Genomic DNA, 57,438 nt, shown 5'->3' with positions numbered 1-57,438 from the left:
GCGACGATATAGGCGCCGCCCCCGGTAGGATAGGCAAAAATGGTTTGCCGGTAGGACAAGATGAGAATAAGCAGCAAACCGAGTACGCCCAGTGAAATGGGAACCGAATACCAGAGTGCCGTAAAACCTGCGGCCATCAGGACGATGAGGATTTGCTCGGTCCCGTATGCGACGGAAGACAGCGCATCGGAAGACAGGACGGCAAGCGCCTTGAGCTTGTTAAGTTTCTCTCCTTCGATTTCCGCGCTTTTCATAGGGCGTCCGATTAGCAATCTTTTAAATTTGCCGACCATGGCGATACTTCCTCTCCATTTTCTTCTGCCCTGAACGCCTTTGCTTCACTGCGTATGTCCCGCTTTTAAGGTTATTATTTTATTTTTAACGCCGGGATATCCAATTAAAAACAAAAAAATTCGGGACCAAAAAACCGCGGGAACATGAGATTCCCGCGGCATCGGGTACGCAGCTTATGAAGCGGTTGAGCAAAATTAAGTATAGCCACCCCAAAGCGGCGACGGCGGAAGAAATAGGCGTGAAATCGCGCAAATCGGAACGTTTTACCTCGAAAAAAAAGCTTTTCTACAAGCAATCCCGTCTTCGGCTCATTATCTGATCGATTTACGTGTTTTTTGGCGGGATGCCGGATCAGCCCTTTAAAACATGATCCAGTTGATGCTTCAATCTCTCCGACAGCCCCGGCCTTAAGGCCAGGAAAGTGGCATCGTCGGTTAGATGGACACTGACAAGCCCTGCCATTCGAAGGGTCATGAGATGGTGATGAACGTTGCCTTTTGCCCCGCCGATCTCTTTCGAGATGTCTGTGAACGATCTTCTTTGAACGGATAAAAGCTTCAGAATCTCCAGCCTTTTCTCGTCGGATAGAGCTTTGGCGGCAGCGGAAACAGTAAAGATATCGGGTTTCTCTATATCATGCGGGTACAAAATATTGATTTTGTCTTTGAAGACGGCAAACGTATGCAGAGGCCGGAAATGATACGCCGGGATCAAGTGAACTTTCCGGATCGCGGTCAGTTCGATCCGCATTCCGGTCACGAAAGCATCCACGATATCCTCCGCCTTCTTGCCTGTGCGCACCGCCTCTTCTACCTCCCGGGCTCCTTCTCTTAGAGCATCCATGCCCGTCCACCGGTCCATATACTTCTCCTGCCAGACCGAGAGCAGCTCCGTGAACAAATCTCTTTGCTCTCCCAAATGGAGCCAGACGGGGTTCTTTCCGTCCGCCATATAGGAAGCGAGCCGCTCGTACAGCTCACCCGCCGAAAGCGTGCTTATCCATTCCAGGAAAATCTCCATAGAAGTTGCGTCCGGGCACTGATCGACCAGCACCGAGAGCAGATCGACGAACGTAAGATCGTCCAGCGCGTCCAGCTTATCTAGATAAGCAGGCTCCATAATATCCCGAATCTGCTGGTGCCAGGAAGGTCCGACGTACAAATATTTGATGTTCTGTCTTCGTTTATATAAAAGGAAACTGAGCAGACATTCGTGAACCGGTGAGAACGCGGTTTCGATCTCGTAGGTCATTTTCACTTCAAACCCCTCTCGCAAACTTCGATACGATAAGATTACCACATCCGGCAGACTTATCCCAACGGTTTCGGATTTCAACATTTTAAATTATGTTCTAATTTTACAGACTTATAATTTAGTTCTTGTTTCATTGAACTATATGTGCTATTTTATAACCATCACTCACCCTGGAAAAAAGAGGAGCCCGAATTATGCAAACGGATACTCTGCTCGGCCTGTTCAAAAACCGCAATTATGCCTACCTTTTCGGTGCGCAGCTTCTGTCGCAAATCGGCTCGGTTACCGGGCTGACGGCATTCGCTTTTTACATGCTGGATAAATTCAGCACGCAGCCGGCCTACGCGACCCTGACGGAAATGATGTACTCCCTCCCCACCCTGTTTCTCTTCTTCTTGACCGGCGTTGCGGCGGACCGTTTCGACCGGCAAAAAATCGCGGTAAGCTGCGATGCCGTCAATGCCGGGCTGAGCCTGCTGCTGTTAGGCGCTATAGCATGGGGGTGGATGCCTCTCGTTTTCGCCGTTCTGTTCATCCGAAGCGCCGTCAGCAAAATGTTTCATCCGGCGAATGCGGCCTTGGTGCGGGGCGTCCTTGATCCGGCGCAAATGCCTGCGGCAATGGGGATGAATCAGATGCTGATGAGCGCCTTCGTTCTGCTTGGCACCAGCCTGGGGGCGGTGAGCTACTGGTACTCCGGAATCCTCGGATCGGTTGCGATCGACATGGTCAGCTTTGTGATTTCCGCCCTGCTTATCATGCGCTGCAATATTCCTCAGGAAGTGCGTCAGCCTAACGGGCCCGCGTCCTGGCGGACGCTGAAACTCAAACAAGTGGGTCAAGACTTCGCCGGCGGTCTCCATTACGTCCGGCGTCACTCCATCGTGCTTTCGCTTCTTGCCGGCATCCTTATTCTCGGACTGGCTAACGGAGGCGGCAGCGTCATGTACCTGTTCAGCCTCAAGTACAAGCTGGCCCCGGATACTTACGAATCACTGCAGATCGGGATGACTGCCGTGCTCGGTGCCGGGATGCTGATCGGCAGTATCGTTTCCGTCCGGCTGGCCAAAAAAATCCCGCTGTACGGCATGATCATCGCCAGCTTCTTCCTGAGCGCCGTTACCCATCTCCTGCAGGCGCTGGCCGCGGATACAGTGACGTTCATGGCGCTGTATCTGCTGTACGCTTTGTCTATCCCGCTGTGCAACGTCGCGTTCTTCGGCTGGCTTGCCCAGGTGACCGAAGCCCGTATGATGGGCCGGGTTCAAGCGCTTATTCAGCCGATTATGATGCTGACATTCACAGCTATGCAGGCATGGATCGCCTACGCCTTTCCGGCGCACATGTCCGTCGAATCCATTTTCTATGTCGTGGGAGCGGCCGAATTGGCTCTAGGCTTGTATTACCTGCTCGTTCTTCCCCCTCTGGCGAGGAAAAGAGCGGAGCAAACGGCGAAGGAAGCCGCCTGAACGACCAAAAAGACAGGAGCTTATTCGCTCCTGTCTTTTCCGATTGGACCGTTATCCGATCCGAATTACGTTCGTGCCGCTTCTTATGAACTTATCCGCATTTCGATTCCGAGCGCCTCCACACTGTCGATCCAGTCCCGCGGACACCCCGAATCCGTAATCACCATCGAAACTTCCTCCAGCTTGGACACACGGGCAAAGGTCGTCACGCCGAATTTGGTGTGGTCCGCCACGAGAATGGACTCCTCCGCCCGCTGCATAATTTTCCGAGACAGAACGGCTTCGTCCAGATGATAATCGGTAATGCCGTCGACCAGCGATATCCCTCCGACCGAGATAAAAGCTTTGTTCACCTTAAACTGATCGAGCAGCCGATCCGTCAAAGCGCCGGTTGCGGCCTGATAATGCCGATTGATTTCGCCTCCGGCAAAAATGATTTTGCCCGCAAACGTATCCATCGCAGCGGCTAATATCGGCACGGAATGCGTGATCAACGTCACGTCGGGACGGTTCTGGAGATGACGCAAAATTTCGATCGTCGTCGTCCCGTTATCCAGAATGACAGTCTCTCCTTCGCCGATCAGCGAAGCCGCCAGTTTGCCGATGGAAACTTTCTCCCGCTGCATCATCTGTGCGCGCTTAAGAAACGGCGGCTCAACCCGGTCGGACCTCACTTTAACGGCACCGCCGTAAACTTTGCGCAGCTTGCCTTCTTTCTCCAGACGATCCAAATCCCTGCGGACCGTTTCCGTCGAGACGTTAAATTCGGCGGAAAGCAGGTGAACCTGTACTTTTCCTTCCATGTCCAACTGCTTTAAGATCGTGTTCCTTCTGTCTTCATAAGTCAAGGACATAAGCGGCCTCCAGCAACAACTATTTCCATTTCACATGTTGAATGATGTTGTTTTTCTACAGTGTAAAAGCTGGTCTCTCTTCTGTCAACCTTCCGTATCGCATCGGATTTACAAGTGATTATTCATGTTTTCGGCACATTCGACCGGAAGAACCCAAGCTGTTGTCTCGTTTGTTTTTCACATTGACACCTCGGTGATAGAAGCATACAATTACATTCAAAACCACATAAAACATCGCAATAACACATTTTACAACAACGTCGCCCGGCAACAAAGAATGCCCAACCAAATTCGCCGGGCGGATGACAGCTACGGAGATGATTCCATGATCCTTCTTGCCTTTTTACTCGTCGTACTTTCGGGCCTCACTCATTCAATCTGGAGCCTGTTTGCCAAAAGCAGCCGCAACAAGAGCGTTTTTTTGTGGTGCATCGCCATGATCGCCGCCGTTTCCCTTTTTCCCCCGTTCATCCAGGAAATAGGTTCCGCATCGCTTGGTAGCGGGGCCTGGCTTCTGCTTCTGTCCTCTGCCGGGCTCCAGGCTGTCTACGGACTCCTGCTATCCCGTACATATCAGATGGGAGATTTGTCCCAAGTATATCCGATCATGAGGGGCACCAACACCCTGCTCATTCCGGCATTCGGCGTCGCTTTTCTCGGCGAAACTCTGTCCGTTCCCGGCTGGATCGGACTTCTCTGCATGATTATCGGCTTCGTTATGCTCAGCGGTCTGCTGACGCGCAAATCCGCCGGACACGGAGAAGGATTCTCGCCGGCTCCCGTGCTGATGGCCTTGGGTGTCGGCTTATGTACGACTTCCTACGTACTTGTAGATAAAATCAACTTACAGCACGTTTCCGCCCTTACCCTGCTCGAGGTAACCAATATCGGCTTCGCCGCCGGATTAACTCCCGCGGTCCTGTCGTCCCGGCAGCTCTCTTCCGAATGGAAGCTCAACGGGAAGCGGATTGTGCTCGGCGCCGTCTTAAATACAGGCTCCTACCTGCTGTTTTTGCTCGCGCTCGCCTATGCGCCGGTCGCACATGTGTCGCCCGTCCGCGAAATCGGAACCGTATTCGCCACCCTGCTCGGTATTTTCGTCCTGAAGGAAAAACAGGGCACGCTGCGGATCCTAAGCTCCCTGGTGATAACCGCCGGGATCATGCTGATCGGATTTTTCGGCTGAACAGAACCGGAGTCTGCTGACGCATCGGCGGCTGTTTGCCCGCCTCCGTAAGTGAACGGCATACCCGTTCCCGAAAACTCATGCACGGCTTGTGAGAAGCCAACTTGGATGAATTCAAGGCACTTAGCCCATAAAAAAAGCCCGGAGACCCGGTTCCGGAAGGAACCTTGTCTCCAAGCTCGGCTGCATGCGCCGCTTTTTTTGCGTTTACTTCATGATCCAGTTCGTTGCTTTCTTAACCGCCGCATCCGCATCTTTCAAATCCGTTTCTCCCGTGTTAAGAAGCGAACTCCACTGTTTCACCCGGTTTTTGCCGTTGGGAGGCTGGTTGTATTCGTTCGTGTCCACTACCAGCGTACGTTTGGCATAGAAGTTCGTCATAAATGTTTTCTCGTTCGTGCTGCTGCCGGATTTGGCCAGAATGCCCGCCAGACTTCCCGAGTCTCCCTCGGCCCCTTGATTCAAAGCCGTATCCACAAAAGATCCGATCGTCAGAGCCGAATTAAATCCGCGCTTGCGCGCCTGTTCGACGCTGTATTTGATATACACGTTATAGAACGTGTGCCACATGGCTTCCCTCCAGGCCGGATCGTCCTCCAGACCTTTGATTTTGCCGCAGAAAACCTTCTCGCTGTCGGTAATTTTCAGGATCGATCCTTTCATGGAGCCGTGAGCTCCGATCCGGGCAAGGCCGCCTTCCACGGATGGGTTTGAAGCTCCTTTTACGGCATCATATTCCTTGAACAGCGCCGGTCCGTCCGGACCCGTATCGTTGGGACCCCCTGTCGTCGCCCCGAAAATACCGATCGTATAACCGCGGTCATCGTCAATGTCTTCGCAGTACCCGTAGTATTCGGTCCATTTCAGCGAGTCTTGTTCGGCTTTGTTCACCAGTTTCATAATGTTGTCCCACTGCTCCCCGTCCAGACCGGTCTTCGATTTTAAAAATTGAAGGGTGGACGGAGAAAAGTTCGAGTCGTGGGAGTTCGCCGGCGCTGCGTATGCTTCTCCTTGTGCCGGATTCGAGTCCGCAAGAGCGTTCCCGGGCAACAAGACGGACGTGAGCAGAAGTGTGCCCGCCAAACCGACACTTAAAGCAGCATTCATACATGATTTCACCCGTTTACGTACGGATACCGATCGTTTCGTTTGCAAGTTAATTCCTCCTTGGAATCCTAATAAGTTAAAGCGCTTTAACTTTTAAAAAAGGAAGGCCTCCTTACTCTGAACCTATTCGGCCGTCCGGCGCCCTATTCCTCTTTTTCCTGTTTGAAGAATTTGTAAATTATTACTTTTCCGCTTAATCATGAGCAGCCCAGCCCGCGCAAAAAGCTCCCGCCGGTTTCCCGGACGAGAGCCCTTTATAAAACGCGCCGCTTCCGGCAGTCAGCCACAGCTTAAGCGGCATTGCAAGAAATTCGCCGTCCCTAAAAGGGCGCAGCTGCGCCAGTGACGCTCTTACCGCTTCGTTATCATCCTTAGCAGACGATCCACCGGGGGAACCCGGTAATCATCGTTCCCGTCGGCCGTCACCACCATAAGTCCCGACAATACGGAAACGTAAGACGCAATCATTTCCTCCGTATCGCCGGCATCCAGCTCCCCCCGTTCCTGCCCTTCCCGGAACAGCGGCAGCAGCTGCTCCACGTACGAATCCAAGGAGTAATCCCGCATGAGCTGATTTACCTTATCCGGTACTCCCTCCGAAGTCCGAGCCTGATGAATGAGCAGATAATAAGGCGCGCCGCTCTTATCCAGCATCTCTTCGGATAATCTCCTGATTTTATCAAGCGGCGTACCCGGAAGCAGGTAAACTTCCTTCATGGCTTCTTGCGAAGCTTCCATTGCGCCTTGGACAAGCGTAGTAAACAACTCTTCTTTCGAAGTAAAGTAATGGTAGAGCAGACCGTGACTGATTCCGGCCTCCGCGGCGATCATGCTCATTTTCGTGCCGATGATTCCCCTTCTCGCAAAAACGCGAAGCGCGGCCCCCATAATTTGTATTCTGCGTTCATCCCGTATCTGATTTAACTGCTGATCGTTTAATGGTGCCACTGTAATCCTCCACTTCACGTGCTGATGCCCAAATTATATCATCCTTTCAGACCGTTTCGTAAGCCGTTTCGGAAAACGCCGGGATGATCTCTTCCAGTACGGCGGCCAGGGAACCGGAGCCCTCCGGAAGAAGCTCGTCAAGCAGCCTTCTGCCTTCCTCGGAGGAAGACAGCACCTCCCGCACCATGTCCGGATGGAACAGATGACCCGGCGGCAGGGCAAGCGTATTGACGGCCCAGTACAGCCCGAAAAATTTCATATTCTTTTCCCCGGTCGCGTATTTCAGCACCAGATTCATGTATCTCCGCCCGAACTCGATTCCTTTCAGGGGCGCGGCGCCCGAATACGTCACGCCTTCCCAGCGCAGGTCGGCCGCGCAGTTTAACCACCAGGCCGGCTCAATCACATCCTGAAGACGGCGCAGCACGTTGCGTTCGAAGGCGGGAGAAGGCGCCGGCGCCAGACTCTGCTTCCGCAGGCAGGCTTCAAGGGTCTCCGCTTCGATGGCCGCCACCGTCATCCCCTGCCCGAAAATCGGATCGTAAATGCAGTAGGCGTCGCCGAGAACAAGCAGCCCCGCGGGCCAGTCCGTCATCTGCTCGAAATGCCGGCGGTACAGCTGCGGCACGCGGAATCCTCTCGGAGACGCGGCCGGTTCCAGCTCTCCGAGAATTTCCGCGATGTCCGAGTCGGGGAGATTCTCGGCCGCCTTTTCGTATTCGTCTTCTTTCGTTGGCGGGTATTGTCCTCCCGGGCGGTACAGCAGCATTTCCGCCACGTTATTTTCGATGAAGGACAACACACCCGTAAACGATCCTTTAGCCGGCTGCCCGGCAATATTAATCACATCCCACTCCTTGACCAGATGTTCCTTAGCGGCCGGCACCCGGTACCTGCGGGTACTGTAACCGAGCTCTACGTTCAAATAATCGGAGGCGGGCACTTCCAGCCCCATAACTTCCAGCCACTTAGTCAGCTTGGACAGCCGTCCGCCCGTATCGACAACGAGATCCGCCTGACAGGGCTTCTCCTCTCCGCCGCTGCTCCTTCCCCGTATAACCGCGCCCGTCACTTTCTTCCAGTCCGGGGTGCTCATAAGCTGAACCGCCTCATGGCCTGGCAGAAAAGACACCTGCGGGATACGTTTCACCCGCTCGCGGATCACCCACTCCAGGAGAGCTCTGCTGAACTTGAGGTCATTGCGCTGGTAAGGGCCGCTGATCGTTCCGTACTCGTTCGTGTTCGTCACGGTTTTGTTCAGTGAAGACAGCGCGCCCAGTTGAAGCAGATCCTCCTCGTAGCCGGGGAAAAAACGCTCGACAATCGTCTTCCCGCGCGGCGTAAAACGATGAGGATGGTAGCCTTGCGGCGTCCCGGAACGGTCGGCGGGTTCCCCGGGAAATTCGTCTTTGTCGATCACAAGCACCTCATCATAAAAATCCGCGAGCACTCTTGCGGTTAACAGTCCCCCTATGCTCCCGCCGATTACAAGCGCTTTTCTTTTCTCGCGATTCCCGGTCTCATACGTGTTCATCATTTTCGCTCCTTTATTTTGATTGATTAGTTCAGTCAATTTCTCTGCAAAAAAAAAATCAAATCGTGCACACTGCTATAATTTATGATTGACTAATTCAGTCAATATCAGGATAAGCAAGTTTTTTCCATTTGTCAATAGGCTTTCGCAGCAGGCCGGAACGTGAAATAAAAAAGCTCCCGCCCTCTTGGAGGACGGGAACGAAAGCAGATATTCAGCGCACGGGCAGCCTATTTTCGTACAGGCTGAATCCGTCCGACTCGCCGATATACGTGTAGCCGCACGTTTTGTAAAAGGCGTTTAAGGTCTCGTTGCTGCCGATACAGTCCAGACGAATCCGGTCTTTGCCCGGAAACGACATTTCCTGCCGGATCCAGTCCATCACCGTTTTGCCGAGACTTCTGCCCGCTTGCCCGCGGTTAACGGTCAGCCGGTGAAGATAAATTGCCGTGCCGGACTCCCCGGGGTCCAGCCGCCATAATTTGCGGTCCCAGTCTTCCGCTTCCTGCTGGAGAATCGCGCACGCCAGAAGGGTGCCTTCCGCTGCTTTGAACACAACTACCTCTTGGCGTTCCAGGGCCCCCGCCATATCGTGATCGTCACTGCCCGACAGCAGTCCCGACCACTGGGTCGATCCTTTGCTCCGCAGCCATTTCGCGGTCTCCACCATCAGCCGCTCAATTTCCGGATATTCTTCCGCTCCGGCTATACTCGCTTTGATTTCAGGACTTACCTGATCGTTTAGGAGAATCATATTCGGCATAGGGCACCTCTATTTCAGCTTGTATAATTGCCGTCTCGTCCGGCTACGTGATTGTACCATAACCGGCGGCGGCATTTCTAACAGCCGGTGGCGGTAAGGACGGGATTAGAGGAACGGGCTGCCTAAGCGTGAACCTTTAAGGGGTCCGGCCGGGCGGAGCGGAAGCAGCTTGGCGGAAAGCGCCCGGGCGGGGCCGGGTCCACACAGCCAGGACAAACACGGCTGTCAGCAGCGCACAGACGGCATAAGGCGCCGATGTGTGCAGGGAGTAGAGCAGCGTTCCCGTCAACGGTCCCGCAAACGAGCCGACGCCTTGCACCGCCGCCGTGAAAGAAGCGACGGACGGCTGCTCCTCCTCTGTGACCGCGAGCGATGCCGCCGTAATGTAACCGGGAAGCGTAAACCCGATGCCGATGCCGAACAGGAGGAAAACAAGCAGGTACATCGCGGGCCAGAGCAGAAACAGCAGAAAGGCTGCGCACAGGGACGACAGGCCGATCTTGAGGAGCCTGCCCGTCGGCCATTTCAGATAGCGGCCGATCAGCAGCTGGATGGCGACAACGAGCACCCCGGCCGACGAAAGTCCGAGGCCGATGTACCGCGCGGCGGCCTCGGAAGTGACGGACAAGCGGTCCTGGATGAAAATGCCGCAGGTCACCTGAAGAATAATCATGACGATGGACAAGGTCAGCCCGATTGCCAGGTACAGCGAAATTCTCGGGTCGGCGGCGGACAGCTTGCCGGCGCGGGTACTTGCAACCGCCGGCCGGCCGCCGGGAATCATCAGCCAGAATGCGGCCGCCGTCAGTGTCAGCAGCACGGCGGAAGCGTACATCGGCGCCGTGAGACCGACAGGCGTCAGCAGGGCGCCGAGCGCGGGTCCGAGGACGAAGCCGAGCCCGTTCGCCCCTCCGAACAGCGCCATTCCGGAAGCGCGGTTTTCCGCCGTCGTCCACTCCATGAGATAGCTCTGCGCCATAGCGGGAATCGCTCCGAAGAAGAAACCTCCGGCCGCGCGCAGGAACAGCAGTTGAATGTAGAGCCGGGCGGGGTCAGGTTCCCCGCTGCGGGCGAGGTCGGATAGGACGGCAAACGCCGCCAGGGTCACAATATAACCGAGCAGGGCCGTAATCATCACCAGCTTCCGGCCCGTTCGCGCCCATTTTGCCCATAAGAAGGTCCCCGTGATCCAGAACAAGCCCGTTACCGATACCAGACTGCCGGTCTGGATTTCACTCAGTCCCATACTTCTGGCCAACAGCCCGAGGATCGGATTAAACGTCGCGATTGAAGTCATAGCGGCCAGCACGGTCAAAAAAATAAGCAGAAACCGTTTTTTCATAGACTTTGTCTCCTTTCCCGGTCGAACGATATTCGTACGTTTTTTATTATCGTTCAAGTCCGGAAAAGCCCGCTACCTGCCGGCGAAGCAATTCTGCCTGTTGAAGGAGCGGCGCGACAAAAAAATCTCCTTTGCCGCAGGGGCAAGGAGATCGTTACGGGCACTTTTAGCCTCACAAACGGACTCGTTCATGATTGGCTTGTTTAAGATATTGCCCCGGATTCAAACCGAACTGTTTCCGGAACGCGGCCGTGAAATTGCTCATGTTCGCATAACCGAGCTGAACGGCCGCTTCGCTCACATTCATTCCCCGGTCCATATATTCGGCCGCTCTCTTCATCCGCTCTCTGCGTACCAGTTCATAAACGGTCGTGCCGAACAACGAGCGAAAGCCTTTTTTTAACTTGTGTTCATTGACTCCGCACAGCTGTGCCAGCTCCGGGATAGACGGCGGACTATCCAGCCGGTCCAGCACGTGCCTTCTCGCCTCCGCCAGGCGGTTCCGGTCGTCCGGTGTCAGGCTGATCCCCGCAGCTTCCTTAACGCCGTCTTCCGGCTGACTGATCAGCGCGATCAGCTCCATCGCTTTACTTTCCGCGTACCATCTGCGCATGCTCCCCAGACGTCCGGACTGTAAAAGATCCCGGACCCCCTGCCGGATAAGCGGGGTATCCGTAAACCTTCCGATCCTGCCCCGGCTGCGCGAGAGCAGATGACGGATCTGCTCCGTCTCTTCGGGCCCTCTCGCACAGCGGAGCAGCAGCTCGGGATGCAGCCGGATTTCCAGCGTCCGGTTGCGGACGCCGCCTTTTTTCTCCATGTACACGTTCATATTCTCCATAAAAAAGACATTGCCGCTGAGACTGCCGGTTTGCAGCTCGTTTCCTTCCCAGGCGCAGTAAATGTCCCCTTCCAGACAATAGTTCAGCTCGAACAGGCTGTAAGACCCGTGAACCTGCACTTTAAGATCACGGATTAATTCGAAATCCGAAATGACAATTTCCATACCCGTTCTAATGGGAATCCGGGTCAGAGTCCCCTCTCCCAGTCTCGGAGAAAGCAGAAGCGTTCGCTCCCCGCCGCTGCCGGAAATTTGCCCCTCCATATGCTCGGAAAAACGGTCGAAATAATCATGCATCCTATCGATTTGTATGGCCGACGACATAAGCGCTTCCCCCTTTCGATCTTATAATTGAGAATCATTATCAATAAACTTTTGTGTTCATTGTAGGAAATTTCCGCTTCTTTTGCAACCCCGCAGCCCAACGGCTTCCGCCATATAGGGCAATCCCGTGGCGATTTTACATAACTAACGGACAAACGGTGCCGCATATGTATAGGCTTGATAAACTTGGCGAGATACTTCCTCGCCTGAACGAAGGAGCGGATGTCATGAGCAAGCCGGTAAAAGAAGAGCTTCAAATCCCCCAGCCCATCCGGGCCGACGGCGCGGGAGCCACCGACCCCGGTCCGCGCGATATTTTGCGCGATCTGGAAAATCCGAACATGCTAGTCCCCCCCGCTACCGATGCGGGTCTGATCCCGAACATGAAATTCTCGTTCTCGGATACTCACATGCAGCTGAACCACGGCGGCTGGTCCCGTGAAGTTACGGTCCGCGAGCTTCCCGTCGCCAAGACGCTTGCAGGCGTCGATATGCGTCTGACCCCCGGCGGCGTGCGCGAGCTGCACTGGCACCAGCAGGCCGAGTGGGCGTACATGCTGACGGGAAAAGCGAGAATTACGGCGGTGGACGAGAAAGGCCGCAATTTCATCGACGATGTGGGCGAAGGCGACCTGTGGTATTTCCCGCCGGGCATTCCCCATTCCATCCAGGGGCTGGAGGAAGGGTGCGAATTTCTGCTCGTCTTCGACGACGGGAGCTTTTCCGATCTCAACACCTTTTCCATCTCGGACTGGTTCGCCCACACGCCCCCGGACGTTCTCGCGGCTAATTTCGGGGTGGACGAGAGCGCTTTCGAGAACATACCGTCCGGGCAGGTATATATTTTCCAGGACAAAGTTCCCGGCTCTATTGCCTCCCAGGAAATCGAGTCCCCCTACGGCGCAATTCCCCGGAGCTTCAAGCACAGGCTTCTTGCGCAAACGCCGACCGTCATGCCCGGGGGCAGCGTGCGGGTCGTGGATTCCTCCAACTTCCCCGTCTCCGTAACAGTTGCCGCCGCCCTGGTCGAACTGAAGCCCGGCGCCATGCGCGAGCTGCACTGGCACCCCAACCAGGACGAATGGCAGTACTACCTGTCCGGCCAGGCGCGGATGACCGTCTTCGGCGGGAACGGCTCCGCCCGCACTTTCGACTACCGGGCGGGCGATGTCGGCTACGTCCCGTTCGCCTACGGCCACTATATCCAGAACACGGGCGAAGAGACCGTCTGGTTTCTGGAAATGTTCAAAAGCGACCGGTTCGCGGACGTCTCGCTTAACCAATGGATGGCGCTGACTCCGCGAGACCTGGTCCGCGATAACCTGCACGCGGGACCGGAACTGCTCGACTCGCTGCGCAAACAGAAGCGGCCCGTTGTCTGATCGTGATTCCGGCCGAACGGTTCGATTCAATTAATGTCATTAATTATTTTAATTAATGATGTTAATCATCCATCGTCCCTTCCTGCAATTCGCGCAAAAAAAAGCCGCTGGAGCTTCAGCGGCTTTCCCGTTTAGAACACGGATTATCCGTCGATCCGGGCGGAAGCAGCTTCACTCAAGGCGGGCATTCTTCCTTCCTCATGGGTAGCGGGAACGACCGGAAGCCGGATCGTAAAACGGGTTCCCTCGTTCCGGCGGCTTCGGATCTCGACGGTACCGTGATGTTCCTCCAAGATCCATTTCGCGATCGACAACCCAAGTCCGGTCCCCTCCGTTTCGCCTCTTGAAGGATCGGCCCGGTAAAACCGGTCGAAGATATGCGGAATATCCGCTTCGTCCATGCCGATTCCGGTGTCCTCGATAATAAGCTCCGCATTTTCTCCCGCCGCCCTTGCGAAGAACCTCACACAGCCGTTTTCGGTATACTTGAAGGCATTTTCCACGAAAATAAACAAAAGCTGCTGCAGGTAATCCCTGTCGCCCACAATCTGCAAAGATTCCAGACCCTCCAGTGGACCGGCTTGAAACTCGGCGGATTTCGCAAGCACCTGGGATTTGCGGATGACATCTTGGACGACGGAGCTTATGTTCAGTCTGTCTTTTCTCAGATGAAGCCCCGAATCGGCACGCGCCAAAGTCAGCAGATTATGCACCAGCCTCCCCATCCGGCCTGCCTCGTCGGCAATATCGTGAATGGCTTCGATAGACAGTTCCAATTGCTCCTTGTCTATCCTCCGCTCCGGAGCCTGCCGGAACGACAGCCAAGCCTTTTGTAAAAATTCCGCATTCCCGCTTATCGTCGTCAAAGGCGTTCTTAATTCGTGGGAGGCGTCTGCCACAAACCTCCGCTGGGTCATGTAGGACTTGTCCAGTTCCCCGTACATGTGCTGGATGCGTTCCAGCATGCCGTTGATGGTCGTCCCCAGCAGGCTGACTTCGTCTCCCGTCGGTTTAACGGCGATCCGGTTCCCCAGATCGTCGCTTTTCTGAATTTGGCGGGTCGCCTCAATCAAGGCGTATACGGGCTTCAGCGCCCGCTTGGAGGAGAGCCAGCCCATGAACGAGGCCGTGCAGACGATCACCAGAGAGAGCAGAATCAGCACAAGCCGGAGTATGGACAGAAATTTATCGATCAAGCCGATATTATAGGCGGATTGCAGTACGCCTACGAGCTTCCCGTTCAGCAGCAGCGGCTGATTGTAGATGAGAAACGGCGATTGCTGGACCTCTTCGGTAATGTAGTAACCCTCCGTTTTTTTACCGGCGGCATCTTTGGAGAACGGCAGTTCCACCTGGCCCAAATTCCGCGTCCTCGCCTTATCGCCGTTGATCAAATTGACGAGCTGCAGGTACATGCCCGACTGGACGGTATCGACATGGTCGAGCTGAATGTCCAGATCAGAGCCCAGGGGGTCAACCTTTAGCTTATAGGTAACACTCTCCTGCAGCACATCCGTCTGCTCTCTGAGCGAATCCTTAAGGTCATTAATAAAATAAATCTGCAGAAAGCTGTACAGGACAATGCCGAACAGCAGCAGTGTGGCGGAAAGAATACCCGAATATAACAAAGTAAGCCGCATGCGTATAGACATAGCTTCCTCCAGGGTTTTTCCTTGATTATCTTCTTCGAATCTTAAAAGCAACTTAATAGAACCTAAAAATTGCTCCCGGGGAGCCGAAACAGCAAAAAAGCCGTCCAAAGGACGGCTTTTAGGAACTGCACAGCGTCCGGCTCCCGGTGCATAAGCCGTGCGGCTTAGCATCGGGGCGGCACTGATCCGCTCGGGTTTTTGAGCAAAATTCATGCTTAGAAATCAAAGTTGTCCGGGTCCGGACCGACTCTTTTATTTTCGTTCAAGGCGCTGATCCGGCTCAACTCATCCGGCGTCAGCTCGAAATCGAACACGCTTGCGTTTTCGATAATGCGGTGCTCTTTCGTCGATTTCGGGATTGTCACCACGCCGTTTTGCAGATCCCATCTCAGAATAACCTGCGCGACGGATTTGCCGTGACGGCCCGCAATGGTCTTCAGAACCTCGTTATCCAGCAGCTCTCCCTGCATAAGCGGAGACCATGCTTCAAACTGGATTCCCTGTTCGCGGCAGTAAGCCCGCAGCTCTTCCTGGGTCAAGCACGGATGAAATTCGACCTGGTCGACCATCGGCTTGATCTTCGCCTCCTGCAGAAGGTCCTGCAAATGATGGACATGGAAGTTGCTGACTCCGATAGACCGGGCTTTGCCCGACTCGTAAATGGCTTCAAGAGCGCGCCACGTGTCTTTGTATTTCCCTTGGACCGGCCAGTGGATCAGGTACAAATCGAGATAGTCCAGGCCGAGCTTCCGCAGACTGACTTCAAACGCCTGGAGAGCAGACTCGTAACCCTGATCCGCATTCCAGACTTTCGAAGTGACGAAAAGCTCTTCCCGGGAAAGGCCCGTTTCGGCCAGACCTTCCCTGATGCCTTGGCCGACCCCTTCTTCGTTGCCGTATACGGCGGCCGTATCGATACTCCGGTACCCGTTTTTAATAGCCGTTTTAACCGCTTCTACCAATTCGGGGCCTTCCTCTACTTTAAAAACGCCGAGACCGAGCCAGGGCATTTTAACTCCGTTGTGAAGAGTGGTTGTATCTTGCAGATGTTTAGTCATTCTCGGATGACCTCCTGTTGTGTAGGCTTAAAATGTAGCATGTCCTATTATGCGCCCTGCTTACTCTTTCGTGAAGTAAGCACTTTAAAGTTCGATAGGTGCTTTTGCGCGCCTTAGGCACTCGGAAGTACCCTGGTCCTGGCCTGCAGTCATCTCTTCCTGCCAGCTTTCCGGCACAAAAAAGACAGGAGCCTCCTTTACCCAAAGGAAACTCCTGTCATTGCCTGTCGTTTGGCCGGAGAACGGCCGCTTACGGATTCTGCTTCACCAATACGAAGCTCTCCCACTTGCTGGCCGTGGCGCGGTTCGCGATCAGCGGGCTCGCGCCTTCGTTGTCGGCGCACACATATTGGTTGTTCGCCAGCGCTTTTAACGTCTGCTTGCCGTCCGCCGTCTTACCGAGCTCGAAAGTCTCCCAGGTGCCGATCGTTTCCCGGTTCGCAATGAGCGGGCTTCCTCCCGCATTGTCGGCGGAAACGTACCGGTTGTTGATAAGCGCTCTCAGGGCGGCCTTACCGCCGCCGAGGTCGACCAGCTCGAACTTCTCCCAGCCGCTGACGGTCTGGGAACGGGCGATCAGCGGGCTGGCGCCTGCATGTTCGGCGGTCACGTATTTTCCGTTCGCTTCCGATTTCAGGGCGACGACGTTATAGCCTCCCGCGCGCTGCCATACACGGACATAGTCGATGTAATATTTTTGCGGGAAGACTGTCGTGCCGTCGGGGTAACCCGGCCAGTTGCCTCCCACAGCGAGGTTCAACAGGAAGAAAAATTCCTTGTCGAACACCCAGGCATTCGTGCCTGCGTCCGCCAGCGTTCTCGTGTGAAACAGCTTGCCGTCCACGAACCACTTGAACACGCCCGGCTCCCACTCCAAAGCGAACGTGTGGTAGTCATTGCTCAAATTCTGCGGATGCAGGTACGAACCGGAGAGGCCGCAGCAGCCGGAATAGCCCGGTCCGTGCAGAGTTCCGTACGCGCGGTTCGGTTCCAGAGCGCCGACATACTCCATAATGTCGATCTCGCCGCTGGCGGGCCAGCCTACAGTGCCGATGTCTTTGCCGAGCATCCAGAAAGCGGGCCAGATTCCTTTCCCGTAAGGCAGCTTGGCGCGCATTTCAACCCGCCCGTATTTGAGGTTGAATTTATTTTGCGTCGTGAGGCGTGCGGACGTGTAACCCGAGCCGTTATAGTTTTCTTTTAAAGCCTGAATGACCAGATTTCCGTTTTCCTGATAAGCGTTGGACGTGCGGCTGGTATAGTGTTGCAGCTCGTTATTTCCCCAGCCGCCGGCTCCGGTTTCCAGATTCCATTTCGAAGAATCCGGTCCCGACCCGTTCGGGCCGTTGAATTCATCGTTCCAGACCGGCACCCAATCGCTGGCTGAAGAAGCTCCGGCGGTCCGGCCGAGCACAAAGGACGAGAAGAGACTGAGAAGCAGAAATACGGACAAGAGCAAGGAAAGCCGCTTGCGGTTCATCATCCATGATCCCCCTTTTCCTAATTGCAATCCCGTGTTCATCATACCGCCTTCCCGCCCTTTAAAACAGGTTCCGGATTACAGGTTTATTCTCCATATTTCGGTTTTCGAACCATAGGATCCGCTGATCAGGCGGAATGATCTTTTTCAAAACGGGACGACCCGGCACCGGTTCGGGCAGGCGCCCAGTTTACGAGGAAGATACCGGCCAGAATCAGCAGACCTCCTCCGTACACATAAGAGCGGACGGTCTCGCCCAGCAGCAGCCAGCCAGAAAGCACACCGAAGAACGGGGCCAGAAAAAGAAACGCGCTCGTCTTTCCGGGATCTCCCCTGCTCAGCAGATAATACCAGGCCGCAAACTGGACAATGGAGCCAAGTACCGCGAGATACAGAATGATCCATAGCGAATCCGCATTCAGCACATAAACCGGTTTTTCCACTAACAGGCCGAGTACAAGCAGCGCCAGTCCGCCCGCCAGCATTTGAAAAGCGGTCATGACCCAAATATCGAAAGAAGCGCTCCAGCGTTTGACGAGCAGCGTTGCGGCCGCCCAGAATACGGCGGAGCCCAGCCCGAACAGGGTTCCTGTTTTAAAATCCAGCTGGAACCCGAGCGTCACGGCGACTCCCAGAAATCCGACCCCTACGCCGGCCCACTGGGACCACCGGTACTTCATCCCGAGAAAAAGAGTGCCCAGGAGCACGACCAGCAGCGGATTCACAAAGGTTAGCAGCGACGACTCTCCGGCGGAAATGGTCCTCAGGCTCAGAAAAATGCACGCCATCACTCCCGTTGTTTGAAAAAGGCCGATCAAGGCGATTCGTCCCCACCCGGCGGCCGTCTGCGGCATTCGCCTTCTCGTGCCCAAGACCCACAGGGCCATCAGGGCCCCGGCCAGCGTAAAACGGACCCCCACAAGCAGCAGCGGCGAAACGTAAGCGAGTGCCATTTTGCCGACCGCAAACGAAGACCCCATAAGCAGCGTGGCTGTAACGACAAGACTGCCGAATTTTATCGGGTTCATCCTGTTTTCCCCTCCCCCATTCATTCATTGAGAAGATCTTAGCACAGATACGGTTAGATGGGGACCGAAGAATGGATGTGAAGGATGAATGCGATTATCCGGCCGCTTGCTCATCCGCTTGCGATTTAAAATGAGCCGGCATCCTTTTTCAGCAGAACGCGCATGAGACTCCGCCGTCGTTTTTGCACAAAATCAAAAGCCGCGTCACGGATTTGTCCATTGTCGGCCGCATATGGGTACGCTATGATAACAACAACCGATAATGAGAATCATTATCGCTATATAAGACCGATGGAGGCTGACCGACTCATGAACTTGGCACGACCTGTTTCTACCTTATTTTTCACTGCGATACTAAGCGCCGCTTTATTAAGCGGATGCGCCGGCTCCGGTTCACAGAAAACCGGCGATACCGCAAGCCAACAAACCGCGAATCCTGCCGGCGCCCCTACCGCCGCTGCCGATAAATCCTCCGCCTCTCCCCGCAAGGTTACGGATTACAAAGGGCATACGGCCGAAATTCCGGCCGCCGCCAAGAAGGTCATTTTTTACGGGGAGACGTTCAGCGATCTGGATGCACTGGGCGTGCAGGCCATCGGGACGGCAACCAACTGGCTCACGGGCACGGTATATGCGGACAAGCATAAGACCATTACGGACATCGGTTCTCCCATTAACCTGGAGAAAGTGCTGGAGCTGGGTCCTGATCCTATCCTCACGGGCAGTACCGACGAGAAAGAATACGAGCAGTTGAACAAAATCGCGCCTACGCTCATGTTCAATACGTTCCTGCCCATGAAGGAACGGCTTCTTCTGCTCGGCGATCTTCTGGACAAAAAGCCGGAGGCGGAAAAATGGCTGGCCGATTACGAATCACGTTCGGAAGCGATGTGGAAGATCCTGCATGACGCGGGAATAAAACCCGGCGAGACGGCCTCCGTTTTCACTTATTATCCGGGCAACCGGTTGTTTGTGATGGCAAGCACGGGACTTTCCCAAGTTCTCTACGACAAGAACGGTTTCGTGCCGACTCCGCCGATCCGCGACGTGCTGGACGAAAAAGCGGGCTTCAAGCAAATTTCGCCGGAGGTTCTCCCCCAAGTAGCCGGTGACCGGATTTTTATTCTGACCCCGGTAGACAAAGAAGCGCAGCAGTCGACGGAGGAGCTTCTGAAAAGCCGGATCTGGCTCGATCTTCCGGCCGTGAAGAACGGGCACGTCTACACGCTCGACATTCTCAAATCCGGCAGCGACGCCGCTACACGGGAATGGCTGTTGAACGAAATACCGGTTCTGCTCAAAAAATAAGCCTGCTCTGACGGCATACGCCCTTCCGCAGCGTAACAACTCAGCGGTTCATTCAAAAAGAAGCTTTCAACCTCTGTTGAAAAGCTTCTTTGTTTTAGTTACAATGAATTTGATTGATAATGATTATCAGTTTCAAATAGGATGTGATATCATGGTCCCTTCCGAGTCTGGCTCTCTTCCTGTCCGTTCTCTCCTGTTCCAATTCGCGGCTGCCGACAAAATCATGCCCGGTACCTGTGAACCGGCTGCAGGGCCCGAAGTTGACGCGGGCGAAAAACCGGATGTATATACTCTTCTGCTCATTAGCGCCGGCACCGGCACGCTGAGAGTGGCGGATGAAACTTTCTTCTGCGCTCCCGACAAGTGCTACATGATCCCTCCCGGTACTTCCTATCGGCTTAGGATGGACAGCGACCGGCGTCTGACGTACTACCGTATCACGTGCCGGATAGTTTACTGCAAAGGCTCCCATACGGCTTTATACCTGAAACCGCTCGTTCGGGGCCGCGTGGAATGGTCCGTCTATCCTTTCGCGAGAGCCGTGCGTTTTGCCGATCTGCTGACGGAATCCGAGCCATCCGGAGAACTTCAGCACTTTTACCGGCAGCTGCAGTTTCAGGAATTGATGGGATTCCTGCTGGAACACAACGTGAACAGCCCTGAACCTTCGAGCTGCACACACGCGGTGGAGAACAGCATCCGCTACATTCAGGAGCATTACAAGCGGCCCATTACGGTAAAATTTCTGGCTGAGCAGGCCCGTGTCCCCCATTGGCAATACAGCACGATCTTTCAAGAGCTGACCGGGAAAAAGCCCTTGGATTACCTGAACGAGCTTAGAATCGAGAAAGCCAAGGAGTGGCTTCAGTCTACACGGGAACCTCTGCGGGAAATCGCGAAACGGGTCGGCTTTGCCGACGAATATTACTTCAACCGGCGCTTCCGGCAGTTGACCGGCATTACACCGAGACAATACAGCCAATCTGTGCAAAAGCGGACCCGGATTAAAGACTGGACGGGTCATGAGGTCGAGATTCCGACGCTCCCCCGCCGGGTCATTTACCACGGAGAAACATTCGGCGATCTCGCCGTTCTCGGCGTGGAAGCCATAGGCGGAGGCTATCCGTGGATTCATCAGTCCGGCCGCCTTAAGTCTCCCGTCAAGGATATCGGCTTCCCGATTAATCCTGCCGTTACCGAGGCGCTGAAGCCCGACCTTATCATCGTCTCCAGCGAAGACGAATCGCAGTATGACACGCTTCGCGCGATCGCCCCCACGCTCACGTTTGACTCTTTCGCCCCGCTTGACGAGCGGATCGAGCTGCTGGGGACCATTCTTGGCAGACGCCGGGAAGCGGAAAATTGGCTCGCCCGCTATGAGAAGAAAGCCGCCGCCATGTGGAGCCGGCTTCGGGCCTCACTGCAGCCGGACGAGACTGCATCCGTGTTCACATTTGCAAGAAACCGCTTTTTTGTGATGGGCACCATCGGGCTGTCCTCCATGCTCTACCATCCGGACGGTTTCCGGCCTGCGGGCAGGACGCGCAGGCTCCTCGATAAGAAACTGTCTTATCTCGAACTTCTGCCGGAAGAAATGAAAGATTATGCGGGCGACCGGATATTTATGCTGCTCCCCGCAGATGCCGAATGCCGCAGCGCCGCCGCCGAGTTAATGAGATCTCCGCTCTGGACGGAGCTTCCCGCAGTCCGCCGCGGCTGCTGCTACGCAGTCGAAGCGGACGAGTGGAATTTCGCCGACGCCACGACGACGGAGAAATTCCTCGACGAACTCCCACGTCTGCTCGGCAAAGAGCAGATCGTACCCGCTCATGGCGGCGTTCGCCCCGGCCCTAAGCCGGAAGAAAGCTGAAAAACCTGCCGATCGCAATGGATCGGCAGGTTTTGTTTCGTACAGGGCCTTGTCACGCCTCCGGCGCCAGTTCATACGGCAGGCACAGCGGAACCCCCGTACGCGGGTCGGCAACGATGTCCGCATGAATCGCGAACACTTCGCGCAGCATATCTTGGTTCATCACGTCAGCGGGGGAGCCTTCGCATATCACGCTGCCGGATTTGATGGCCACGATATGCTGGGCGTACCGGGAAGCGTGATTCAGATCGTGAATCACCATGACGATCGTTCTCTTCTCCTCGCTGTTCAGCTTATGCAGCAGTTGAAGGACTTCAAGCTGGTGGGCCATATCAAGAAAAGTCGTCGGTTCGTCCAGGAAGAGAATATCGGTCTGCTGGGCGAGCGCCATGGCGATCCAGGCGCGCTGCCTCTGCCCGCCGGAAAGCTGATCCACGGGTCTTGCGTGGAACGGCATCATCCCCGTTACTTCCAAAGCCCAGCTAATGACGCGCTTATCTTCGGAAGTAACCGTACCGAAGCCGCTCTGGTGGGGATATCTGCCGTAAGCGACCAGCTCCGTAACCGTCAATCCGGCAGGCGCCGACGGATTCTGCGGCAGAATGGCCAGTTCTTTGGCCACTTCCCGCGTAGATTTGCTGTGGATCGACACCCCGTCGAGCAGCACGCCGCCAGAGGCCGGTTTCATGAGCCGTGCCATCGTTTTCAGGATGGTCGACTTCCCGGAACCGTTCGCGCCTACCAGCGCGGTTATTTTACCCTGCGGGATGGAAATATTCAGATCGTTCACGATACTGAGATCCCCGTAACCGATATGCAGGCTGGATGTATGCAGCCTTTCCTGTACTAACGTCATCCGATATTCCCTCCTTGGTTTTGCCTTTCCGTATAGGAGACGGCCAGCGTCCTTCCTTGTAATCCTGTGCGCTCTCGCCTGATCTTTAAAACAATAAGACGTATGCCTCCGGATAAAGCTTGCGCTTGCAGCTCCGGGGCTCAGCGGGCAAGAACGCGAAGCGTGATCTCAAACCGTTCCGGCAGCCCGTTCTTAACCCGGCATTGCACTTCCGAGCTTGTTAAGCAGCTCGGCGCCGAATTGCGCCGCATAGAGCTTGCTGTAGGCACCGCCCCCGGCAAGCAGTTCTTCGTGGCTTCCCTGTTCGGCGATGCCCTCTTTCGTGACCACGACGATCCGGTCCGCATGCTTCACCGTAGCGAGCCTGTGTGCGATAATGAGCGTCGTCCGTCCTTTCGAAAGCTCCCAGAGCGCTTCCTGAATGACCGCTTCGGTCTCGCTATCCAGCGCCGACGTCGCCTCGTCGAGAATCAAGATCGGCGGATTTTTCAAAAACATGCGTGCGATGGAAAGCCGTTGCTTCTGTCCGCCGGAGAGCTTCACTCCCCGTTCGCCGATCCGCGTATCCAGCCCTTCGGGCAGGGATAGGATCAGCTCTTCGAGCTGGGCTCTTTTCGCCGCCTCCCGGATTTCTCCGTCGGAAGCCCCCAGCTTGCCGTAGGCGATATTTTCGCGGATGGTGCCGTCGAACAGGAACACTTCCTGCTGGACGATTCCGATATGGGAGCGCAGCGACTCCAGCTTCATCTCGCGGACATCAATTCCGTCAATGGTGATGGCGCCGTCCGTCACTTCGTAAAACCTCGGGAGGAGGCTGCACAAGGTCGTTTTGCCCGCGCCCGAAGGGCCGACGAAAGCGACCGTTTCCCCGGGCCGGATGGACAGGTTCAGTCCGTTCAGCACGTTCTCCTTGTTTTCGTAGCCGAAGCTCACATTCTGATACCGGATATTTCCCGCAAGCCGGTCAACGTCCCGCGCATCCGGAGCATCGGCGACATCGGGTTCAAGTTCCAAGATTTCGAGATATCTTTTGAAACCGGCAATCCCTTTCGGATACATTTCGATCACGGAATTGATTTGATTGATCGGTCCGAGAAATACGTTCGAAAGCATCACGAAGGCAATGAATTCGCCGTAGCTCATTTGTTTCGCCAGCACAAACCATGTTCCGCACAGTAGAACGAACAAGGAAATGATTTTCATCAGCAGATAGCTGATAGATGAATTCCAGGCCATAATCCGGTAAGCCAGAAGCTTGCTCCGTCTGAACTGCCCGTTGTTGGAAGCGAACTTGGCGATTTCATAATTCTCGTTCGTAAAAGCTTGAACGACGCGGATGCCGCTGACATTGTTCTCCACCCGGGCGTTGTAATCCGCAATGGATTCGAACATTTTATCGAAAGCGAGCGACATTTTACGGCTGAAATAAAGCGAAAGCGAGATCATTCCCGGCACGATAATAAAGGTCAGCACGGCCAGTTTCCAGTTGATGCCGAGCATGATGCCGAATGCCCCTGCCAGGGTCATCACGGCTATAAACAAATCTTCCGGCCCGTGATGGGCGATCTCCCCGATATCCATCAAATCGTTGGTCATCCTCGAAACGAGATGCCCCGTCTTGTTGTTATCGAAGAAACGGAAAGAAAGTTTCTGCACGTGGTTAAACAGTTTGGTGCGCATATCGCTTTCAATATTGATCCCGAGCTTGTGCCCCCAATAAGTGACGACGTAATGCAGGGCGGCGCTGATCACATAAATGCCGAGAAGGCTTACGCACCCCCATGCGATCCATTCCCATTTGCCGCTCGGCAGAAGATCGTCGATGACCCGGTTGACTGCCAGCGGAAAAGCGAGCTCAAGTACGGCGGCTATGATCGCGCAGCTAAAATCGAGCAGAAACAAGCCTTTGTACGGTTTGTAATAGGCAAAAAAACGGCGGAGCATAAAGCACCTCTCTTTCTGTAAACCTTCCTTGGCGGCAATTGCCGGCAGGCTCTTCTACTCCGTCTTGGACCGCGCAAGCAGGTACAAGAAATAAGGAGCGCCGATGACCGCGACCACAATTCCGGCAGGCATTTCGGAAGGCTGCAGCACCCAGCGGCCGAGCGTGTCGGCTGCGCATACAAGCAGCGCCCCGGCAAGGGCTGAGGCCGGGAGAAGGACTTTGTGGCCCGGTCCCACCAGTCTGCGGGCCAGATGCGGGGCGATAAGCCCGACGAAGCCGATTCCGCCGCTTACCGCAACGCAGGAGCCCGCGAGACCGACGGCGGAAGCGAGGAGCAGGAACCGCTCCCTCTCCACGGGAGCCCCAAGTCCCAAGGCCAGCTGATCGCCCAGGTTGAGCACATCGAGCACCCGCGCTTTGCAGAATACGTAGATCGACAAGATGACGATCCAGGGAAGGAGCGCGATCACAAACTTCCAGGTCGTCCCCCAAATGCTTCCCGCCATCCATGTGGCCACGAACTGGTATTTCTCCGGAGAGATCCGTAGTGTCAGTACGATGGTCGCGGCGCTGATTCCGGCCGCCACGGCGATACCCGACAACAGGAGCCGGGTTGGAGACAACCCCTCGTTACGCTTGAACGCGAGCGTATAAATCAGCATCGCCGTCCCACCGGCGCCCGCCAAAGCGAGTACGGGAAGCAGGAAGACCGGAGCGGCAGCCGCAGAGGGATAGAAGCAGATAAATAGCAGAACCGCAAGTCCCGCTCCGGCATTGATGCCCAAAATTCCGGGATCGGCCAGCGCATTGCGCGAGATGCCCTGCAAAATGGCTCCGGATATCGCCAGACCCGCCCCCGCAAGCATCGAAAGCACGATGCGGGGCAGCCGGAAATCGAACAGGATCAAGGATTGCTTCCGTGTCCCCTCTCCGATAAGCGTTGTGAAAAGCTCCGTGGGAGAAAGCCGGATAAAGCCGATGTTCATACTGATGACAAACGTAAGGACGAGAAGCAGACCGAAAATAACGAGAATCGCGATATTTCTTCTTTTCCGCTTTTTCTCATGTGCCAAAATGGGCGAGTAGTCTAGATTCAGGTTCACGTTACAGCTCCCTCCTTTCTTTGCGCGTCAGATAGAGGAAGAACGGAACCCCGATTAGTGCGATCAATGCCCCGATGGGCGTTTCGTAAGGAGGGTGGATCATTCTTGCCGCCAGATCGGACACGACGACCAGCAGGCTGCCGAGCACAGCGGAGCACGGTATGATCCAGCGGTAATCCACGCCGACCAGATAGCGCGTCAGATGCGGAATGATCAGCCCGACGAAGCCCACCGCTCCGACGACGGAGACGGACGCTCCCGCGAGAATGAGAACAACAACCGTGCCGCCCAGTTTCACGAGTCCGGTCCGCTGCCCCAATCCTTTGGCGATTTCGTCCCCCAGGCTGAGCATCGTAATCGAACGGGAAAGCGCGATGGCGCCCAGCAGCGCGGCCAAAAACCACGGCAGCATGACCTTGAGCTGAACCCAGGTGGTTCCGCTTACGCCTCCCGCATACCAGAAAGCAATGTCCTGTCCGATATGAAAATATAAGGCGATCCCTTCGCTCAGCGCGGAAAGAAGAGCGCTCAAAGCCGCTCCCGCGAGAACCAGCCGCAGCGGCGTCAAGCCGCCTTTGGCCATGGAGCCGATCCCGTAGATCAGCACGGCCCCGCCGGCCGCACCAAGAAACGACATGAGAATAAGCTTGGAATAGGCCAGGCCCGGGAAAAAAGCGAAGCAGAGCGCCAGCATAAAGCCCGCGCCCGCGTTCAGGCCGAGAAGACCCGAGTCCGCGAGGGGGTTCCTCGTCATGCCCTGCATGATCGCTCCGGCAACCGCGAAGCTCGCCCCTACCATGGCGCCGCCCAGCACGCGCGGCATCCTCAGATCGGCGATAATCTGATGCTGTGTAGATTCCGGGTTGAAATGAAAGACAGCTTCCCAGACTGTCGAGAATAAAATGTCGGCTGCCCCGAATGAAACCGATACCCCTATTCCCAATACCAGGAGAAGAATCCCCGCTGTGAGAATGAGGGCTGCGGCCAGCGGACGGGTGCGAAGCGGAACGGATGAAACTGCTTGCGTTTCCCTTGCTGCATTTTGCTGAATCATACCTGCCACCCTGTACGTTAGTATTTGGTGAGACTCTTATAAGTGATATTGATTCTCATTATCACAAGATTCAGTTTAAGCGACATCTTTTTCCTGGGCAATGGACAAAAGCGAGAATTTTTTTGTACAAAAGAGAAAAGTTTTGTGGCGCGCGGACCCTATTTTCAAAATAAAAACCGTTAAATAGCCGGACGGTTGTCTCCTTCCAACGAAAATAAGCCGCCCCTCCGGACGGCTTTGACGCAATTGCTTCTATAATATATACAGAGACATTTATGCTCACCCGCCTGACTTTTAACTGCCCGCTTTACGCGGCCGGCATGAATCCCTCGGCGCAAAAACGCGGCGATACCGGGCGGATCGGCGGGCTCTAAAAGAACCGGTTCACCAACTTCCGCCGGTAACCTGCAAGACGCGGCAAACGGACAGCCGAATAACGGCTGTCCGTTTGTTTTTTGGACGCGGCTGCGTCGCTTCTTCTATAGAAAAGCCGCCAGCTTTTTTAAAACGCCTGCCTCCTCGGGGGTAAGCTTCCTGCCGCTGAATGCGTCCACCTGTTTGGTAAAAGCAAGGAGCACGGCCTCCTTCGCTTTTGCACCTCCTTTTTCTTCGGCTTTGCGTGCGGCCGTCAAGGTTGCGCATAAAGCCAGCTCGGTCCCGCGGTCGTCCGGTGCGAACTGCTTGACGAGGGAGCACATCCCTGCGTAAGTGACGGCAATCTCATACGTGTAGACCGCCGTCTCCTTGTTGCCCGCCTTATCCGCCGCGATCACGCTGATCTCGTGCTTTCCGGGCTCCTGGCTGTAGGCCGGGGCGCTTATAAGAGCTTGCGCGCACGGGTCGCCGGCCAGGCCGGACAATGCGTCGGACGCGGCGCAGCGGATCTCGATGGTCCGGTCTACGGTATAGACGGGCTCCGCGGTAAACTGCACCGAGGGGGCCGTCTTATCAAGCCGGACCGCGATCTTTCCCGGCGCCGACTGGATGCCCGCCGCGCTTATGGCCGAATACGTGACCGTGGTCACGCCTTCGGCGGCGACGGACAGCTCGGCCGCGGTGCCGTTCACAGTCACTTCGGCGGAAGGCTGCGCTCCCTCGGCCGAATAGCGCACCGCCGAAGCGTGAGCCGTCTGGATGCGGAGGAGCGCATCCCGGTTCAGCCAGCCGTCCGCGTTAGGCTCCGGAAGAAGAGCGGCTGCTGCGGACGGGACCGGAGCTTCTTTTTTCTCAACGAAAAAGTCATCGTAATACGCCGAGGCGATATTGTACCGGCTCGTTACGGCAATCAGGCGGGCGTAAGCGGCGTTGGCCGGAGCCTTGCCCCGCAGCGTCACTTTCTGCCACTGCGCCAGCCTCGATTCGTCCAGATGGGTTTCGAGCGTCGAAATCGTGGCGTTGTCGGCATCGAAGAAGCGGAACATCAGTCCCGGCTGTCCCGATTCGATGTAAATCTGCGCTCCCGCTTCGTAATCTCCGCCGGGCTGGATCGTGATCTTGTCGCTTTGAAGCGCGACGGAAGCGGTGCGAAGCTTGTCGGTGATTTTCAGGCTTTTGGCCCCCGATACGCTCCTGTCCCCGCTGACTCCGTAGAAATAATCCGTTCCGGTCGCGAACAGCGGACTCCAGCCGGGAATAACCTTATTCACGACTTGCTCCTCAAAACCGGCGTTGCGGACAGGAAGAGGTGTGCCCGGCGGTTCTTCCGTCACTTCTCCGTCGACTTTCATCCGGTACAGGATTGTGTTGGTCGCCTGGTCGGTGAAGTACAAGTTGCCGTCCATTCCCAGATCAAACCGGGACGTATCCGTGAGCGTGCGAAATTCCAGCGTGTCCGGATCGATAACAGTCAGTTTGTTGTTGAACAGCACATAAAGAAGTCCGTCCTCGGACCAGCGGAGCGGATGATGCGCCCACTGGGTGAAGTTGAGCTGAGGGTAAATCTTTTTGCTTTTGACGACTTCGTACGTGTGGGGGTCTATCGCAAAAATATATTCATAAGAAGCGCCCCAAATCAGCCCGTCCGGACCTGCCGCCAGATCTCCAATGAAGATCGGTTTGTCCAGACCCGGAACACGCAGTGGAAATTCGGTGATTTTCTGCTCTTTTACCGCGTCCCATACGAATATCTTGGCTTCCGCTTCCGTAGGCTCGGAACCGAGTCCTCCGCGGATCGTGGTGGAGCCGAAAATTTTTCCGTCGTGGAACGTCGTGCTGAGCACACTTTGATTTTGAACGACGTTGCGGTGCACCTTAAGTTCACCGGAAGCCGGATCATACACGGTCAGAGAGCCCCCGAGCGTTCCGTACCCCGAGATCGTCGAAATGTACAGCTTGCCGAGTCCGCTTGTCATGTTCACCAGCCGTTCCTGATCGTTTTCCAGGACTGCGAGCTTTGCGGGATTCGTGTCGCCCGGCTCCTTATTCAGGTCGTATTCGAACAGGCTGCCCTCGGGATATACGCCCATGTATACTTTGGACCCGATCGGATACACGCTGTCGGCCTGCCCGATACTGAACGGTTTCGCCGTGTTGTCCGTCAAGTTGACTAGCGAGGAACGCGCCTGCGAACCGGTTGTAATCAACTGGGTCTGGGACACGGCCGCCAGCCGGTTGACTACACCGGGAAGACCCGGAATGACGGGCGGCTTCTGGATGACCTGCTTCGTGTCGATATTGAGGTAGGTCACTCCTCCGTCGTAACGGATCGTCACAAGCGTTTTGCCCGGTAGGTCGGGGTTGTTCTTGAATTCGACCCAATCCGCTCCCCTCAGCCCCGTTCCGTATTCCATCCCCGTTTCTTCCACCGCATGGGTGGCGAGGTCGAACGTTTTCAGCTTCTTGTCGGACATATAATATAGCTTTCCGTTCTGCGAATCGGTCGCATGCAGGCCTGTCACGTTCTGAAGCTCGATGTCCAGCCAGGCTTCCGTTTGTGTATCGTAGATGTAACCCTCGCCGGGCACACCGCTTCCATCGGTATAACGCGCAAACAAATAGCGGTTGTCGATCGTGTCCAGATCGTAGACCGTATCGTTTTTGACCGTCAAGGATGCGGCGATGTCCGTCTTCGCGCCGGTTTGCAGATTAACCCGGACGATCTGCTTATGAGCGGTGCCGGCATACACATTGCCGCCCTGGTAAGCGATGGAGCGGACATATTCCGAGTCGAGCTGCCCGATGACGCGCCCGTAATCCTTCGTCAGCTTCGTGGCCGGGTCGTACTGGTACACTTTACCGCCCGGATACGTACCGACGTACACTCTGCCCTGCTCGTCGATCGTAATGCTGTTCGGTACGGATTGTCCGTCGAATTGGGCGACCTGAACCGGTGTATGGGTTACCGGCGAATAGCTCCAGAGCCGCGCTCCGCCTCCGTCCGCCGCCAGAAACAAGGTTCCGTCAGGCGCAACGGTGTGGGCCCAGGAGCTTTCGGACGGGGCGATCGGAATGCTGCGCAGCAGCTTGTAGTCATCCAGATCGATGACGTTAAGGTGCCCCGGCTTCCCTTTGCTCGTCGCATACAGCACGTTATGGCCGTCTTCCTTGCCCGCCGCGCCGTTGAATACGGCTACCGTGTAGTTGTTGGGGATGAGCAGCTCTTCCGGACTGCCGTATGTTTTCTGGGCCAGTTTGCTCGTAAGAGCCGTGGCAGGCGCTTCCGCACCGGCCGGTTCGGCGGCCGAGGCTGCGCCGCTCCAGCCCGCGACTGTCATCATCAGACTCATGAGAACGAGAAGGGGCCGGCGGGTCTTTCTTTTTTTCATGATCGTTCCTCCTTTATCCGTACAGTTTGACAAGCGGCTTTACAAAATGTTCCGAGTTAGTGACGATCATTATTGTAAGCGTTATCATAAAATGCTTTAAGCGATTGCTCGGTCAGCTTCCTCCTTTCTAATCGACCCCGGAAGAATCCCTTTTCTATCTTTTCTGGTATCCTTCTGGTTACTATATTAGCTACGAAGGAAGAATTTGTCAATGGAATTCTGGATCTTTCTCCGAAATTGATAACCACGTGGTAACCTGAAAATGACTTTATCCGCCTATCTTCCTCTACATGTGGTTGCCGTTATGCGATGGCCCGCCGAACGCCGGAACCCGCACACGGACTGCAAAAAAAAGCGTATCCCGTCCGGGGTACGCTTCATGTTTACGCTTCATGTTTACGTTTGATGTTAGGTCCGGCTTCTTCCTTTAACCGGTCGCTTTGATTTGCTTGCTTCTTAACTGCCCGCAAGCGGCGTCAATATCCGCTCCATGCTCTAGCCGCACGCTGCAGCTTACATTCTGCTTCTTCAGAATATCGTAAAAAGCGCGCACGGATTCCTTCTCGCTCCGCTGATACTGGCTGTGCTCATCGACCGGGTTGTACGGGATGAGATTGACGTTGACCAGCGGACGGCGGTCTCCGATTAATTCGGCCAGCTCCTCCGCATGCTCCCGGGCATCGTTCACGTCTTTAAGCAGAATGTATTCCAGGGTGAGTCTGCGGTTCGTTTTGCCCAAATAATAATCGATCGCATCCATCAATTTCTCAATGGGAATCGCTTTGTTGATTTTCATGATTCGCGTACGCAGCTCGTTGTTCGGCGCATGCAGCGAAACCGCCAAGTTCACATGGAGATCCGAATCGGCAAACTCGACGATTTTGTCGGCAAGTCCGCTTGTAGAGACCGTGATGTGTCTGGCGCCGATCGCCAGTCCTTTGTGGTCTTTGACGACGCGCAGGAAATCGGACAGATTCTCGAAATTGTCAAACGGCTCCCCGATCCCCATCACGACGATATGGCTTACGCGCTCTTCCTTGCCCGCCTTGTCCAGATAGAACTGGACTTTCATGATTTGTTCCACGATTTCCCCGGCGGACAAGTCCCGGCTCTTCTTGAGAAGGCCGCTCGCGCAGAAACTGCACCCGATATTGCAGCCGACCTGGGTCGTGACGCAGACGGATAATCCGAACTTGTGCCTCATCAGCACCGTTTCGATAAGGTTTCCGTCGGAAAGCCGGAACAGGAACTTGACAGTCCCGTCGGAAGATTCCTGCTTCACGTGTTCCTCCAGCGTCTGGAGGACAAAGTGCTCTTCCAGCAGCCCCAGGCAATCTTTATTCACGTCCGTCATATCGGCAAAACTCGCCACGCGCTTCCGGTACAGCCAGTCCCAAATTTGGGAGGCCCGGAATTTTTTATGCCCGTAGGGCTGCAGCCAGGCGGTCAACTGATCAAATGTTAATCCATAGATGGAAGGTTTGTTCATTCGTACTCCTCTTTTCAGCGAAACATATCAGCCGGTCGCACCCTGCCAAAGGGCGGAACACAGCTTTACATTCTATCATTGTGCCAAAATTCCAATCGTAACACAAGGGCTTAAGAACAGCTGCCGATTTACAGGCTTCTGCTTCCGCTCCGTCCTCCTCATTCTATTCACCGAACAATTCCCGCAGCAACTTCTCTTTATTGTTGAGAAATTGCTTCATGATCACATAATGCTCCGTCTCCTCGAGCGTTGTTTCTTCGATCCCCTTTGCAGACAGGTGGTACATAGCAGCGTCGGGATATGCCATAAGGATGGGAGAATGGGTCGAAACGATAAACTGGGAGTTCCGGCCCACCAGCTCATGCATCCGCGCAAGCATCGCCATCTGTCTCAGCGGAGACAGCGCGGCTTCAGGTTCATCCAGAATGTAAAGGCCTTGGCCGCCGAAACGGTGAACAAAAGCGGCAAAAAACGATTCCCCGTGCGACTGTTCATGAAGTGAAACGCCCCCGTACGAGTCTTTGATGAGAGGCTGAGGCCATGAAGAATCCGCGTCAAGCTCGTCGATATTCGTAGCCAGGTTATAATAACTCTCCGCCCGGAAAAAGAAGCCGTCGCGCGCTTTCCTTACGCCCCTGGAGAGCCGGATGTACTCGTGAAGCTCCGAATGCGTCGGGTTTGTGGCAAAAGAAAAATTCAGCGTTCCGCCTTCCGGATTGAACCCCCACGCCGTAGCTATCGCTTCCATAAGCGTGGACTTGCCTGTGCCGTTCTCGCCGACGATATACGTTACCTTCGGGTGAAAAACAAGCCTGTCCAGGCTCCGGACCGCATCAAGATCGAAGGGATACCGCTTCCAGGAGGGGACATTTCCCCTCATCAGCTCGATGTGACGGAGAAACCGGTCATCGCTTCCGTCGTGCATGGGGCATCCTCCTCGCCTGCGCTGTCCGCTTTTCTACGGATTCACAGTTTGATTGATCGGAAATTTCGGCAGGTTAGCCGCCTTTTTCATTAAAAAAAGGACGCGTCAGACGCATCCTCATTCCGTACTATTCAGTATACCAGTATAACGCATATTCGATCATAACGGAAGACTGGCCGATTTGGCGCAGCATAGCCGAAAGATTCCCCCTGTGGTAAGTTCCGTGATTGGCGACCTGAAAAAGAACTTCGGCATAGCTCGTATCCCGCTTGCGCGTATACGGGTTGTCGAGCATAAACCACTGATCGAGGTATACCGATTCGGGAAGCTCTTTTAACCGGTTGAAAATCGTTTCGTTCGCCCAATTGTGAAACCTGTACATTTCGATTGCCTGATGCTTACTCATCTGTCCCCACTCCTTTTTCTTATTGAGTTCAGTTTAAAAGAAGGCTCCGTTAAAGTTAGTTGTTGATTATCGTTTTCCAGGAACAAATCTTCTACAATTAAACTAACTATAATAGGGTTGGTGATGACTGTGAGAGCAACTGAAATTCTTAAAGCCATTCAAAAACTAAATCCAGCAGAGAAACACCGATTACGAGAATATTTAATTGATGCACTTACTGCATCAAGCTCGACTGGAACCGTTCTTCACGAAATATCTGAACGTAAAATTTTGAAGGTATCGTTGAAATGGACGAGACCTATTTCTTGTACTCAGAAAAAGGACAAAGAAAAATCAAAGATAGAAAGCCTCGCAAACATGGTGGTTCAGCAAAAAAGTGTGGTATAAGCAATGAACAAGTATGTGTATTGGTTGCGAGGGACCGTGACAAGATGACTGTTTCGCAGGTATTGGGAATGGGAAGATTAACAAAAGAACAATTGGATAAAGCTATCGGTCATAAACTTTCAAGTGAGAATATATTATGTACCGATTCTTGGCGTGCCTTTAAGACTTATGCTGCCGAAAAGAAAATGGATATTTACCAATTCAAGTCAGACGGAAAGATTCGCACAAAAGGTCTGTACCACATTCAGAATGTTAACAATTACCTTGCTTGGTTTCAGGTATTAGAAAGCATTCAACATCAAAGAAATGAAGTTACTACGAACGACTTGATTATTAGAGGGAATTTGATAAAAAGTTCGGAACCCTATGATACAATTAGATTAACTAAATTTGTGATTTAACATTATATCTCATTCAACTAACGGGGCAGGATAATTTAATAAAGAAGATTGAAAGGAAAGTAATTCACAAAAAAAGGGAGGTATAAAAGGTGGACTTATTCCTCTGGATAACTATTGGTTTCATAATAATCGGATTTGTTGTTCTCACTTCTATGAAAAAAGGCATGGAAAGTAAGCTCGCTTTTATAACAGCAAGTATGGAAGACGAGGAAAGTTCAACAAAAGCTAAATCCATAATCTGGTGGATAGTGAGTACCACAGCTTGGGGAATAGTGAGTATGATTCTTATTGTTTGGTGGTTTCATAATCACTTTGGATAACTGTTGGTTTCAAATGTACTTAAACAAGCGGATGCGTTAGTTGAAGAAGATTATACTAAGAATTAGAACTTGCAGATAATCGGAAGTTCTAATTTTTAAATACATATCAACATTAAACTTTAACAAAGCCTAAAAGAAAAAGACTGACATCTGTATGTCATACTTCTATGTAAAGATTCCTCTTTTTTCGATCCTCTGCCGAATGTCTTCGATAAGCTCCCCGGGTTCCAGCACTTCCACTCCGTCTTCGAAGCTGAGAATCGATTCCGCAAGCCAGGAAGAAGGGGTGATAGCCTCCACGCGCCTCCGTGCGGATAGTCTGGAGCTTCCGCATCGTCTCCTCCGCTTTCTCGTCCTCCCCGAAGAGTGTCGAGATGCTTTGAAGCACCGTGAAATGGACACAAGACGTTCAAGTTTCATGAAAATTCTCCGCTCACTGGAAGTAAATGGTTCTTTCCTTCGTCTTTCATTATAGCACAAAGAAAACGGACCTCCCGGTCCGCTTTCTTCTATTTATAAGGTACGTGTTCTTTGAGCAGGGCCGCCTCCGGCAGAAGCCGGTCCAGGTAAAAGATGTTGGCGAGCCGTTTCGGCGTGAAGTCCGAAGCGAATCCGATGTTAAGCAGAACGATTTAAACAAAGTTTAAACGAGATTTAAACTTACAAATATATTCATTAAATACACTATATGGTAATCTATTTTCTAGTAGTACCAATACTCCAGTAGGAGTGAGGGTATTAAATAGACCCATTTCTGATTCGCTGCCAAGCTTGATCAGATGTGGTTCTTACGGGCGCAAATTCCATGTAATTCAAAGTATTTACGCATATTAATCTTGCAATCTAACTTACTTTGTAAATACTGGATAGGCGTACTTTTGCGGAAAGGAGATCCTGTACTTATTTAAGTGTGTTTGAACGAAGCAATCTAAAAAATTGGAGGAATGAAAATGCAACTGAAAATGAAAAGACAATCGTATCATTAATTCTCGCGACAATCGTTAGTTCTTTTCTAGCAATATCCGCATTTGCAAACAGCTATACTTGGTCATTTAAACTTGATCACAGGGTGATTGACGGCTCAAGTAGTGAAAATAATAAATTCTATAGTTTAGATGCAGGGGTCCTTGGTTTTAGTGGAGCTGTAAGTGTATATTCCTTAGATCCATATTCCACATACGAATTGGAGCCTGTAAAAATTTTAGTATATGAGCGTAAATTCGGTTTAGACAGGTTCGTAGGATCAACAACCGTAACACCGAGTAGACAATCCGCTCAAACCTTCTTTACAAACTTCGGGTCTCAACCTGCAGGAAGTTATTATATTAAAGCCATAAAAGATAAGGATGATGGAAACAACATCGAGGCAACCGGATCAATTAATACTTTTAACAATTAGATCCCTATAAGTTAGACACTACTGTTACGCAGCCTGTGAGGCAAGAGCTCGGTACTGTACCGGGCTCATGCCTTTTGGCTTTTTCTTGATACCTTCGTGATTGTGATCGTGAACATATTGCTCCAACTTCACAGTGTGTTATCGTCCTTTAGGCGCTGAAAGCTTGGTCCAGCATGATAGATACAAGTGAATAGACTGGGCGCGATTCAAGTGATACGCAATGATTTCTCCTTTATACCGAAAAAATGCACCTCCAATTGTTAGATGGTGTCTAACAATTGGGGTGCACATCGGGAGCGGTTATCCTTTGCCCGTCGTCTCGCTCATACCGGAGGAATGCCGGACGGACTTTTTCCCGTATGTCCCCAAGCGCCATACGTACTCCGCGGGTCCCATCCGGAAATAGCGGAACCACCATGTGCTCGCGGCCATCTGTATCAGGAGAATACCCGCCGCCGTCAAAGCCAGCTGACTGGAATGTATCCGCTGCGGCCAGTTAAAGAGCGCGCTCAGCGACAAGATCATCACGGTCTGCATGAGATAATTGGTCAGCGCCATTCGCCCCAGATAGTTAAGGGGCGCCAGCAGCCGCTGAGCCAGACGGCTCCGAAGTATGAGTGTCAGGGCCGTGACGTAAAACACGCTGAACGAAAGACCGCCTGCCGCAAAAGCCACATCGACCATCCCCGTCCGCTCGAGAATTTCTTCCTGTACATAGTAAGACGGGACAAGAAACAGAAGGGAAACGGTCATTGTAATGAGAAGACCGCGCCGGTAGCGGTCCGTTTGGCGGAAAAGTCCGATCTGCCCCGCCCATAATCCAAGCAGAAACAGTCCCCAAATCTCCAGAAGAAATACCGTAAAACAACCGGCGATCGTCAGGATAAAACCCGTCAAAAACACGACGGCCGATTTTAGCTTAAAGAAAGGCATCAGCAGAAACCCGAGGATCGAATAGATCAAAAGCGCTTCTCCAGGCTGAAAGAAGTGATGCGCCAAACCGATCGCCAGCAGCAGCAGGAGCCTCCGCGTAAACAAGAGCATGGCGCGATCTCCCCGTTCTTTCGCCCGAGATACGAAGAGGTAGAAACCGACACCGAAAAGAAAGGAAAAGATAACAAAAAAACGGTGACTGACAGCTATGTTCATAAACGTATTGACAGCAGCATCCGCGGCAGTTCTGTCCGTTGTCGCGAAAACCATCTGGCCGATATTAATGAAAACGATCCCGATCAGCGCAAACCCTCTTAAATAATCCAGCGTTTCAATTCGATTGTTGTTCTTCACGCTTGCCTCTGTTTTCATAAATCTAGACCATCCATTTGTTCAAGGTGCGTACGTAGCGCGAACGCACGATGACGAAGTAAACCGCCTGCGCGGCGAGGAAACCGGCCGATGCGATCAGGGCAGGGCCAAGCGAATTGGCAACCCCAAAGCGGTTCATGACGGGGCCCAGAACGACAACGGTCTGAACGGTAGAGACGACGATCGGCGTAAAAAACAGCAGCGCGATCTGAACCGTCGCCGATTTTCTCATTTCGCCGGCGCTCAAACCGATCTTGGAAAGCGCGCGGTACATTTGGCTGTCCGCAGCCAGCTCCGTATGAAGCTTGAAATAAAGAAAGCTTGCGGTCGATATCGAGAAAATAAGCGCGATAAACACCCCGATAAACCGGAACAGCGATGTAGCCTGCTGCAACTGCAAGAAGCTGTGGGCCCGGGTTGAAATGAAGCTGTCCGTTTGGCGCTTTTTCTGAAGCTCGTCGTGCCATTCCAGCAATTTTTTGCCGGCAACCGATTCCGGACTGTCGAATTCGGGCAGCTTGCCCGTGTTCCACTCGGGAACCACAAAGGCGAATCGCCGCGAGCTAATTCGGTTCTCTTTCTCGGACTCGGCTTTTAACCGTTTAAATTCATTATCTTCCAAGACAAGCAGCGTTCCGGAGCTGAACATGGAAACAAGCGATTCCTCGGTCCGTGTCTGGGTGACTTTCAAAGCCCCCGGCAGATTCTCCAGTTCGATCGTGCCCGCCGGAATCTTCTTTCCTCCCGGATCTTTCGTATAAAATACCGCGGCTTCGCCTGGTTGAAGAGCTTCCATTCTAGTCAGCCCGCGATTGTAGGTATCCGCGATCTTATTAAACTGGCTGACCGAGATCGGTTCAACATAATAGCGCGGCATTCCTTTAAGAGAAACATAGAAAGTCTCCGTCTCCAACTGCTTATAAGAAACACCGGCCTCCTTAAGTATGCCGTCTATGACCTTCAATTCATTGTCTATGTTCTCCAAGGAGTAGGAAGTGAACCGAATCGCCGACGGATCGTTTAAATAATACGCCCGGTTCTCCTGCTCGAAGGACAGGACGAAACCTGCACTCATACAGGAAACGGACGTCACGACCGTCACAAGAAACAACATCCTGGCGTTGTCTTTGAGCTTGTAGCTGAACTCAGACACCCACAACAGCCGCGTGCCCCGCCACACTCTCTTCCGGCTGCGCTTCACGATTCGGATGACCAATACGGTAAGTTGTGAATAAAACAGGTACGTACCCGCAATCCCCGTTACTGCCGCTATAAAGATATTGCCGGGTTCCAGTTCCCCGATCCGCAGCGCCATAAGGCCTGCCGTGAGCAGAACAATACCGAGCAGACAGAGCCAGATTGACAGCTTCGGCTCTTTTTTCGGCTTTTTGCTGCCGTTCAGAAGCTCCAGAACGTTATTTTTACGGATAAAAAGCAGTGTCAGCAGGGAAATAACGAGAAACAGAAGCGCGAAGGAACCCGCGGTCAGAAGAATAGCCCGGAACGGCCAGTAAAACGGCAAATCTTCCATTCCCGTCATTTTCATACTGATGAGCAGGAACAGCTTGGACAGAAAAATCCCGCTGAAAATGCCCGTAACGATGGAGGCGGCTCCGACGAGCATGTTTTCCAGGAAAATCAGCCGGTTGATCTGGCTCGAATCCGCACCGAGAATCGTTAAAATGCCGAATTCCTTGTTTCTCGATTTGAGAAACATGCTGATGGAATACAGAACGAAGAAAAATGAAAAAACGAACACGACATAAGCGGCGGCCTGCATCCCGGCTCGGGTCATCGGTCCCATCAGAGAACGGTCGAGCTGAGGATGATAAATGAATACGGCATACGTGAAAAAAATCATCACCGTAAACGCGCTGCTCAGAAAATAGGCAAAGTAAGCCCGGCCGTTGCGCTTGACGTTGTTAAACGCGAATTGAGGAAAGTTCATTCGTATTCCCTCCCCAGAAAGACAGTGTATCGATGATGTTCTGGAAAAACGTCTGCCTGCTGTCGCCACGGTGAATTTCGGCGGCCAGCTTCCCGTCCTTGATAAAAACGATGCGGTGACAGTAGCTTGCCGCGAGAGGATCGTGCGTCACGAGCATAAGCGTCGTACCTTCGCGCTCGTTGATTTCCGCGAGAGACTCCATCACAACGCGCGAGGCGTTGGAGTCGAGAGAGCCAGTCGGTTCATCCGCAAGAAGCAGGACCGGCGAAGTGATGACAGCCCTTGCGATGGCCGTCCGCTGGCGCTGTCCGCCGGATATCTCGTAGACGCGTTTGCCGAGAATATCCGTGATGCCAAGGCGCTCGGCAACTTCCTGCAGCTTGCGCTCCATTTCGCCGAGCTTGCGGTTGTCCAGCGTCAGCGGCAGCACGATGTTTTCCGCAACCGTCAATGTATCCAGCAGGTTGAAATCCTGAAAGACGAAGCCGAGCTGCCTGCGGCGGAACACGGCGAGGTCTTTTTTCTTCATCCGGTACGGATTTTCCCCGTTGATGCTCACTTCACCCGAACTCGGCCGGTCAATGGTCGACACCATGTTCAGCAGCGTCGTTTTTCCGCTTCCCGAAGGGCCCATGATTCCGACAAACTCGCCTTTCCCGATCGTTAAATGAATATCCGTCAAAGCATGGGTCACGACTTTGCCCGGATATGTTTTATGGAGGGCTTTGACTTGTAAAATATCCATGTTTCTCACTCCTGTCCCGGAATTCTCTGTCCGGTTTGTGTTCGTGAATCAGCTAGCTTACCCCTACTGTACAAAATACAGGGCTGACCGGCTATGGATTTACCTTAACGTATCCTTACAATCGCTGTAAGACTATGTTCGCCTTTCCGTTCGGAAGTATTCGCAGGCCGCGCCCGCACGGGCAAAAAAGAAGAGCACTGCAGCTTGCAGCGCCCTTCTTGTACGGGTTGCCTCCGGTCAGGTTTGTTGTCCAGGCCGGAAAAGAATCCGCACGGTCGTGCCGGCACCCGCCTCCGATTCCAGCTCGACGGCATGTCCGAGTTTCCCGGCGATCTCTTTGACCAGGTACAGGCCCATTCCCGTCGACTCGTGGTACTGCCTGCCCTTCTGGCCCGTATAATACGGGTTGAACACCCGTTTCAAGTCTTCGCGGGCAATCCCGATCCCCTGATCCGTAATTTCCAGCACGGTGGCGTTTCCCTGCGTGAAAGCGGCAATCGAGACGCTGTCCCCTTTTCCGGCGGAATAGTTAACGGCATTGGTCAAAATCTGACCGAGCATAAAACGCAGCCATTTCCGGTCGGTGTACACTTCCAGACTCTCGCCGATATGAAGCTTCGCGGCAATCCCTTTGCGGATGAACAGCCGCCGGTTCTCCGCCACCGACTCGCCGACCACCCGCAGAAGGTTCGTCGTTTCCACGCGGAAATCTTCGCTGAACCGGTCCAGCCGCGAGGTGTAGAGCACCATCTCCAGCCCTTTCCGGATGCGGTCGAGTTCCTCCTGAAGGCTCTGCATATGCTCGTCTTCCAGCTCCCGGAGCGTAAGCTGCATGACCGCCAGCGGAGTTTTCATCTGATGGACCCAGCGGTTCATAAATTCGATATGCCGGTCCATCTTGCTCTGATACGCATGAAGCTGCTGCTCGTACGTCCGCTCCTTCACGCGAAGCACTTCCCGGAACGCCTCCGCGAGCGCCGAGTCCCCCGGCATCTCAAAGCTGCCGTCCGCGGCGGACGAAGGATTGTCCAGGCTGTTGTAGAGCGCACTTTGCTGCCAGTACCGGTAAAGGAGATACAGCAAAAGCACGGCGAAGCTGATCGCCATCCCGTAGAGCACGATCCCGGGCGGGCGGCCTTCCCCGCTCAGCCAGTAGAGGGCGGGCACCAGCAGCATCTGGGCCAGATAAAACAGCAGCAGCGGCCTGTGGTCTTTCCAGAACAGGCTCATACGGGTCCGGGAGGCGCTGCGCCGAAGCGGTAACCGGCCCCTCTTACGGTTTCCACGGCCTGCGGGCAGCCCAGTTCCTTGAGCTTTTTGCGGACCCGTGTGATATATACGTTCAGCGTGTTGTCGTCTATAAAATGCTGGTCTTCCCACATCAGGTCCAGCAGCCGTTCCCGGCCGACGACGCGTCCCTGCTTCTCCATCAGCGCCTCCAGCAGCACTGATTCCTTCTGCGTTAATTCGGCGGACCGGCCGTCCACGCTGACGACATATCGCTCGGGATACAGCACGAGTGAACCGCACTGCACGGTTCTTTCCTCCTGTGTCTGAGCATACGAACCGTAAGCTCTCCGCAGATGACTGCGGATTTTGGCCAGAACGATCTCCATATCGTAAGGTTTCGTTATATAATCATCCGCCCCGTTCTCCAGCGCCATCACCTGGTCCATCTGGCTGTCTCGGGCGGAAATAAACAGAATCGGACAAACGGAATGGGCGCGGATCTGGCGGCACCAGTAAAATCCGTCATAGCTCGGCAGATTGACGTCCAGCAGGATCAGATGAGCCCCGGACGCCAGAAACGCGTCCAGAACGCGGCCGAAATCTTCCGCTTCGTCCACCTCGTATCCGTACTTGACGAGATACGAACGCAGAAGGCCGGCTATTTTCGGGTCATCTTCCACGATGAAAATTTTATACATGACAGCCTCACAACCTCTTCAGCAATTAAATAGCGGAACAGCTTTACCTTACCATGCCGCTAAAAGAGGTGCAAAGCGAGGAGACATCAATTGCGAATTATTCTGAGCCTCTTGGTCCTCTGACTGGAACACAAAAAAACTGCCGATCCATGATGGTACCAGCAGCTGAATATTGAGTATTCCGCTGAGTTTTTAATGCAAAAAAAGCCGCCGGTTTCCCGGCGGCCTTCGCGTATCTACAGCCTCTCGCTTCGTCAGAACGGCTTCATTCCCAGCGTATCCAGCTTCTCCCCGGAGATATCGACGCCCATCCGGCTCGTAATATCCCGGTAATGGGCCGCACGACGGGTTTCAGGCTGATTTGCTTCCAGCCCGTTAAGCACCATCGTCGTAATGCCGAAACCGGCGGGCTTCAGCCCTTTCTCGGCCAGCTCTTTCGACGGTTTCCACCTGCCGATCATGACATCGTGCGCGGACGGCTTCGGCGCCTGAGGCGTCATCCAGAACAGAATCGCCGTCATGAACCCGATTTTGCCTTCGGCCGCCACGATTTCCGGATTTTTAAGCAAAATGTTCTTGTCTCCGTAAATGATCGAGCTGAACAGGCCGTAGTTGAAGTTCCAGCTGAGCATGATCGGCCCGCGCCCGTAATATCGCTTATCCCCGAAGCCCGGGTACAGCTTGGAACTGTCGGGATCGACGAAATTGGACATATTCTGTCCCGTCCGGCCGGCGATATTTTCATTCCAGAACAACCCCCAGCGCAGCGGTCCGCCCGGAGCGGCATCCCATCCGCCGCCCGTCTCGTGGGAGAGATGGGCCAGCAGAGCGGCAAGCTCCCGCTTGCGGTTTTTCTTCGTGCCTTCTTTCAGGAAGGTGCCGTAATCCACGATTTCGGTTTCGATGATTTTGCCCCGGTTGGCTTCCGAATTGAAATCGGCCGAACGGGAGACTAACGTTTCCGTCTTCCCTTCTTTGTCCAGCCGGAAAACCTCCTGCGAATTTTTGGACCCCTTCCGCGTGCCGACCTTATACTTGATGTTCGCCGCCTCGGTTACGGCCTGAATGAGGTTCTCGTAAGAGAAATAATCGGTCTGGTTTTCCTTGTCGTACTCCTTCCCTTTAGCGGCTTCATGCCACTGCGCCGATCCGAGCCGGTACGGGAACAGCTCCTCGTAATCCTTTTGCGGCAGTGCCGCTTTGACGGCCTCTACGGCCTTATCCGGGCTGTATTCCGGCTCGATGCCGTCCCATTCTTTGCGGATTTCTTTGGAGCTGAGCACACGGCTTTCGCCGACCTCCAACTGGCTTCCCTGAGTCAGACGCTTATGCTTGCCGCCCTTTCTGTAAGCGTTATCATTTTCGCTTTTATGAGAGGAAAAAGAATTTCCCGCCTCAACGGCATGCGACGTTTCAGATGCTGCAAGCGCTTGCATAGGTGACAAAAGAATGGCACTCCCCAAAGCAAGACAGAGGGCACGATACATAAACCGGGTAGAGAGCGGATATTTCCAATGAGACATAATCATTCTCCTTTAACTATAAATATTTGTTTGCATTACTAATCTATAGGAAAATGGATATTTATGTATATAGTCTTATAATCCTATCGTTAGCAGGACCTTTTAACTAAGTAACGCGTTGCACAAGCATTTATTTACCCGATTAAAAGAAACGGGATTAGTCGAAAAAAGGCTGTGCTCTTCTAAAAGCAGACAGCGGCCGGGGACGAACGCAAAAAAACGGCAGCAGGTGCGGCCGTTTTTCATATCGGTCTACAGTTAAATGCGGCTGTCTCGGCGGTACTGTTCGGGCGTTTTGCCCTCGGCCTTCAAAAACGACCGGTAAAACTGGCTTGCGCTTGAGAAGCCCAGTCCCGCACTGATCGCCGTGACGGTTTCGGATGTGCGGATCAAAAGCCGCCGGGCTTCCTGCATTCTCAGTTTCAGAATGGTCTGGTGGGGAGTCAATCCCGTTGCCGCTTTAAAGGACCGGATAAAATGATACCGGCTTTGCAGGGCAATGGCCGACAGAGTCTCCACGGGGATCGCGGATTTGTAATGCACCCGCATGTAGTCCCAGGCCTCCCGCAAATGGGGGTCCGCTATGGATCGGATGAGCTCCGTGTCCGCGGCATGTCCGGGCGCCGGAGGCATCCCCGCTTCGAGCATCCGGCTTACATCGTGCACGACACGGCTTTCGGCGGCCCGGTGGCTCTCGTCGTTACGGGAATTGATCAGCCCCGACGTCCAGACTCCGAACCTTTCGGCCGCTTCGGCCGGATTTACGTCGAACCGGTTCCCGCGGCCTTCCGGTACCGGTAAGAGACTCCCGTGCAGCTTGACAATCAGCACGCTCTCCCCCGGACCCGTCCTGAAATAATGCTCCTCAGCGGGACGCTGGATCAGCACTTCCCCTTCCGCCAGGCGGTACGTCATGCCGGACTGCGTAAACTCGCAGGCTCCGCGGACAGGGATCGTCATCTGGAACCAGTCGGGATGGCGGTGCGGTTCGTTCACGTACGCTTCCTCGTATTTGTACAATTCGAGACGGCCGGTGGTCATTTCCAGCTTCATGGGCCTGCACCTCCTCCGCAATAGCGAAAATTGCTTTTTTTAGGACACGGATTCAGCACAATTGGTATCGACAGCGCCCGCATCTCTCTTTATGATAAATAAAAAGCTTACGGGGCATTCCCGCAATTTTATGAAAATGGAGACGGATAGCCATGGATACTGCAATCATCGAGCTTAAAGACGTTACTTGGAAAACAGGCAACAAGGAACTGCTGAAGAGGGTCGGCTGGACGGTTCGGCCCCAAGAACACTGGGCGCTTCTCGGGCTGAACGGGTCCGGCAAAACGACGCTGCTCAATCTCATTAACGGCTATATCTGGCCGACCCGCGGCAGCGTTACCGTGCTCGGGCACCGGTTCGGCGAAATCGATCTGCGGGAGCTGCGGCAGTCGATCGGCTGGGTCAGCTCTTCCCTGCAGGACAAGCTGTACGGGACGGATCAAGCCCAAAACGTCGTCATCAGCGGCAAGTACGCCACAATCGGCTTGTACGAACGTCTTACGGACGAGGATTTAAACAGAGCCGAAGCCCTTATGCGCACGATGGGCTGCCTGCATCTGTGGGACCGCGAGTTCAGGACCTGCTCTCAGGGAGAGAAGCAGAAAGTTCTCATCGCCAGAGCGCTGATGGCCGATCCGAAGCTGCTGATTCTGGATGAGCCGTGCAACGGGCTCGATCTGTTTTCGCGTGAAAAGCTGCTGGAGAGCATCCGCGAACTGACGCGGCAGGAAGAAACGCCGACCCTGATCTACGTGACCCACCACACCGAAGAAATTCTTCCGGTGTTCGGACACACGCTGCTGCTCAGGAAAGGCGAAGTCGTGCGCCAGGGCGCGACCGGCGAACTGATGAACACGGCGACGCTGAGCGAGTTTTTCGAAGCGCCGGTCCGGGTGGACAATCACGACGAGCGTTTTTACGTACGCGTGCCGTGAACGGGTTCGCCGGACCTGTAAACGCAACCGGGCGCCGCTAGTGGTTTCTCTCTCTCGTTGACAAACGTCATGCGACAGCTTGCGTTCGTCTCAAAGAGAGGCAGCCCCGGTACGCATGCGGGTGAACAGAACCGGATGCGGGAGAGCATCCGCCATCGTGCGGTGAAGGACGCGGGCTAACCGCGTCCTTCGTCCGTTCCGCGCCAGTACTGGCGCGTTCCCTCGTCCCGGACAACGACGCCGAGCTTGGCGATTTCGCGCCGCAGATCCGCCGCTTCTTCCTTCTCCTTCTTTTGCAGCGCCCGTTCGCGCGCTTTCAGAAGCGCATTGACGGGCAGGCTGACGCCGGGCATATCGGGCACCCACCTCGCGTACCGCTCTTTGTAAGGGTCCCCTTCTCCCGACCAGCTATAGCCGAAAGGCCGCAAAGCGGCGGGCAGGCTCTCCGCGGGAGCTTCGTACGTTTCCCGGGCCAATTCCCGGCCGCCGGCTCCCAGAATGACCATTTGTTTGCCGTCCATAAATACGATCCGGACCGCCTCTTTGGGAATCGTCTGCACCCGGCCGTCCTTCTTCAGCTGAATTTCTTGCTCCGAGAGGGTAACGAACACGATTTCCTTAAACGCCTGCCCCGTAAACCACAAGCCCGCAGCCGCACCCAGCAAAGCTGTAACAAGACTGACCCAGGGCCCGTGAAAAGATGTAAGAGCTTCAATGGGACCTTGATACGGGATCCAGGGTAGTTTAAGCGCCAGTCTGGCGAGGCTGGGGATAAAGTAGCCCAGAACACCTCCCAGAAGGGCCGGACCGGCAAGCAGAATAATCCGCGACGCGCTGTCGAGACCGACCGTTACCTGCTCCGGTTGTGTAGGGAAGCTTGTCATAAGACATCACCTGCTTTGCTTAAAATAAAAATGAGCGGCACAACTGTTCATACAGCCGCAAATTTTCAGGCGCGGATCAAAACGCCGGCGACAGCTTCCGCCCAGACTTCTCTCACATCCGGCTTAAAGCCCATCAGCATGAAGTTGCTTAAATTGTCGATGACGAGCGCAAGCACATAAGCCTTCGCCGAAATTTTGTCCGGAGCGACGACGCCGAGTTCCACGCCTTTTTCCATTAAAGCCGTGAAGCCCAGCAGAAAGTCTTCCTCGATGTCATGCAGCCGCTGCCGATAGACGTCTTGACGGCTTACAGCCAGCAGGAATTCGTTCAAAACCCGCAGAACGCTGTATTCTTCTTCTTCCTGCGGAAGCATTTTCAACCCGTTCTCGATAAGCAGCGTCTGAAAATTTTCCTTTGTAAATTCGTCGAGCTTGAAGTAATGGGAAAATGTATAGTCCCGGAACGTTTCCTCGAAAATAAACGCGATCAACGCCTCTTTCGAAGAAAAATGATAATAGATGGCGGGCTTGGTAATCCCGACTTCGGCCGCAATCATGGCGAGACTTGTTTTATCAATGCCGTGTTCCGCAAACAGTTTGAAGGCGGCTTCGAGAATCTGCTGGTGAGTCTGATTGTTGGACATGGATTTTTCTCCCTCATAGCGAGCCTGTTCGCTTTATTTTTACTTACCGATAGGTAAAATTATAACACAATACTTTCCTCACTTAAACCCTCTTTTTGTCATGCGGCATCCTAAACAAAAAACCGCCGGATGTCCGGCGGCCTTTCCTGTTCTAATCAAGAGAGCTTTCCATCAACGCAGCAGATCCGACAGCTCGCGGAGATAGCCGACTGCTGTCTGTTCGCGTTCTTTAATGAGTTCCAACAGTGAAACCGCTTTGGCGGAAGCATCCGATTCGTTAGGATCGCCGCCCTGCGGAAACGGGAACAGCTCTCTCAGAACGGAGAAATGCTCCAGCGCTTCCTTGTATTCCCGAGCCGCTTTTTGCGCGAGGACAGGAACATCCGCAGAACTCGCCGCAGTTTCTCCGGCTAGAGGCCACTGCTCCGCCGCTTCGTTCAGAAACCGGACGGCATGAATCCGCGCGTCTCTTACGACCGCGATGTTGTAAGCATTTCCATTGGGTTCGATTTCTCCTCCCCGGAAAGCTCCGATCCAGGCATCGTACGCCGCCAGCCCTTTTACCGAACCGGTACAATCATCCCGTTCTCTGCCGTCGTAATGGTCTACGATCATGTTCATCGCCCGGCCGAGCCGCTGCTTGAAGGTCGCCCCGGTGGAATCGGCGAGTGCCAGCACGAAAATCTCCTCTTTCACGCTGCGCCCCAAATTTTCGTAATCCAGCGTATCTTTCTTTCCGCATTCATACGCATGAAGCGAATGCCGCTCGTCGTCGTATCCGTAGATAAGCCCGAATTCGGGCAGGAACAAGTCCCAAGCCAGCACGGGTATGCCCCTGTCGAGGGAACGGTGGATCAAGTCGAGAGCTTCGGGCAGCGCCTGGTTGATGCCGCGTTTGCTCATCGCTTCTTTGCCCAAAAGTGCCGGGTCAAGAAGATTCGCATTCGTTCCGAGCGTCCCGCTCATCCCGTCCACATAAGACGATTGATAGCCGATGTTCTCCAATCCCCTGGAAAGGACATCCCCAAAGCTGTAGGCGGTCGGGCCCGCAATATGAACGCTGGACGGCACGATGTTGAGCCGGAACGCATGCCCGGTAAGCCCCATAACCATCGAATGGGACAGCGTCTCGCCCGCGGCTTTCAGCATCGCATACAGGGCATCCGCCGCCGTGGTCCAGCTCTGAGCCTCCGTGAAACTTTCATGATCAGGTACCATAACCGTTTTCATATCTCCCATATCCTTTCTCGTTCTCATATAGGAGCCAACCGTTATGCGGATTCTTTCCTGCATCACTTTTTTCCGGGAACGGCTGATAATCTGGTACACATTCGCGGAGGAGAGCTCGAACAGCCCGGCGATTTCCTGCGGAGAGAGCTGGTCAAAGAAATGCGACTCGAAAATACGCCGTTCCCGCGGCTTTAAACAGCCGATGATCCCGGTCAGTATTTCCAGCGTTTCCTTCTGCATATACGCCTCTTCCGGGGTGAGCTGCGCATCCGCTTTACCGGCGGCCGTACGGCCGAGCCGGTCCAGAATGCGGTCCAGGTCGCCCCACTCCCGCGATTCTTCGCCCGGACTCTTCAACGTCGGGGCAAGCTGCGAGAAAGCGCGTTCGCGGACGGATGTGTTTTTCAGCCGGGTGAACGCCTGATTGCGCACAATCCGGTGTACCCAGGGCAGGAACTTATCGGCCTCGACCAGTTTGCCCAGATGCAGAAAAGCTTTCACCAGCGCATCCTGGACAATGTCCTCCGCCAGAAAAGATTCCCGGGTAATCGCCCGCGCATACCCGTACATGCGGGACCGGTGCCGCCGGACCAGTTCTCCGAACGCCTCCCGCTCCCCTTCCTGTGCCCGCTGCACCAGATTGTTGTCATCCATCTGTTCCCAGTTTTTTAAATCCGTTGTGGAGTGATTCAAGATAAGCACCTCGCAAAAAAGTTGACCTGTCATACAGACTCGGGAAAGGCGCTTTTTCTGACAAAAATGACGGAAGATCCGATTTTTTATTCGGTCTGAACCTCATCAATCGATGGACAGGGCCGATCCGGCAAGGATAAACTAGTTCAAAGAGCCGCAGCATTTATCGGTTTTGCGCTTACAGACATAAATATCCGGGTTAAAAAGGAAAGAGAGCTTGCGCCGATACGTTTGAACGGTACTTTGTATAAAGGAGGGGTCTCGTGAAGAAGAAATCGGCTTTGCTGCTAATGCTTCATCCTCTGCTGACCAGTCTCATTCTGTCTTTGCTTACGGCCGCCGTCTCCTTCGGTCTGGAGGGATTCGAGCCGACGGTCGAGCCCGGCGGTTCATCCGCCACAATTTTCACGGCGACGGTTCTTTTTGTCGCGCTTCTTTTCTTGTTTCCTTTATTTCTTGCCGTTTTCGGTCTTCCTACTGTCCTGTTTCACCTGTTTTCGGTCAGGCTCCCGATCCGGCTTCTTCTGTATCTGATCATCGGCTACTTGTGTATGAGAACTATTCCTTATTCCGCCCGGTATAACGGTCTTTTTCTTGCGGCCGGATTCCTGTATGCCGTTCTCGATGCCGCCTTTTTCTTTCTCCCAAAAAAGCAGCCCCGAACCTGAATTCCCGGCTGCTTATCCGGGCAGCGCTGCTTAAAACTTCCGGTTCGTCTGACGGATAACCTCGGCAAGATCCGCGGGCTGTCCCGACTGTTCCTGATAAAAACCGTTCCGGACAACACGGTCCACGAAAAGAATGCCGTTCAAGTGGTCCATCTCGTGCTGAATGCAGCGCGCCAGGTAGCCTTCCCCTTCCAGCTCACTCGTGTTGCCGCTCCGGTCGAGCGTCGTAATCTTCACATATTCCGCTCTCTTCACGATTCCCGCGTAGCCCGGATAAGACAAACACGCCTCAGGGCCGGTCTGTTCTCCGCGCATGTCGACGATTTCGGGGTTAATCAGCTCGATAAGGCCCTCTCCGCAGTTCATGACAATGACACGGCGCAGAATGCCCATCTGAGGAGCGGCCAAGCCCGCCCGCCCTTCCTCGGCGTACAGCGTATCCGTCATATCATCCAGCAATTTGATCACTCTCGCGTTAACTTCCGAAACGGGTTTCGCTTCTTTCCTTAGAATGGGATCTCCGAAAGGAAGGATCGTTTTCACGGCCATGGGCTTCATCTCCTTCTGAATACTGCCTGCTTATGCGCCTTTTCTGCCGGACGGCTTGTGGACCCACAAATCTCCCGGCGTACAATCGAGCGCGGTACACAAGGCGTCAAGCGTGTCCGCTTTCATCTGCTTGGGCGATTCATTCAGAAGGGCGGAGATAGAAGGAGCCGACAAGTCGTAACCGGCCTTTTCTTTCAGAAGGCGCGCAAGCGCCGCACCGGTCCACAGCCCTCTTTCCGCCATGATTTTCCGTAACATCCAGATCAGCAGAACACTCACCCCCAGCATATATTAGGCTATACCTTAATTTTTTAGGTATTACCTAATATATCATATGCAGGTTTTCGTGAGAAGACGACGTTTTTCGTCTTTCCGGCTTATAACTTCTACCATTCCGGAATCCGACTTCCGGACCAACCGGGCTGCGTAATCCTCATGGCTTTCTTCTCTCTCGTTTGTGTATAATGAAGTGCAAAAGGAGAACAAACGGGACGAGGATCTATGACGATTTTCACCTTTGTATAAAAGGAGTTCGCCATGAACATAACCGAACATTTTCTGCGCTTCTATCCGCTGCTGGCCGAAGCGGAGATGTCCGAAGACGGATCGTTTCCCGTTACCATCGGGCGGCTGGCGGATCTGCTGTGCTGTTCTTCGCGCAATGTGAAATTTATCCTCAGAAAGCTGGAGGACGAGCAGTACATACGCTGGCAGCCCGGGAGGGGACGCGGGAACTCTTCCCGCCTGACGCTGCTGAAAGAACCGGAAGACGCTGTCTTCCCCCTATTCCGGGAGCTGATGCACAAAGGCAAGCTGAAAGAAGCGATCGACCTTCTGTCGATGGAAGCGCTGCCTGTTTCTCTGAAACACCGGCTGAGAACGATGCTGGACTCGCACCTCGGCTTTCAGGTCGAAGAAAGCGGCGGGGTCCTTCTCGATGTGCTCAGGGTTACGCATAACAAGCGGTTGGAGACCCACGATCCCGCTTATATTTTCACCGCATTCGAGTCCTATCTGATCAGTCAGGTATGCAGCCGACTGATTTCGTACGACCCCGCCGAAGGCCGGTTCGTCCCCGGCCTGGCCCATGCCTGGCAGAGCAGCGACCACTGCACGCGCTGGACCTTTTTCCTGCGCAAGGGAGTCCGCTTTCATCACGGCCGCCGCCTGACGGTTCAGGACGTGCTGTTCACCGTGCGGAGACTGAAGCGGCTGCCCCATTCGGCATGGCTGTGCGAAGATATCGGTGAAATCGAGACGGACGGCGAGTATGCGTTGACCTTTAAGCTGAGCCGCAGCAGCCTTTTCTTCCCCCATATCCTGAGCTCCGTTCAGTTTTCGATTCTACCCGGCGATCTCGATCCCGCCTCTCATAGGCTGACGGGAACGGGTCCGTTCCGGATTGCCGAACAAAGCGAACGGCTGCTTGTGCTGAGTGCGTTCGACGCTTACTACGGGCACCGTCCTCTTCTGGACCGTGTGGAGCTGCTGCTGCTGCCGGAAGATACGTCCAACGAGCGGCGCTATCAGATCAGCGGGAACGAGAACGATTCCGTGACCGCCCTCGGTGCGGAATCCGGGCAGACCGAGCTCAAAGTCAATGTAATCAATCCGGTAGCCGGTTCCCGCTACCTGCTGTTCAATTTCCGAAAGCCCGGCATCCATCATAACGCCGATTTCCGCAAAGCGATGAGGATGATTCTCGACCGGGCCGCGATGGTGGCGGAGCTGAAGGGCAACCGGATCGCTCCGGCGGACAGTTTCCTCCAAAGCGAGAGCGAGGGAGCCTCCTTCGAGGCTGCGCCAATCCAAGAAGCCGTCCGGTTGCTTCGGAAGTCCGGCTACCGGGGCGAGCCGCTCAAGCTCTTTTTTATGAACAAAAAAGAAGAAGAGGAAGAAGCCCGCTGGCTCCGGGACCGCTGCGCGCAGGCGGGGCTCCCGCTCACCCTGCAGCAGATGAAAAGTTACGAGCGCAGCCGGGTAGCCGCCGAAGCGGACCTGCTTGCGGCGGAAGAAGTGCTGGAGGACGACCTTGAATGGGGCTTGATCAGCTACTACAAGAACCGCTCCAACTACCTCCATCACTTGCTCACCGAGGAGCAGCTCGGCCTCTTGGACCGCATTCTGGACGGTTTCGCCGGATTTCCCGAACCTTCCAGGATGAAGCTGCTCCGGGAAGCCGAGCGGACTTTGAAAGACAACGACTGGCTGCTCTTCGGCTGCCATGTGATCAAAAAAGTCCATCTGCACGACTCTTTGCAAGGCAGGCAGATGGATTCGTTCGGGCTTATCGACATCTCGAGGGTGTGGATTCAATCTCCTTCTGCGCAGAAAGCTGTCTGGCCTTTATGACGACCGGCATATGAACAAAAAAAGAAACCCGCTGTCTTATCGGACAGCGGGTTCCCGGCATTCGGATGAGCCCCTCAGGGCTCATCTTTTTTTACGGCTGCGTGCCGTTCTTGTCCTCTTTGCCGCGTCCCCGGTCGGCCCGGGCATCGATTTCTTTAATCAGCCGGCACAATTTGTTCAGCGAACTGTCCAGCTTATCCAGCTTTTCGCCCATCGTCTGCAGCACGTAACGGAGCAGAACGAAGCAGAGCGTAACCGGAAAGCCGACATTGGCAACCAGGGATACCAGATTCTCGATATTCAGATCCATCCTTTTCTCCCTCCTTTCGGTCTCATTTTATAGGTAAAAAACGTGTCTTTTTTACAACAAATCAGGTATAATAAAGAGAGAAAACAAGAACATATGTTCTAAATTCGGTTGTAAAAAACCGGCTGGAATTACCCTATTAGATAAAGACGAAGGGGTGATTTTTTATGTCTCAGCAGTCTACTTTGGTGGAGAAATACAGAAAGGAAGTGTACCGGATCGGCTGGCGCATCCAGTATAAAGCCCGCGTCATCAGCAACCGCGAATATTCGGTTTCGGACAACGCCTACTCGTTTACGGCCGGGGGCTTTACCGAAAGCTCCGACAGCAGGCTGGACGTGCTCGCCTTGATCCAATCCCTCCCTTCCGGGACGGGCCGAATCGTCCTCCACGAGCTGTTCATTCAGGATAAGACGGAAGCGCAGGTCGCTAAGGATCTCAATATGACTCAACAGGCGGTGAACAAATGGAAAAGGAAAATGCTCCGCTTCCTATCTCAGACGAAGAATTCCTCCATCTCGTCCGGCTAAGCAAGGACGGAGATCCCGAAGCCATGCTCCGGCTGCTGCAAGTTTTCGAAGACGATATTCTGAAAATCAGCCGTTACATCCGGATGTCGCGCGAAGATGCCGTCCAAAGCATCGTGACGGACTTTATCGCGCTGGTCAAACAAAGCGATGACGTTTCTCCTACTTCTGGCAAAAACTCGGACAAGACCTGAACGAAAGCGCCATTCCGGCGTGCGGCTAAGTTTCAGAAAAATCTCCTTTCCGAAGGAGATTTTTTTAGTTCCGGTTGTTAAATCGGCTCCCCCTTTACCTACATAGATGAGAGGGAAAACGAGGCGGCGGAAAACGGAGGAGGAGTCCTTCCTTCCCGCTGCGGCTCCATCGGATTCTCGTCTACATTCTATTTGGAGGCTGATCGTATGAGTTACCATATTATTGCCAATTTCTCTGCCAACCGCGACAACAAAGGAACCTTGAAAATGTACGACGGAAGCGGAGCGCTTGTCTTCGGTCCGGTCGAAGCGCTGGGACGCGGATCGAACGATCCCGCCAACAACAACAATCACGCCAACTGGAAAATGACGAATGCCGATACGCCTACCGGCGAATATGCCGCTTCCGTTATCGGCGCCGGTACGCCTACGTCCTCGTACGGCCCGTACAGCCGGGTCAATCTCGATCCGACGAGCGGCAACGCGCTTATCGCCGAGAATAACGGCCGATCCGGGTTTATGATCCACGGCGGCGATGCTTCCACGGACTCTTCCGCTTCGTGGTACCCGCTCAGACCGACTTACGGCTGTATCCGTCTTTCCAACAGCAACCAGAATGCGCTGATCAACAAAATCAAATCCGTCGGCGGCAGCGGCAAGCTGACGGTCAACAACATCTGACGGCAAAAAAAGGCGGGGAGCATTCCCCGCCTTTTTGCCTTGTTTCCAGTCATGCGCCGCTGCCGGCCGCATGATCCGCCCCGACCGCTTCGGACAGGCTGGCAAACCCGTCCCGCTTCAGTAAATCGAGCAGCTCGCTGCTGCACGCCCGGTTGATCCCGGGTCCTTTATAAATAAAGGACGTGTAAATTTCAACGAGCGAGGCGCCCGCACGGATTTTCTCGTACACATCCCGGGCCGTGAAGATGCCGCCCGACCCGATGATTTTCAGCGTGCCGCCGCTCTGCTTATAAATACTGCGGATGATTTCCGTCGATCTCCGGTGCAGCGGTTTCCCGCTGAGTCCGCCGGTTTGCTCCCGGTGAGGATGAATCAGCCCGCTCCGGGTCACGGTCGTATTCGCCGCTATGACGCCCGGGATACCGTGCTTCATGATTTTGCCGATCATGTTTTCCAGCTCGCCGCCGCCCATGTCCGGCGCTATTTTGACAAAGACGGGCTTGTCCCTCCGGTGACGGGCATTCAGCCTCTCCGCCTCCGCCGTAATGCGGATCAGCAGTTCATCAAGCTCGCTCCCGTGCTGAAGCTTCCGGAGGTCGGGCGTGTTGGGCGAACTGATATTGATGATAAAAAAGTCTGCGTACGGATACAAGGAACGGAGGCACTTCGTATAGTCTTCATGCGCTTTCTCATTGGGCGTCTGTTTGTTTTTGCCGATGTTGATGCCCAATGGGATTTTGAGAGCGTTGCAGCTCTCCAGCCTTTCCTTCATGGCTTGAATGCCCCCGTTGTTAAACCCCATCCGGTTAATGAGGGCCTCATCGTCCGGCAGGCGAAACAGGCGCGGACGGTCGTTACCCGCTTGACCGATAGGCGTGACGCTGCCCACCTCCAAAAACCCGAACCCCATCGAAGAAAGCGCGGGCACGGCCCGGGCGTCTTTGTCCAAACCCGCAGCAAGGCCGATGGGACTGGGAAAGCGGATTCCCAGCAGTTCGCTGGCCAGACCGGGCTCCTCCCTGACCCCGTACAGCTTCTCAATCAGATACAGAAGCCCGGGCTGCCGCTGGATTCTCTGCAAATTCCGCAGGACGAAATCGTGAGCTTCCTCAGGTTCCATTCTAAAGAGCATTGGCTTCACCAAGGCTTCATAAATCAACTGACTTCCTCCCCTTTTCAGACAAAACCGGGAAGCCGGACCTGACCGTGCAAGCGGGCTTCCCTTGTAACGTTCAGACGGTGCCGTGCAGTTGCAGGTAAGTTCCGATCCTGTCGAGCAGATCCTCCCTGCTCCCCTCTGTCCGCATGTAAGCCACAATATCCCGGATGCTCGCTACGGAATAGATGTTGACATCGTAGGTCAAGGCCGCTTCCTCCAGTGCGGACAGGCGGCCCTCCTGGCCTTTCTCCTCCCGGTCCAGCGCGACTAGGAAAGCCGCAAGCCGTCCGCCCTCGCGTTCGATTAATTCCTTGGTATCCTTGATGGTCCTGCCCGAGGTCAGCACATCGTCTACCGCCAGCACGTTTTTGCCCGCGATGCCGGAGCCGATGATATTGCCGCCTTCCCCGTACGCCTTCGGCTCTTTGCGGTTGAAAGCGAAATTCGCGTTGATTCCGTATCCGCTAAACAAAGCGAGCGCAGTCGTCAGCGAGATCGGAATTCCTTTGTAAGCCGGTCCGAAAATCACGTCATACTCGATTTGTTCGCGCACAATCGTCGAGGCGTAAAACGAACCCAGGGCCGTTAATTTTCTGGAATCGTCGAACGACCCGAAATTAAAGAAATACGGACTGACCCGCTTCGATTTTAAAATAAATTCACCGAACCGGATGATGCCTTCGTCCACGACGAATTTGGAAAACGCTTCTCTCGTAGGGTCCATTCTTTGTCCTCCGTTCTTTCTAAGAATCGCGCCTGGCAGTCTTGCGCACAATTAGGTTCCTCACACACTCAGGTTAAAGTCTCCTGCTTGAGTAAATTCGTAAACGCCTTGTGCTCCAGCCTCTCCTCCAATTCCCCTCTGCCGAGCAGCTTGATTTCTTTGGCGGTCAGCCACTCGTCGTCGTAGATCTGATCGAGGTAATTCGTTCCCGCGTCGGGAATGATCGCCAGTGCGGAGGAGGCGTCGCTGTGCTGGAGCCAGGCCAGCGCGGTAAACACGGTCAGCCCGCCCGATCCGCCCATCAGAATGCCGTGATCGCGGGCCAGCAGCCTGCAGACGGAGATGGCTTCCTGATCGCTTGATATGCTGACCGCATCAAGCACGGACGTGTCCGTGTTCGCGCTTCTCCAGCTGAGGCCGACTCCGTTGATCAAATAGGGTGCAAACGGTTGGCCGAATACGGCGGAGCCCGCCACGTCGCAGGCAACCACGTGCAGATGCGGCTTGTGCTTTTTCACATATTTTCCGATGCCGCAGAGATGGCCGCCCGTACTGACGGCGCCGACGATCGAATCAACGGGCAGATCCGCAATCTCTCTCGCCGTCGTCTCCGCGTGATAGGCCGGATTGGACGGGTTGTCGTACTGATTGGACCAGAAGGCGCCGGGATACTTGTCCAGCAGCTGCCGGACGCGGTTGAGCCGGGCCCTCTGAAATCCGCCTTCCGGCGCGGGCGTCGTGACCATGTCGACCTCAGCTCCGTAAGCCTGGTACCATTTCAGCAGGCTGGCGCTCACTTTCGGATCGACTACGATAATGACTTTAAACCCGTACACCGCCCCCAGCATCGCCAGGGATTTGCCGAGATTGCCGGATGTGGACTCGATCAGGATGGAGCCTGGCCGGATTTTGCCTTCCGCCATAGCCGCTTTGACCAGTCCCAGCGCCGTTCTGTCCTTTATGCTGAAGTTCGGATTAAAATAATCGAGCTTGAGATACAGCTTTTTGCCTAACGGTACAAGCTCATCATTCAGCGAGACGACCGGCGTGTTGCCAATGCACTCCGTAATATCGGTATGAATCATCATTTCACCCCACGATTTTGATTAGACTGGTATCCGCTTTGGTCAGACGTATGCTCTCATCCCGGGTTACAAGAACCGGATCTTCGACATGCAGCGCACCCAGGCCAAATTCGTAATACGGCGTTTCAACAGAAAGAATCATTCCCTCCTCAATCACATCTGCGCTGCCCGGCGCCAGAATCGGCAGCTCGTACGGCTCCAGGCCGATTCCATGACCGACGTGATGCCTTCTGTATGCGGGAAACCCCGCTTCGTGAACCGCGTCCATCGTAAGCTGAAAAACGTCGCTGCCCGTCATCCCCGGTCTCACCTGCCGGATGGCCTCCTGCTGCCCTTTATACAGAGCATCATACTTTGTATACTCGGGTTTAAGAGTCCGATAGGCGAATACCCTCGCGATATCGGCCCAATAACCGTCGCAGACGATATCGCAGTCGAACCAGAGCAGGTCCCCCGGCATCAGCCGGATGTCACGGCTCGGCCGGCGCTGCCCGCCTACCGCGTGCCTGCCTGCTTTAATCATGGGCAGGACGGCAAGACCGCCCCGTGCGGCGACGGAGG

Annotated in this window: 52 protein-coding genes and 1 pseudogene (2 of these 53 running past the window's edge); 14 read left to right on the top strand and 39 right to left on the bottom strand. The window is 54.2% G+C overall.

Annotated features, from left to right (window positions below):
• Positions 1-293 carry the 5' end (the start) of an APC family permease gene (locus ABH899_RS11820; RefSeq protein ID WP_369996312.1) on the bottom strand. The gene continues 1,525 nt to the left of window position 1, outside the view, so 293 of the gene's 1,818 nt are visible here — the first part of the coding sequence; it begins with the start codon at positions 291-293; its stop codon lies off the left edge, out of view.
• Between the two features lie 352 nt (positions 294-645).
• Complete coding sequence (locus ABH899_RS11815) at positions 646-1,545, bottom strand: winged helix-turn-helix domain-containing protein (RefSeq protein ID WP_369996498.1); 900 nt, start codon at positions 1,543-1,545, stop codon at positions 646-648.
• 197 nt (positions 1,546-1,742) lie between these two features.
• Here ABH899_RS11815 and ABH899_RS11810 point away from each other — a divergent pair, with 197 nt between their 5' ends.
• Positions 1,743-3,017 carry an MFS transporter gene (locus ABH899_RS11810; protein WP_369996310.1) on the top strand — a complete coding sequence of 425 codons (1,275 nt, stop codon included), beginning with the start codon at positions 1,743-1,745 and terminating at the stop codon, positions 3,015-3,017.
• 83 nt (positions 3,018-3,100) lie between these two features.
• Here ABH899_RS11810 and ABH899_RS11805 read toward each other — a convergent pair whose 3' ends face one another.
• Complete coding sequence (locus tag ABH899_RS11805; RefSeq protein WP_369996309.1) at positions 3,101-3,871, bottom strand: DeoR/GlpR family DNA-binding transcription regulator; 771 nt, start codon at positions 3,869-3,871, stop codon at positions 3,101-3,103.
• A 325-nt stretch (positions 3,872-4,196) separates the two neighbouring features.
• Here ABH899_RS11805 and ABH899_RS11800 point away from each other — a divergent pair, with 325 nt between their 5' ends.
• Positions 4,197-5,057: an EamA family transporter gene (locus ABH899_RS11800; protein ID WP_369996307.1), complete on the top strand. Its 861-nt coding sequence runs from the start codon at positions 4,197-4,199 to the stop codon at positions 5,055-5,057.
• A gap of 207 nt (positions 5,058-5,264) precedes the next feature.
• Here ABH899_RS11800 and ABH899_RS11795 read toward each other — a convergent pair whose 3' ends face one another.
• The 6 genes from ABH899_RS11795 to ABH899_RS11770 form a co-directional block, all read right to left on the bottom strand.
• On the bottom strand, positions 5,265-6,212 hold the full coding sequence (locus ABH899_RS11795; protein ID WP_369996305.1) for a chitosanase: 948 nt from the start codon (positions 6,210-6,212) through the stop codon (positions 5,265-5,267).
• Between the two features lie 303 nt (positions 6,213-6,515).
• Positions 6,516-7,112, bottom strand: coding sequence for a TetR/AcrR family transcriptional regulator (locus ABH899_RS11790; RefSeq protein WP_369996304.1), 597 nt, complete (start codon positions 7,110-7,112; stop codon positions 6,516-6,518).
• A 46-nt stretch (positions 7,113-7,158) separates the two neighbouring features.
• Complete coding sequence (locus ABH899_RS11785) at positions 7,159-8,649, bottom strand: FAD-dependent oxidoreductase (RefSeq protein WP_369996303.1); 1,491 nt, start codon at positions 8,647-8,649, stop codon at positions 7,159-7,161.
• 211 nt (positions 8,650-8,860) lie between these two features.
• Positions 8,861-9,409: a GNAT family N-acetyltransferase gene (locus ABH899_RS11780; RefSeq protein WP_218230272.1), complete on the bottom strand. Its 549-nt coding sequence runs from the start codon at positions 9,407-9,409 to the stop codon at positions 8,861-8,863.
• 136 nt (positions 9,410-9,545) lie between these two features.
• Complete coding sequence (locus ABH899_RS11775; protein ID WP_369996301.1) at positions 9,546-10,751, bottom strand: MFS transporter; 1,206 nt, start codon at positions 10,749-10,751, stop codon at positions 9,546-9,548.
• Between the two features lie 172 nt (positions 10,752-10,923).
• Positions 10,924-11,916 carry a helix-turn-helix transcriptional regulator gene (locus ABH899_RS11770; protein ID WP_369996300.1) on the bottom strand — a complete coding sequence of 331 codons (993 nt, stop codon included), beginning with the start codon at positions 11,914-11,916 and terminating at the stop codon, positions 10,924-10,926.
• Between the two features lie 227 nt (positions 11,917-12,143).
• On the opposite strand from ABH899_RS11770, the gene ABH899_RS11765 reads away from it, so the two are divergent.
• The gene (locus tag ABH899_RS11765; RefSeq protein ID WP_369996298.1) at positions 12,144-13,298 is read left to right on the top strand and encodes an oxalate decarboxylase family bicupin; all 1,155 of its coding nucleotides are present in this window, start codon (positions 12,144-12,146) and stop codon (positions 13,296-13,298) included.
• 143 nt (positions 13,299-13,441) lie between these two features.
• Here ABH899_RS11765 and ABH899_RS11760 read toward each other — a convergent pair whose 3' ends face one another.
• From ABH899_RS11760 to ABH899_RS11745, 4 genes are all read right to left on the bottom strand, one after another.
• Positions 13,442-14,950 carry a sensor histidine kinase gene (locus ABH899_RS11760; protein ID WP_369996297.1) on the bottom strand — a complete coding sequence of 503 codons (1,509 nt, stop codon included), beginning with the start codon at positions 14,948-14,950 and terminating at the stop codon, positions 13,442-13,444.
• 215 nt (positions 14,951-15,165) lie between these two features.
• On the bottom strand, positions 15,166-16,008 hold the full coding sequence (locus tag ABH899_RS11755; RefSeq protein WP_369996295.1) for an aldo/keto reductase: 843 nt from the start codon (positions 16,006-16,008) through the stop codon (positions 15,166-15,168).
• 250 nt (positions 16,009-16,258) lie between these two features.
• Positions 16,259-17,491, bottom strand: a complete 1,233-nt coding sequence (locus ABH899_RS11750) for a family 16 glycosylhydrolase (RefSeq protein ID WP_369996294.1) — start codon at positions 17,489-17,491, stop codon at positions 16,259-16,261.
• Between the two features lie 125 nt (positions 17,492-17,616).
• A complete protein-coding gene (locus tag ABH899_RS11745) occupies positions 17,617-18,516 on the bottom strand; it encodes a DMT family transporter (RefSeq protein ID WP_369996293.1) in 900 nt (299 codons plus the stop codon).
• 309 nt (positions 18,517-18,825) lie between these two features.
• Between ABH899_RS11745 and ABH899_RS11740 the strand changes: the two genes are divergently transcribed.
• Complete coding sequence (locus ABH899_RS11740) at positions 18,826-19,824, top strand: ABC transporter substrate-binding protein (protein ID WP_369996291.1); 999 nt, start codon at positions 18,826-18,828, stop codon at positions 19,822-19,824.
• Between the two features lie 151 nt (positions 19,825-19,975).
• On the top strand, positions 19,976-21,694 hold the full coding sequence (locus ABH899_RS11735; protein WP_369996289.1) for an AraC family transcriptional regulator: 1,719 nt from the start codon (positions 19,976-19,978) through the stop codon (positions 21,692-21,694).
• 52 nt (positions 21,695-21,746) lie between these two features.
• Here ABH899_RS11735 and ABH899_RS11730 read toward each other — a convergent pair whose 3' ends face one another.
• The 8 genes from ABH899_RS11730 to ABH899_RS11695 form a co-directional block, all read right to left on the bottom strand.
• On the bottom strand, positions 21,747-22,550 hold the full coding sequence (locus ABH899_RS11730) for an ABC transporter ATP-binding protein (RefSeq protein WP_369996287.1): 804 nt from the start codon (positions 22,548-22,550) through the stop codon (positions 21,747-21,749).
• Between the two features lie 192 nt (positions 22,551-22,742).
• Positions 22,743-24,494 (bottom strand): ABC transporter ATP-binding protein, encoded by a 1,752-nt coding sequence (locus ABH899_RS11725; protein WP_369996285.1) that lies wholly within the window; start codon positions 24,492-24,494, stop codon positions 22,743-22,745.
• A gap of 54 nt (positions 24,495-24,548) precedes the next feature.
• Positions 24,549-25,598 carry a FecCD family ABC transporter permease gene (locus ABH899_RS11720; RefSeq protein ID WP_369996284.1) on the bottom strand — a complete coding sequence of 350 codons (1,050 nt, stop codon included), beginning with the start codon at positions 25,596-25,598 and terminating at the stop codon, positions 24,549-24,551.
• Position 25,599: 1 nt separating this feature from the next.
• Entirely contained in the window at positions 25,600-26,652 is a 1,053-nt protein-coding gene (locus ABH899_RS11715; RefSeq protein ID WP_369996282.1) for a FecCD family ABC transporter permease, read from the bottom strand.
• 479 nt (positions 26,653-27,131) lie between these two features.
• Positions 27,132-30,416: a hypothetical protein gene (locus tag ABH899_RS11710; RefSeq protein ID WP_369996281.1), complete on the bottom strand. Its 3,285-nt coding sequence runs from the start codon at positions 30,414-30,416 to the stop codon at positions 27,132-27,134.
• A gap of 427 nt (positions 30,417-30,843) precedes the next feature.
• Positions 30,844-31,905 (bottom strand): dual-specificity RNA methyltransferase RlmN, encoded by a 1,062-nt coding sequence (gene rlmN / locus ABH899_RS11705; RefSeq protein ID WP_369996280.1) that lies wholly within the window; start codon positions 31,903-31,905, stop codon positions 30,844-30,846.
• A gap of 163 nt (positions 31,906-32,068) precedes the next feature.
• A complete protein-coding gene (locus tag ABH899_RS11700; RefSeq protein WP_369996278.1) occupies positions 32,069-32,830 on the bottom strand; it encodes an AAA family ATPase in 762 nt (253 codons plus the stop codon).
• Positions 32,831-32,957: 127 nt separating this feature from the next.
• Entirely contained in the window at positions 32,958-33,236 is a 279-nt protein-coding gene (locus tag ABH899_RS11695) for a DinB family protein (RefSeq protein ID WP_369996277.1), read from the bottom strand.
• A gap of 129 nt (positions 33,237-33,365) precedes the next feature.
• Between ABH899_RS11695 and ABH899_RS11690 the strand changes: the two are divergent.
• Both ABH899_RS11690 and ABH899_RS11685 read left to right on the top strand, forming a co-directional pair.
• Positions 33,366-34,024, top strand: a pseudogene (locus ABH899_RS11690) (IS1595 family transposase).
• Between the two features lie 89 nt (positions 34,025-34,113).
• Positions 34,114-34,344, top strand: coding sequence for a hypothetical protein (locus tag ABH899_RS11685; protein WP_369996276.1), 231 nt, complete (start codon positions 34,114-34,116; stop codon positions 34,342-34,344).
• A gap of 165 nt (positions 34,345-34,509) precedes the next feature.
• On the opposite strand, the gene ABH899_RS11680 is transcribed toward ABH899_RS11685, so the two are convergent.
• Positions 34,510-34,644 (bottom strand): WCX domain-containing protein, encoded by a 135-nt coding sequence (locus ABH899_RS11680; protein WP_369996274.1) that lies wholly within the window; start codon positions 34,642-34,644, stop codon positions 34,510-34,512.
• 610 nt (positions 34,645-35,254) lie between these two features.
• Here ABH899_RS11680 and ABH899_RS11675 point away from each other — a divergent pair.
• Positions 35,255-35,743 (top strand): hypothetical protein, encoded by a 489-nt coding sequence (locus ABH899_RS11675; protein ID WP_369996272.1) that lies wholly within the window; start codon positions 35,255-35,257, stop codon positions 35,741-35,743.
• A gap of 300 nt (positions 35,744-36,043) precedes the next feature.
• Here the strand turns inward: ABH899_RS11675 and ABH899_RS11665 are convergent, their stop codons facing one another.
• From ABH899_RS11665 to ABH899_RS11635, 7 genes are all read right to left on the bottom strand, one after another.
• Entirely contained in the window at positions 36,044-37,048 is a 1,005-nt protein-coding gene (locus ABH899_RS11665) for a DUF418 domain-containing protein (RefSeq protein WP_369996269.1), read from the bottom strand.
• A 4-nt stretch (positions 37,049-37,052) separates the two neighbouring features.
• A complete protein-coding gene (locus ABH899_RS11660) occupies positions 37,053-38,996 on the bottom strand; it encodes an FtsX-like permease family protein (RefSeq protein WP_369996268.1) in 1,944 nt (647 codons plus the stop codon).
• Positions 38,971-39,741 (bottom strand): ABC transporter ATP-binding protein, encoded by a 771-nt coding sequence (locus ABH899_RS11655; protein ID WP_218230258.1) that lies wholly within the window; start codon positions 39,739-39,741, stop codon positions 38,971-38,973. Before ABH899_RS11655 ends, ABH899_RS11660 begins: the two co-directional genes overlap by 26 nt.
• A 237-nt stretch (positions 39,742-39,978) precedes the next feature.
• On the bottom strand, positions 39,979-40,971 hold the full coding sequence (locus ABH899_RS11650) for a sensor histidine kinase (protein ID WP_218230257.1): 993 nt from the start codon (positions 40,969-40,971) through the stop codon (positions 39,979-39,981).
• Positions 40,968-41,669, bottom strand: a complete 702-nt coding sequence (locus ABH899_RS11645; RefSeq protein ID WP_369996266.1) for a response regulator transcription factor — start codon at positions 41,667-41,669, stop codon at positions 40,968-40,970. Before ABH899_RS11645 ends, ABH899_RS11650 begins: the two co-directional genes overlap by 4 nt.
• A gap of 254 nt (positions 41,670-41,923) precedes the next feature.
• Positions 41,924-43,192 (bottom strand): chitinase, encoded by a 1,269-nt coding sequence (locus tag ABH899_RS11640; RefSeq protein WP_369996265.1) that lies wholly within the window; start codon positions 43,190-43,192, stop codon positions 41,924-41,926.
• 258 nt (positions 43,193-43,450) lie between these two features.
• The gene (locus ABH899_RS11635; RefSeq protein ID WP_369996264.1) at positions 43,451-44,245 is read right to left on the bottom strand and encodes an AraC family transcriptional regulator; all 795 of its coding nucleotides are present in this window, start codon (positions 44,243-44,245) and stop codon (positions 43,451-43,453) included.
• A gap of 152 nt (positions 44,246-44,397) precedes the next feature.
• Here ABH899_RS11635 and ABH899_RS11630 point away from each other — a divergent pair, with 152 nt between their 5' ends.
• Positions 44,398-45,180 (top strand): ABC transporter ATP-binding protein, encoded by a 783-nt coding sequence (locus ABH899_RS11630; protein WP_369996262.1) that lies wholly within the window; start codon positions 44,398-44,400, stop codon positions 45,178-45,180.
• A gap of 176 nt (positions 45,181-45,356) precedes the next feature.
• Here ABH899_RS11630 and ABH899_RS11625 read toward each other — a convergent pair whose 3' ends face one another.
• The 3 genes from ABH899_RS11625 to ABH899_RS11615 form a co-directional block, all read right to left on the bottom strand.
• Positions 45,357-46,064 carry a YqeB family protein gene (locus tag ABH899_RS11625; RefSeq protein WP_009673614.1) on the bottom strand — a complete coding sequence of 236 codons (708 nt, stop codon included), beginning with the start codon at positions 46,062-46,064 and terminating at the stop codon, positions 45,357-45,359.
• 65 nt (positions 46,065-46,129) lie between these two features.
• The gene (locus ABH899_RS11620) at positions 46,130-46,708 is read right to left on the bottom strand and encodes a TetR/AcrR family transcriptional regulator (RefSeq protein WP_369996260.1); all 579 of its coding nucleotides are present in this window, start codon (positions 46,706-46,708) and stop codon (positions 46,130-46,132) included.
• A gap of 171 nt (positions 46,709-46,879) precedes the next feature.
• Positions 46,880-48,664, bottom strand: coding sequence for an RNA polymerase sigma factor (locus ABH899_RS11615; RefSeq protein WP_369996258.1), 1,785 nt, complete (start codon positions 48,662-48,664; stop codon positions 46,880-46,882).
• Between the two features lie 230 nt (positions 48,665-48,894).
• Here ABH899_RS11615 and ABH899_RS11610 point away from each other — a divergent pair, with 230 nt between their 5' ends.
• A complete protein-coding gene (locus tag ABH899_RS11610; protein ID WP_369996257.1) occupies positions 48,895-49,299 on the top strand; it encodes a hypothetical protein in 405 nt (134 codons plus the stop codon).
• Positions 49,300-49,329: 30 nt separating this feature from the next.
• Here ABH899_RS11610 and def read toward each other — a convergent pair whose 3' ends face one another.
• Positions 49,330-49,848 (bottom strand): peptide deformylase, encoded by a 519-nt coding sequence (gene def / locus ABH899_RS11605; RefSeq protein WP_369996255.1) that lies wholly within the window; start codon positions 49,846-49,848, stop codon positions 49,330-49,332.
• Between the two features lie 30 nt (positions 49,849-49,878).
• On the bottom strand, positions 49,879-50,118 hold the full coding sequence (locus ABH899_RS11600; protein ID WP_042226250.1) for a helix-turn-helix domain-containing protein: 240 nt from the start codon (positions 50,116-50,118) through the stop codon (positions 49,879-49,881).
• A 267-nt stretch (positions 50,119-50,385) separates the two neighbouring features.
• Here ABH899_RS11600 and ABH899_RS11595 point away from each other — a divergent pair, with 267 nt between their 5' ends.
• Positions 50,386-52,200, top strand: a complete 1,815-nt coding sequence (locus tag ABH899_RS11595; protein WP_369996254.1) for an ABC transporter substrate-binding protein — start codon at positions 50,386-50,388, stop codon at positions 52,198-52,200.
• Positions 52,201-52,291: 91 nt separating this feature from the next.
• Here ABH899_RS11595 and ABH899_RS11590 read toward each other — a convergent pair whose 3' ends face one another.
• Positions 52,292-52,510: a hypothetical protein gene (locus ABH899_RS11590; protein WP_369996253.1), complete on the bottom strand. Its 219-nt coding sequence runs from the start codon at positions 52,508-52,510 to the stop codon at positions 52,292-52,294.
• A 164-nt stretch (positions 52,511-52,674) separates the two neighbouring features.
• Here ABH899_RS11590 and ABH899_RS11585 point away from each other — a divergent pair, with 164 nt between their 5' ends.
• The 3 genes from ABH899_RS11585 to ABH899_RS11575 all read left to right on the top strand — a co-directional run bounded on the left by ABH899_RS11585 (position 52,675) and on the right by ABH899_RS11575 (position 53,909).
• Entirely contained in the window at positions 52,675-53,037 is a 363-nt protein-coding gene (locus ABH899_RS11585; RefSeq protein WP_218230248.1) for a sigma-70 family RNA polymerase sigma factor, read from the top strand.
• Positions 52,974-53,228 carry a helix-turn-helix domain-containing protein gene (locus ABH899_RS11580; protein WP_369996251.1) on the top strand — a complete coding sequence of 85 codons (255 nt, stop codon included), beginning with the start codon at positions 52,974-52,976 and terminating at the stop codon, positions 53,226-53,228. The genes ABH899_RS11585 and ABH899_RS11580 overlap by 64 nt, the downstream gene beginning before the upstream one ends.
• Positions 53,229-53,435: 207 nt before the next feature.
• Complete coding sequence (locus tag ABH899_RS11575; RefSeq protein WP_009673902.1) at positions 53,436-53,909, top strand: L,D-transpeptidase family protein; 474 nt, start codon at positions 53,436-53,438, stop codon at positions 53,907-53,909.
• A gap of 49 nt (positions 53,910-53,958) precedes the next feature.
• Here the strand turns inward: ABH899_RS11575 and ABH899_RS11570 are convergent, their stop codons facing one another.
• From ABH899_RS11570 to ABH899_RS11555, 4 genes are all read right to left on the bottom strand, one after another.
• Positions 53,959-55,068 (bottom strand): quinone-dependent dihydroorotate dehydrogenase, encoded by a 1,110-nt coding sequence (locus ABH899_RS11570; protein ID WP_218230247.1) that lies wholly within the window; start codon positions 55,066-55,068, stop codon positions 53,959-53,961.
• Between the two features lie 73 nt (positions 55,069-55,141).
• Positions 55,142-55,792: an orotate phosphoribosyltransferase gene (gene pyrE / locus ABH899_RS11565; RefSeq protein WP_369996249.1), complete on the bottom strand. Its 651-nt coding sequence runs from the start codon at positions 55,790-55,792 to the stop codon at positions 55,142-55,144.
• Positions 55,793-55,860: 68 nt separating this feature from the next.
• A complete protein-coding gene (locus ABH899_RS11560; RefSeq protein ID WP_369996496.1) occupies positions 55,861-56,877 on the bottom strand; it encodes a PLP-dependent cysteine synthase family protein in 1,017 nt (338 codons plus the stop codon).
• Between the two features lie 4 nt (positions 56,878-56,881).
• A protein-coding gene (locus ABH899_RS11555) for a M24 family metallopeptidase (RefSeq protein WP_369996248.1) crosses the window boundary here: on the bottom strand, positions 56,882-57,438 show its 3' portion. It continues 643 nt past the right edge of the window; only the last 557 of its 1,200 coding nucleotides appear in the window; its start codon lies off the right edge, out of view; it ends in the stop codon at positions 56,882-56,884.

The sequence above is a fragment of the Paenibacillus sp. RC84 genome (assembly GCF_041260495.1).
Taxonomy (GTDB): domain Bacteria; phylum Bacillota; class Bacilli; order Paenibacillales; family NBRC-103111; genus Paenibacillus_F.
The sequence above is the reverse complement of the archived record's forward strand: the minus strand, read 5'-3'. Positions and strand labels throughout refer to the sequence as shown.

Bases quoted from the DNA above. Each gene is read 5' to 3' on its own strand.
- ABH899_RS11815 (WP_369996498.1), bottom strand. From the start codon at position 1,545: ATGACCTACGAGATCGAAACCGCGTTCTCACCGGTTCACGAATGTCTG.
- ABH899_RS11810 (WP_369996310.1), top strand. From the start codon at position 1,743: ATGCAAACGGATACTCTGCTCGGCCTGTTCAAAAACCGCAATTATGCC.
- ABH899_RS11805 (WP_369996309.1), bottom strand. From the start codon at position 3,871: ATGTCCTTGACTTATGAAGACAGAAGGAACACGATCTTAAAGCAGTTG.
- ABH899_RS11800 (WP_369996307.1), top strand. From the start codon at position 4,197: ATGATCCTTCTTGCCTTTTTACTCGTCGTACTTTCGGGCCTCACTCAT.
- ABH899_RS11785 (WP_369996303.1), bottom strand. From the start codon at position 8,649: ATGATGAACACGTATGAGACCGGGAATCGCGAGAAAAGAAAAGCGCTT.
- ABH899_RS11780 (WP_218230272.1), bottom strand. From the start codon at position 9,409: ATGCCGAATATGATTCTCCTAAACGATCAGGTAAGTCCTGAAATCAAA.
- ABH899_RS11775 (WP_369996301.1), bottom strand. From the start codon at position 10,751: ATGAAAAAACGGTTTCTGCTTATTTTTTTGACCGTGCTGGCCGCTATG.
- ABH899_RS11770 (WP_369996300.1), bottom strand. From the start codon at position 11,916: ATGTCGTCGGCCATACAAATCGATAGGATGCATGATTATTTCGACCGT.
- ABH899_RS11765 (WP_369996298.1), top strand. From the start codon at position 12,144: ATGAGCAAGCCGGTAAAAGAAGAGCTTCAAATCCCCCAGCCCATCCGG.
- ABH899_RS11760 (WP_369996297.1), bottom strand. From the start codon at position 14,950: ATGTCTATACGCATGCGGCTTACTTTGTTATATTCGGGTATTCTTTCC.
- ABH899_RS11755 (WP_369996295.1), bottom strand. From the start codon at position 16,008: ATGACTAAACATCTGCAAGATACAACCACTCTTCACAACGGAGTTAAA.
- ABH899_RS11750 (WP_369996294.1), bottom strand. From the start codon at position 17,491: ATGATGAACCGCAAGCGGCTTTCCTTGCTCTTGTCCGTATTTCTGCTT.
- ABH899_RS11745 (WP_369996293.1), bottom strand. From the start codon at position 18,516: ATGAACCCGATAAAATTCGGCAGTCTTGTCGTTACAGCCACGCTGCTT.
- ABH899_RS11740 (WP_369996291.1), top strand. From the start codon at position 18,826: ATGAACTTGGCACGACCTGTTTCTACCTTATTTTTCACTGCGATACTA.
- ABH899_RS11735 (WP_369996289.1), top strand. From the start codon at position 19,976: ATGGTCCCTTCCGAGTCTGGCTCTCTTCCTGTCCGTTCTCTCCTGTTC.
- ABH899_RS11730 (WP_369996287.1), bottom strand. From the start codon at position 22,550: ATGACGTTAGTACAGGAAAGGCTGCATACATCCAGCCTGCATATCGGT.
- ABH899_RS11725 (WP_369996285.1), bottom strand. From the start codon at position 24,494: ATGCTCCGCCGTTTTTTTGCCTATTACAAACCGTACAAAGGCTTGTTT.
- ABH899_RS11715 (WP_369996282.1), bottom strand. From the start codon at position 26,652: ATGATTCAGCAAAATGCAGCAAGGGAAACGCAAGCAGTTTCATCCGTT.
- ABH899_RS11710 (WP_369996281.1), bottom strand. From the start codon at position 30,416: ATGAAAAAAAGAAAGACCCGCCGGCCCCTTCTCGTTCTCATGAGTCTG.
- rlmN (WP_369996280.1), bottom strand. From the start codon at position 31,905: ATGAACAAACCTTCCATCTATGGATTAACATTTGATCAGTTGACCGCC.
- ABH899_RS11700 (WP_369996278.1), bottom strand. From the start codon at position 32,830: ATGCACGACGGAAGCGATGACCGGTTTCTCCGTCACATCGAGCTGATG.
- ABH899_RS11695 (WP_369996277.1), bottom strand. From the start codon at position 33,236: ATGAGTAAGCATCAGGCAATCGAAATGTACAGGTTTCACAATTGGGCG.
- ABH899_RS11665 (WP_369996269.1), bottom strand. From the start codon at position 37,048: ATGAAAACAGAGGCAAGCGTGAAGAACAACAATCGAATTGAAACGCTG.
- ABH899_RS11660 (WP_369996268.1), bottom strand. From the start codon at position 38,996: ATGAACTTTCCTCAATTCGCGTTTAACAACGTCAAGCGCAACGGCCGG.
- ABH899_RS11655 (WP_218230258.1), bottom strand. From the start codon at position 39,741: ATGGATATTTTACAAGTCAAAGCCCTCCATAAAACATATCCGGGCAAA.
- ABH899_RS11650 (WP_218230257.1), bottom strand. From the start codon at position 40,971: ATGAGCCTGTTCTGGAAAGACCACAGGCCGCTGCTGCTGTTTTATCTG.
- ABH899_RS11645 (WP_369996266.1), bottom strand. From the start codon at position 41,669: ATGTATAAAATTTTCATCGTGGAAGATGACCCGAAAATAGCCGGCCTT.
- ABH899_RS11640 (WP_369996265.1), bottom strand. From the start codon at position 43,192: ATGTCTCATTGGAAATATCCGCTCTCTACCCGGTTTATGTATCGTGCC.
- ABH899_RS11635 (WP_369996264.1), bottom strand. From the start codon at position 44,245: ATGAAGCTGGAAATGACCACCGGCCGTCTCGAATTGTACAAATACGAG.
- ABH899_RS11630 (WP_369996262.1), top strand. From the start codon at position 44,398: ATGGATACTGCAATCATCGAGCTTAAAGACGTTACTTGGAAAACAGGC.
- ABH899_RS11625 (WP_009673614.1), bottom strand. From the start codon at position 46,064: ATGACAAGCTTCCCTACACAACCGGAGCAGGTAACGGTCGGTCTCGAC.
- ABH899_RS11620 (WP_369996260.1), bottom strand. From the start codon at position 46,708: ATGTCCAACAATCAGACTCACCAGCAGATTCTCGAAGCCGCCTTCAAA.
- ABH899_RS11615 (WP_369996258.1), bottom strand. From the start codon at position 48,664: ATGACAGGTCAACTTTTTTGCGAGGTGCTTATCTTGAATCACTCCACA.
- def (WP_369996255.1), bottom strand. From the start codon at position 49,848: ATGGCCGTGAAAACGATCCTTCCTTTCGGAGATCCCATTCTAAGGAAA.
- ABH899_RS11595 (WP_369996254.1), top strand. From the start codon at position 50,386: ATGAACATAACCGAACATTTTCTGCGCTTCTATCCGCTGCTGGCCGAA.
- ABH899_RS11590 (WP_369996253.1), bottom strand. From the start codon at position 52,510: ATGGATCTGAATATCGAGAATCTGGTATCCCTGGTTGCCAATGTCGGC.
- ABH899_RS11585 (WP_218230248.1), top strand. From the start codon at position 52,675: ATGTCTCAGCAGTCTACTTTGGTGGAGAAATACAGAAAGGAAGTGTAC.
- ABH899_RS11580 (WP_369996251.1), top strand. From the start codon at position 52,974: ATGGAAAAGGAAAATGCTCCGCTTCCTATCTCAGACGAAGAATTCCTC.
- ABH899_RS11575 (WP_009673902.1), top strand. From the start codon at position 53,436: ATGAGTTACCATATTATTGCCAATTTCTCTGCCAACCGCGACAACAAA.
- pyrE (WP_369996249.1), bottom strand. From the start codon at position 55,792: ATGGACCCTACGAGAGAAGCGTTTTCCAAATTCGTCGTGGACGAAGGC.
- ABH899_RS11560 (WP_369996496.1), bottom strand. From the start codon at position 56,877: ATGATTCATACCGATATTACGGAGTGCATTGGCAACACGCCGGTCGTC.